Source organism: Methylobacterium nonmethylotrophicum, from assembly GCF_004745635.1.
Taxonomy (GTDB): domain Bacteria; phylum Pseudomonadota; class Alphaproteobacteria; order Rhizobiales; family Beijerinckiaceae; genus Methylobacterium; species Methylobacterium nonmethylotrophicum.
In genome coordinates, this window is sequence record NZ_SRLB01000013.1 from 1 (window position 1) to 56,716 (window position 56,716).

Annotated in this window: 51 protein-coding genes (1 of these 51 cut by a window edge); 36 read left to right on the forward strand and 15 right to left on the reverse strand. The window is 72.7% G+C overall.

Translation table 11 applies throughout. The features are described from left to right. The coding region (locus EU555_RS18280; RefSeq protein ID WP_135416595.1) for an MCP four helix bundle domain-containing protein at positions 1–827 on the reverse strand (827 nt) is incomplete at its 3' end. Positions 828–1,013: 186 nt separating this feature from the next. Then, a complete protein-coding gene (locus EU555_RS18285) occupies positions 1,014–2,264 on the reverse strand; it encodes a branched-chain amino acid ABC transporter substrate-binding protein (protein ID WP_245524376.1) in 1,251 nt (416 codons plus the stop codon). Between the two features lie 433 nt (positions 2,265–2,697). Between EU555_RS18285 and EU555_RS18290 the strand changes: the two genes are divergently transcribed. The 7 genes from EU555_RS18290 to EU555_RS18315 all read left to right on the forward strand — a co-directional run bounded on the left by EU555_RS18290 (position 2,698) and on the right by EU555_RS18315 (position 9,043). Then, on the forward strand, positions 2,698–3,837 hold the full coding sequence (locus EU555_RS18290; protein ID WP_245524359.1) for a PepSY-associated TM helix domain-containing protein: 1,140 nt from the start codon (positions 2,698–2,700) through the stop codon (positions 3,835–3,837). A gap of 114 nt (positions 3,838–3,951) precedes the next feature. Further along, positions 3,952–6,174, forward strand: a complete 2,223-nt coding sequence (gene purL, locus EU555_RS18295) for a phosphoribosylformylglycinamidine synthase subunit PurL (protein ID WP_135416599.1) — start codon at positions 3,952–3,954, stop codon at positions 6,172–6,174. Between the two features lie 15 nt (positions 6,175–6,189). Beyond that, on the forward strand, positions 6,190–6,426 hold the full coding sequence (locus tag EU555_RS18300) for a BolA family protein (RefSeq protein WP_135416601.1): 237 nt from the start codon (positions 6,190–6,192) through the stop codon (positions 6,424–6,426). A 152-nt stretch (positions 6,427–6,578) separates the two neighbouring features. Next, positions 6,579–6,917: a Grx4 family monothiol glutaredoxin gene (gene grxD / locus EU555_RS18305; protein ID WP_135416603.1), complete on the forward strand. Its 339-nt coding sequence runs from the start codon at positions 6,579–6,581 to the stop codon at positions 6,915–6,917. 120 nt (positions 6,918–7,037) lie between these two features. After that, the gene (locus EU555_RS18310; protein WP_135416605.1) at positions 7,038–7,946 is read left to right on the forward strand and encodes an NAD(P)/FAD-dependent oxidoreductase; all 909 of its coding nucleotides are present in this window, start codon (positions 7,038–7,040) and stop codon (positions 7,944–7,946) included. A 210-nt stretch (positions 7,947–8,156) separates the two neighbouring features. Next, complete coding sequence (locus EU555_RS36265) at positions 8,157–8,330, forward strand: hypothetical protein (RefSeq protein ID WP_167858598.1); 174 nt, start codon at positions 8,157–8,159, stop codon at positions 8,328–8,330. Between the two features lie 521 nt (positions 8,331–8,851). Next, positions 8,852–9,043: a hypothetical protein gene (locus tag EU555_RS18315; protein WP_135416607.1), complete on the forward strand. Its 192-nt coding sequence runs from the start codon at positions 8,852–8,854 to the stop codon at positions 9,041–9,043. Positions 9,044–9,059: 16 nt separating this feature from the next. On the opposite strand, the gene EU555_RS18320 is transcribed toward EU555_RS18315, so the two are convergent. Together EU555_RS18320 and EU555_RS18325 are read right to left on the reverse strand one after the other, a co-directional pair. Further along, a complete protein-coding gene (locus tag EU555_RS18320) occupies positions 9,060–9,947 on the reverse strand; it encodes a hypothetical protein (RefSeq protein WP_135416609.1) in 888 nt (295 codons plus the stop codon). A 70-nt stretch (positions 9,948–10,017) separates the two neighbouring features. After that, entirely contained in the window at positions 10,018–12,078 is a 2,061-nt protein-coding gene (locus tag EU555_RS18325; protein ID WP_135416611.1) for a M3 family metallopeptidase, read from the reverse strand. A 135-nt stretch (positions 12,079–12,213) separates the two neighbouring features. Between EU555_RS18325 and EU555_RS18330 the strand changes: the two genes are divergently transcribed. Next, positions 12,214–13,128, forward strand: a complete 915-nt coding sequence (locus tag EU555_RS18330; protein ID WP_135416613.1) for an extensin-like domain-containing protein — start codon at positions 12,214–12,216, stop codon at positions 13,126–13,128. 86 nt (positions 13,129–13,214) lie between these two features. After that, complete coding sequence (locus tag EU555_RS18335; protein ID WP_135416615.1) at positions 13,215–14,282, forward strand: L,D-transpeptidase family protein; 1,068 nt, start codon at positions 13,215–13,217, stop codon at positions 14,280–14,282. A 278-nt stretch (positions 14,283–14,560) separates the two neighbouring features. Here the strand turns inward: EU555_RS18335 and EU555_RS18340 are convergent, their stop codons facing one another. From EU555_RS18340 to EU555_RS18350, 3 genes are read right to left on the reverse strand one after another with little or no spacing between them, the layout of a single operon-like run. Continuing rightward, complete coding sequence (locus EU555_RS18340) at positions 14,561–15,310, reverse strand: ABC transporter permease subunit (RefSeq protein ID WP_205820954.1); 750 nt, start codon at positions 15,308–15,310, stop codon at positions 14,561–14,563. Continuing rightward, positions 15,307–16,458, reverse strand: a complete 1,152-nt coding sequence (locus EU555_RS18345) for an ABC transporter permease subunit (RefSeq protein ID WP_135416617.1) — start codon at positions 16,456–16,458, stop codon at positions 15,307–15,309. The genes EU555_RS18340 and EU555_RS18345 overlap by 4 nt, the downstream gene beginning before the upstream one ends. Further along, the gene (locus tag EU555_RS18350; protein ID WP_425375131.1) at positions 16,455–17,339 is read right to left on the reverse strand and encodes a glycine betaine ABC transporter substrate-binding protein; all 885 of its coding nucleotides are present in this window, start codon (positions 17,337–17,339) and stop codon (positions 16,455–16,457) included. Before EU555_RS18350 ends, EU555_RS18345 begins: the two co-directional genes overlap by 4 nt. A 326-nt stretch (positions 17,340–17,665) precedes the next feature. Between EU555_RS18350 and EU555_RS18355 the strand changes: the two genes are divergently transcribed. Next, positions 17,666–17,977 (forward strand): response regulator, encoded by a 312-nt coding sequence (locus tag EU555_RS18355; protein WP_425375132.1) that lies wholly within the window; start codon positions 17,666–17,668, stop codon positions 17,975–17,977. A gap of 343 nt (positions 17,978–18,320) precedes the next feature. Here the strand turns inward: EU555_RS18355 and EU555_RS18360 are convergent, their stop codons facing one another. The 3 genes from EU555_RS18360 to rsmI form a co-directional block, all read right to left on the reverse strand. Next, positions 18,321–18,536, reverse strand: a complete 216-nt coding sequence (locus EU555_RS18360) for a hypothetical protein (RefSeq protein ID WP_135416620.1) — start codon at positions 18,534–18,536, stop codon at positions 18,321–18,323. A gap of 93 nt (positions 18,537–18,629) precedes the next feature. Beyond that, positions 18,630–19,022 (reverse strand): YraN family protein, encoded by a 393-nt coding sequence (locus EU555_RS18365; protein WP_135416622.1) that lies wholly within the window; start codon positions 19,020–19,022, stop codon positions 18,630–18,632. Beyond that, positions 19,006–19,977 carry a 16S rRNA (cytidine(1402)-2'-O)-methyltransferase gene (rsmI, locus tag EU555_RS18370; protein ID WP_135416624.1) on the reverse strand — a complete coding sequence of 324 codons (972 nt, stop codon included), beginning with the start codon at positions 19,975–19,977 and terminating at the stop codon, positions 19,006–19,008. The genes EU555_RS18365 and rsmI overlap by 17 nt, the downstream gene beginning before the upstream one ends. 157 nt (positions 19,978–20,134) lie before the next feature. Here rsmI and EU555_RS18375 point away from each other — a divergent pair, with 157 nt between their 5' ends. Further along, positions 20,135–21,361 carry a penicillin-binding protein activator gene (locus EU555_RS18375; protein ID WP_135416626.1) on the forward strand — a complete coding sequence of 409 codons (1,227 nt, stop codon included), beginning with the start codon at positions 20,135–20,137 and terminating at the stop codon, positions 21,359–21,361. 7 nt (positions 21,362–21,368) lie between these two features. Here EU555_RS18375 and hemW read toward each other — a convergent pair whose 3' ends face one another. The 3 genes from hemW to yciA form a co-directional block, all read right to left on the reverse strand. Next, a complete protein-coding gene (gene hemW / locus EU555_RS18380; protein WP_135416628.1) occupies positions 21,369–22,532 on the reverse strand; it encodes a radical SAM family heme chaperone HemW in 1,164 nt (387 codons plus the stop codon). 62 nt (positions 22,533–22,594) lie between these two features. Further along, positions 22,595–22,936, reverse strand: coding sequence for a YkgJ family cysteine cluster protein (locus tag EU555_RS18385; RefSeq protein ID WP_245524360.1), 342 nt, complete (start codon positions 22,934–22,936; stop codon positions 22,595–22,597). After that, positions 22,933–23,394, reverse strand: coding sequence for an acyl-CoA thioester hydrolase YciA (gene yciA / locus EU555_RS18390; RefSeq protein WP_135416630.1), 462 nt, complete (start codon positions 23,392–23,394; stop codon positions 22,933–22,935). Before yciA ends, EU555_RS18385 begins: the two co-directional genes overlap by 4 nt. 141 nt (positions 23,395–23,535) lie before the next feature. Here yciA and EU555_RS18395 point away from each other — a divergent pair, with 141 nt between their 5' ends. From EU555_RS18395 to EU555_RS18425, 7 genes are all read left to right on the forward strand, one after another. Further along, on the forward strand, positions 23,536–23,904 hold the full coding sequence (locus EU555_RS18395; protein WP_135416632.1) for a hypothetical protein: 369 nt from the start codon (positions 23,536–23,538) through the stop codon (positions 23,902–23,904). A 187-nt stretch (positions 23,905–24,091) separates the two neighbouring features. Beyond that, positions 24,092–24,760, forward strand: a complete 669-nt coding sequence (locus EU555_RS18400) for a GntR family transcriptional regulator (protein WP_135416634.1) — start codon at positions 24,092–24,094, stop codon at positions 24,758–24,760. Continuing rightward, positions 24,753–26,708, forward strand: a complete 1,956-nt coding sequence (locus tag EU555_RS18405; protein ID WP_135416636.1) for a hydantoinase B/oxoprolinase family protein — start codon at positions 24,753–24,755, stop codon at positions 26,706–26,708. Before EU555_RS18400 ends, EU555_RS18405 begins: the two co-directional genes overlap by 8 nt. Continuing rightward, a complete protein-coding gene (locus EU555_RS18410) occupies positions 26,705–28,039 on the forward strand; it encodes an aspartate aminotransferase family protein (protein WP_135416638.1) in 1,335 nt (444 codons plus the stop codon). The genes EU555_RS18405 and EU555_RS18410 overlap by 4 nt, the downstream gene beginning before the upstream one ends. 11 nt (positions 28,040–28,050) lie before the next feature. After that, the gene (locus EU555_RS18415) at positions 28,051–30,075 is read left to right on the forward strand and encodes a hydantoinase/oxoprolinase family protein (RefSeq protein WP_167858599.1); all 2,025 of its coding nucleotides are present in this window, start codon (positions 28,051–28,053) and stop codon (positions 30,073–30,075) included. Continuing rightward, the gene (locus EU555_RS18420) at positions 30,072–31,247 is read left to right on the forward strand and encodes an MFS transporter (RefSeq protein WP_167858600.1); all 1,176 of its coding nucleotides are present in this window, start codon (positions 30,072–30,074) and stop codon (positions 31,245–31,247) included. Before EU555_RS18415 ends, EU555_RS18420 begins: the two co-directional genes overlap by 4 nt. Positions 31,248–31,415: 168 nt before the next feature. Further along, entirely contained in the window at positions 31,416–33,029 is a 1,614-nt protein-coding gene (locus tag EU555_RS18425) for an ABC transporter substrate-binding protein (protein ID WP_135416644.1), read from the forward strand. Between the two features lie 9 nt (positions 33,030–33,038). Here EU555_RS18425 and EU555_RS18430 read toward each other — a convergent pair whose 3' ends face one another. Next, a complete protein-coding gene (locus EU555_RS18430; protein ID WP_135416646.1) occupies positions 33,039–33,428 on the reverse strand; it encodes a DUF3775 domain-containing protein in 390 nt (129 codons plus the stop codon). 147 nt (positions 33,429–33,575) lie between these two features. Between EU555_RS18430 and EU555_RS18435 the strand changes: the two genes are divergently transcribed. Further along, complete coding sequence (locus EU555_RS18435) at positions 33,576–34,334, forward strand: sulfate transporter family protein (RefSeq protein WP_135416648.1); 759 nt, start codon at positions 33,576–33,578, stop codon at positions 34,332–34,334. A gap of 4 nt (positions 34,335–34,338) precedes the next feature. Here EU555_RS18435 and EU555_RS18440 read toward each other — a convergent pair whose 3' ends face one another. Further along, complete coding sequence (locus tag EU555_RS18440) at positions 34,339–35,580, reverse strand: NAD(P)/FAD-dependent oxidoreductase (RefSeq protein WP_135416650.1); 1,242 nt, start codon at positions 35,578–35,580, stop codon at positions 34,339–34,341. A gap of 111 nt (positions 35,581–35,691) precedes the next feature. Between EU555_RS18440 and EU555_RS18445 the strand changes: the two genes are divergently transcribed. From EU555_RS18445 to EU555_RS18530, 17 genes are all read left to right on the forward strand, one after another. Further along, positions 35,692–37,314 carry an isovaleryl-CoA dehydrogenase gene (locus EU555_RS18445; protein WP_135416651.1) on the forward strand — a complete coding sequence of 541 codons (1,623 nt, stop codon included), beginning with the start codon at positions 35,692–35,694 and terminating at the stop codon, positions 37,312–37,314. Positions 37,315–38,103: 789 nt separating this feature from the next. Beyond that, on the forward strand, positions 38,104–38,961 hold the full coding sequence (locus EU555_RS18450) for a UTRA domain-containing protein (protein ID WP_135416653.1): 858 nt from the start codon (positions 38,104–38,106) through the stop codon (positions 38,959–38,961). Further along, complete coding sequence (locus EU555_RS18455) at positions 38,958–40,175, forward strand: ABC transporter substrate-binding protein (protein ID WP_425375129.1); 1,218 nt, start codon at positions 38,958–38,960, stop codon at positions 40,173–40,175. Before EU555_RS18450 ends, EU555_RS18455 begins: the two co-directional genes overlap by 4 nt. A gap of 2 nt (positions 40,176–40,177) precedes the next feature. Further along, positions 40,178–41,050: a branched-chain amino acid ABC transporter permease gene (locus EU555_RS18460; protein WP_135416654.1), complete on the forward strand. Its 873-nt coding sequence runs from the start codon at positions 40,178–40,180 to the stop codon at positions 41,048–41,050. Further along, positions 41,047–42,021, forward strand: coding sequence for a branched-chain amino acid ABC transporter permease (locus EU555_RS18465; protein ID WP_135416656.1), 975 nt, complete (start codon positions 41,047–41,049; stop codon positions 42,019–42,021). Before EU555_RS18460 ends, EU555_RS18465 begins: the two co-directional genes overlap by 4 nt. 3 nt (positions 42,022–42,024) lie before the next feature. Continuing rightward, on the forward strand, positions 42,025–42,786 hold the full coding sequence (locus EU555_RS18470; protein ID WP_135416658.1) for an ABC transporter ATP-binding protein: 762 nt from the start codon (positions 42,025–42,027) through the stop codon (positions 42,784–42,786). Next, on the forward strand, positions 42,779–43,480 hold the full coding sequence (locus tag EU555_RS18475; RefSeq protein ID WP_135416659.1) for an ABC transporter ATP-binding protein: 702 nt from the start codon (positions 42,779–42,781) through the stop codon (positions 43,478–43,480). The genes EU555_RS18470 and EU555_RS18475 overlap by 8 nt, the downstream gene beginning before the upstream one ends. A 2-nt stretch (positions 43,481–43,482) precedes the next feature. Next, positions 43,483–44,874, forward strand: a complete 1,392-nt coding sequence (locus EU555_RS18480) for an MmgE/PrpD family protein (protein ID WP_135416661.1) — start codon at positions 43,483–43,485, stop codon at positions 44,872–44,874. A 328-nt stretch (positions 44,875–45,202) separates the two neighbouring features. Continuing rightward, positions 45,203–46,069: an isocitrate lyase/PEP mutase family protein gene (locus tag EU555_RS18490; RefSeq protein WP_135416665.1), complete on the forward strand. Its 867-nt coding sequence runs from the start codon at positions 45,203–45,205 to the stop codon at positions 46,067–46,069. Next, on the forward strand, positions 46,066–47,760 hold the full coding sequence (locus tag EU555_RS18495) for a hydantoinase B/oxoprolinase family protein (RefSeq protein ID WP_135416667.1): 1,695 nt from the start codon (positions 46,066–46,068) through the stop codon (positions 47,758–47,760). The genes EU555_RS18490 and EU555_RS18495 overlap by 4 nt, the downstream gene beginning before the upstream one ends. Then, a complete protein-coding gene (locus EU555_RS18500) occupies positions 47,757–49,823 on the forward strand; it encodes a hydantoinase/oxoprolinase family protein (protein ID WP_135416669.1) in 2,067 nt (688 codons plus the stop codon). The genes EU555_RS18495 and EU555_RS18500 overlap by 4 nt, the downstream gene beginning before the upstream one ends. Next, positions 49,820–50,431: a cysteine hydrolase family protein gene (locus tag EU555_RS18505; protein ID WP_135416671.1), complete on the forward strand. Its 612-nt coding sequence runs from the start codon at positions 49,820–49,822 to the stop codon at positions 50,429–50,431. The genes EU555_RS18500 and EU555_RS18505 overlap by 4 nt, the downstream gene beginning before the upstream one ends. After that, on the forward strand, positions 50,428–51,816 hold the full coding sequence (locus EU555_RS18510) for an FAD-dependent oxidoreductase (RefSeq protein WP_135416673.1): 1,389 nt from the start codon (positions 50,428–50,430) through the stop codon (positions 51,814–51,816). The genes EU555_RS18505 and EU555_RS18510 overlap by 4 nt, the downstream gene beginning before the upstream one ends. Before the next feature lie 252 nt (positions 51,817–52,068). After that, on the forward strand, positions 52,069–53,475 hold the full coding sequence (leuC, locus tag EU555_RS18515) for a 3-isopropylmalate dehydratase large subunit (protein ID WP_135416675.1): 1,407 nt from the start codon (positions 52,069–52,071) through the stop codon (positions 53,473–53,475). Between the two features lie 2 nt (positions 53,476–53,477). Further along, on the forward strand, positions 53,478–54,077 hold the full coding sequence (gene leuD, locus EU555_RS18520) for a 3-isopropylmalate dehydratase small subunit (RefSeq protein WP_135416677.1): 600 nt from the start codon (positions 53,478–53,480) through the stop codon (positions 54,075–54,077). Positions 54,078–54,572: 495 nt separating this feature from the next. Continuing rightward, a complete protein-coding gene (locus tag EU555_RS18525) occupies positions 54,573–55,838 on the forward strand; it encodes an ABC transporter substrate-binding protein (RefSeq protein WP_135416679.1) in 1,266 nt (421 codons plus the stop codon). Between the two features lie 232 nt (positions 55,839–56,070). Further along, positions 56,071–56,716 carry the 5' portion of a branched-chain amino acid ABC transporter permease gene (locus EU555_RS18530; protein WP_135416681.1) on the forward strand. It continues 230 nt past the right edge of the window, so the window shows 646 of its 876 coding nt (coding positions 1–646); its start codon is at positions 56,071–56,073; the stop codon falls past the right edge of the window.

The window sequence follows — 56,716 nt, forward strand, 5'->3', positions numbered from 1 at the left end:
GCCGAGGCGCGGGCGAGCGCGGTCTCCTCCTCGAGCGCCTTCGCGCGGATCAGCCCGTCCTTGAACACCTGGACGGCCGCCGCCATGGCGCCGATCTCGTCGCGCCGCCCGGCGCCCGGCACCTCGACCGCGAGGTCGTGGCGCGCCAGCCGTCCCATCGCGTCGGTCATGCGGGCGATCGGCCGGGCGACGCCGAGGAGGCTGAAGATCACCGCACCGACCGAGGCCGCCAGGGCGAGCGCGGTCATGATCGCGGCCGCCAGGATGCCGCCGTCGGCGCTGGTGCTGCCGCGCTCGGCACCCGCCAGGGCGGCGCGGGCGTTCATCTCCACGATCGCCTTCAGGGCGCCCGTCGCCTCGGCGTTCGTGCTGGTCATCGCCGGGCTCGTCAGCGTGGCGAGCGCCGAGGCCTGATCGCCCGCCGCCATCGCGCCGGTGATCGTCTTCTGGCCCTCGAGATAGCGGCTCCAGCTGGACACGAAGCGCGCGAAGGTGGCCCGCTCCTCGGACCCGGAGATCAACGGTTCGTACAGCGCCTGGAGGTCGACCAGTGCCTTGCGGCTCGCCGTCAGGCTCTGCTCGTTGCGGTCATAGGCGTCGTCATCCGTCGAGGTCACGACGAAGCGATAGAGATGGATGCGGTAGCTCTGGGTCTCGGCGTAGATCTGGTTGATCAGGTTCGAGGCCGGGATCCGGGTGCGGGCGATATCGACGACCTCGTCCCGCAACGTCATCAGCCGGAAGATCCCGTTGCCGCCCTGGGCCACGACGAAAAGCATCAGCGCCGTGATCGTCACGACCAGGACCTGCTTGATTGACAACTTCATGGTGCGACTGCCCGCCGTCGACGATGCCGCCCCGGGATTCGAGGCGCCGCCACGTGTTAGAGCGTCTTCGTTATGTCGTGATTAATCAAAGCGTTGCTGGCGCATAAAGGATCCGGACGCCGAACGAATCGGCATCCGGGCTCAGCGAATGGGCAGCCAGGTCCCGGGTATCCGCCGGCGGGCGGATCAGCTCGGCCGGTTCATCCGGCAGGTGGTCGGCACCAGCGTGTCCTTGGTCTCGACCCGGCCGATCATCTTCCAGCCCCAGCCGGTGCCCTCCTCGTCGAAGCGCATCCCCGCCTCCATCGGACCGAAGGAGTGGACGAACATCGTCTGGAAGTACTGGTGGTCGTCGGGCCGCACGTAGGCGTCGCTGCCGACATAGGGCTTGAGGCGGGCCTGCTCGAGCTTGGGCGCCACCTTGCGCGCCTCCGACGAGCCGGCCTCCTGCATCGCGGTCAGCAGGGCGTTCATCGCGTTGAAGACCCGCGGATAGGTCACGGCGATGCCGGTGCGGGCCCGGAACGCGGCCTCGATGTCCTGCGTGGCGGCGTCGCCCTCATTGGCGGTGCCCTGCGACACCTCGAACACCCGGTGGGCGAGCCCGGTCTGGCGCACCACCGAGGGGCCGCCGGTACCGCCGGCATAATAGGTGTAGAAGCTCGCCTGCAGCCCGGCCTCGGCGGCGGCCTTGAGCAGGAGGTTGAAGTCCTGCGCCCAGTTGCCGGTGATGACCGAATCCGCCCCCGAGGCGCGGATCTTGGTGACGTAGGGGGCGAAGTCGTTGACCTTCTGCAGCGGGGTCACCTCGTCGCCGACGATCTCGATGTCGGGCCGCTTGGCCTTCAGCATCGCGCGGGCCTGCTGCCGCACCGACTGTCCGAACGAGTAGTCCTGGTTGATGAGGTACACCTTCTTGATCTCGGGCCGCGTCTTCATGAAGCTCGTCAGCGCCTCCATCTTGATGTCCGAGTTGGCATCGAAGCGGAAGTGCCAGTAGTTGCACTTCTCGTTGGTCAGCGAGGGATCGACCGCCGAGTAGTTGATATAGACGACCTGGCGGTCGGGATTGCGCTCGTTGTGCTTGGCGACGAAGTCGGTGAGCGCAGCCGCCGCCGAGGAGCCGTTGCCCTGCACCAGCACCCGGGCCCCGGCATCGATGCCCTTCTGGGCGGCGATCAGCGTCTCCTGCGGGTTGACCTTGTTGTCGTAGGCCAGCACCTCGAAGCGGAACTGCTTCTGGCGGCCGTTCAGCACCTCGGCCATGTACTGGAAGTGGCGCAGGCCGGCCTCGCCGGTCGGCGCGCCGCCGCCCGACAGCGGATCGATGAAGGCGACCTTCACCGCCTCCTGCGCGGCGGCCGGGCCGCAGAGAACCCAGGCGGCGGAGCCGCAGAGGGCCGAGACGACGACGGCGCCACGCAGCGCCTCGCGGATGGACGTCATGCTTCCTCTCCTGTCGGGCCGCGGATGTCTCGGGCCCGCCCGGGCCGGCACCGCGTTGCCGGCAGCGAAGGTCCCGCCCCGGACGGGCCAGCGTCAAGCAGAAAACTGCGATGCCGCCGCCCCCGCAGCACGTCACGGGTGATACTTTCGGATTAGCCAAGTAAATGACTGAATCACGACTTGTCGACGGCGCAACCTTGGAATAAGTCTAATTAGAGCACCAGCAAGATCCTGCGGCGGAACCGTTGACAGCCTCTTCATCCGGAGCGTAAGCGGCGGCGTCTCCGCGGTCTTCGGCCGACGACAGGTCGGCCGGGCGCGCGCGAGGCGGGAATACGCGACCATGACTCGATCCGACGCGGCCGCCAAGCCCGCGACCAGTCCAGCGATGCCGGCCGTGCCGGCCCGCGCGGGGGCTTAGCCGGTGAGATCCGCCCTGTTCCAGGTCCACTGGTTCCTCGGCCTGACCGCCGGCCTCGTCCTGATGGTGCTCGGGGTCACCGGAGGCCTCTTGAGCGTCGAGGACGAGGTCACGGCGCTCCTCAGCCCCGGCATCGTCGCCGTCCCGGCCCGCGAGGCGCCGCGTCTGACCCCGGACGCGCTCATCGCCCGCCTGACGAACGAGGCGCCGGGGCGGCGCGTCACGCTGCTGGTGATGAGCGGCGCGGCCGACAGGGCGGCGCAGGTGCGCCTGGCCGATGGCGGCCCCGGACGGGGCGTCGAGACCTATGTCGATCCGTACGACGGCCGGATCCTCGGGGCGGCCCGGGGGGCGGACTTCTTCGGCTTCGTCCGGCGGCTGCACCGCTGGCTGATCCTGCCCGGCAACGGCGACGGCTGGGGCCGGACCATCACCGGCGCCGCCGCGCTGTCGCTGGTCTACCTCGCCTTGTCGGGCCTCTACCTGCGTTGGCCGAAGGGCCGGCGCGACTGGCGGGTCTGGCTGAAGCCGGCGCTCAATCGCCGCGGCCGGGCGCTCCACTGGTCGCTGCACGCGGTCGTCGGCACCTGGGTGCTGGTGCTCTACCTCGTGATGGCGCTCACCGGCCTGTGGTGGTCCTACGGGTGGTACCGCGACGGGGTGACAATCCTGCTCACCGGCCAGCCGGCCGCCGCGGCCCCGCCCCGCGGGGAGCGGCCCGGCGGCATGGCCCGGCGCGAGGGCGCCCCCGCCCCCCTCGATCCCGCCTTCGCGGCCTTCACGGCGGCGACGAACGGCCTTTACGCCACCGCCTCCCTGGCGCCGGCCCGCGCGGGCGAGACGATCCGCATCCGGGCGGTCGCCCTCGACGCCGCCCATGTCCAGGCCCGCGACGAGTGGCGCTTCCGCCCCGACGGCACGCTCGACTCCCGCGACCTCTACGCCGAGCGGCCCCTCGGGGCGCGGCTCGTCGGCAGCGTGCTGGCCCTGCACGAGGGCCGCTTCTTCGGGCCCGTCGGCACCGTCGCCTTCATGCTGGCGGCGCTCGCCATGCCGCTCTTCGGGGTGACGGGGCTCCTCCTCTATCTCGGCCGGCGCCGCAGCCGGCGGCGCCACGCGCCCGAAGCGGCCCAAGTCGCCTGAAGCCAAGTCGCCTGAAACCTGCAGCCCGACGCCGCTCTTCGCGAGTTGCGTTCCGGTCCCCTGAGGCATTAAGCGCACGGTCAGCAGGGCCGCCGACCGGCGAGAGGATGCCGCATGATCCGCAACGACGTCTCCATCACGCCCGAGCTCGTGCGCCAGCACGGCCTGACCGAGGACGAGTACCAGCGCTTCGTCGGGCTGATCGGACGCGAGCCGACGATCACCGAGCTCGGCATCGTCTCGGCGATGTGGAACGAGCACTGCTCGTACAAGTCCTCCCGCCTGCACCTGAAGACCCTGCCGACCAAGGCGCCGTGGGTGATCCAGGGCCCGGGCGAGAATGCCGGCGTCATCGACATCGGCGACGGGCTCGCCTGCGTGTTCAAGATGGAGAGCCACAACCACCCGAGCTTCATCGAGCCCTACCAGGGCGCGGCGACCGGGGTCGGCGGCATCCTGCGCGACGTCTTCACCATGGGCGCCCGGCCGATCGCGGCCCTGAACGCCCTCCGCTTCGGCTCGCCCGACCATCCGCGCACGCCCCATCTCGTCTCGGGCGTGGTCGCGGGCATCGGCGGCTACGGCAACTCCTTCGGCGTGCCGACGGTCGGCGGCGCGGTCGGCTTCCACAGCCGCTACGACGGCAACATCCTGGTCAACGCCATGGCGGTCGGCCTCGCGAAGGCCGACGCGATCTTCTACGCCGCCGCCACGGGCGTGGGGAATCCGATCGTCTATCTCGGCTCGAAGACCGGCCGCGACGGCATCCACGGCGCCACCATGGCCTCGGCCGCCTTCGATGCCTCCTCGGAGGAGAAGCGCCCGACCGTGCAGGTCGGCGATCCCTTCGCGGAAAAGCTGCTGCTCGAGGCCTGCCTCGAGCTGATGGCCTCGGGCGCCGTGATCGCGATCCAGGACATGGGTGCTGCGGGCCTGACCTGCTCGGCGGTCGAGATGGGCGCCAAGGGCAATCTCGGGGTGGAATTGAACCTCGACGCGGTCCCGACCCGCGAACCCGGCATGACGGCGTACGAGATGATGCTCTCCGAGAGCCAGGAGCGCATGCTCATGGTGCTCAAGCCCGGCATGGAGAAAGAGGCGCAAGACATCTTCGTGAAGTGGGGCCTCGACTTCGCGATCATCGGCCACACCACCGACACGCTTCGCTTCGTCATCAAGCACGGGGCTGAGACGGTCGCCGACCTGCCGATCAAGGAACTCGGCGACGAGGCGCCGCTCTACGACCGGCCGCACCGGCAGAACGCGTATCAGCCGGAGCTGAAGGCCGAGGACGTGGCCGCGCCGATGCGCAACGTCGAGGCGCTGAAGAAGCTCGTCGGCTCGCCGGACCTCTCCTCGAAGCGCTGGGTCTACGAGCAGTACGACCACTTCATCCTCGGCAACACCGTGCAGAAGCCCGGCGGCGACGCCGCGGTGGTGCGGGTCGAGGACGGGCCGAAGGGCCTGGCGCTCACCACCGACGTCACCCCGCGCTACTGCGAGGCCGATCCGGTCGAGGGCGGCAAGCAGGCGGTGGCGGAGGCCTGGCGCAACATCACGGCGGTGGGCGGCCGGCCGCTCGCCATCACCGACAACCTCAACTTCGGCAATCCCGAGAAGCCGGAGGTGATGGGCCAGTTCGTCGGCTGCATCCAGGGCATCGGCGAGGCCTGCCGCGCCCTCGACTTCCCGGTCGTGTCCGGCAACGTCTCGCTCTACAACGAGACCGAGGGCGTCGGCATCCTGCCGACCCCGACGATCGGCGGCGTCGGCGTCGTCGACAACGTCGAGACGATCGCCACCATCGCGCTCAAGCGCGACGGCGACGCCCTGGTGCTGATCGGCGCCACCAAGGGCTGGCTCGGGCAATCGGCCTACCTCGCCACGATCTGCGGCCGCGAGGAGGGGGCGCCGCCGCCGGTCGACCTCGCCGCCGAGAAGCGCAACGGCGACTTCGTGCGCGGGCTCATCACCTCGGGGATCGTCGACACGGTGCACGACCTCTCGGATGGTGGCCTCGCCGTGGCGGTGGCCGAGATGGCGCTCGCCGGCAACATCGGCGCCGTGCTGCCCGAATGCCCGCTGCCGGTCCCGTGCCACGCCTACCTGTTCGGCGAGGACCAGGGCCGCTACCTCCTGGCGGTGGAGCCCGACGCGGTCGCCGACCTCCTCTACAGTGCCAGTGCGCAAGGGATCGACGCGGCGGTGATCGGCGTCACCGGCGCCGATTCGCTGACCCTGCCGGGCGACGAGATCATCACCCTCGAGAGCTTGCGCGCCGCGCACGAGGGCTGGCTGCCGACCTATATGGCCGGGCCGAGCGCCGACGCGGCCTGAGAAGGAGACGATCCGATGCCCATGGATGCCCGCGAGATCGAGGCGATGATCCGGCAAGCCCTGCCCGACGCCACGGTCGAGATCCGCGACCTCGCCGGCGACGGCGACCACTACGCCGCCACCGTCGTGTCGGCGGCGTTCAAGGGCAAGTCCCGGGTGCAGCAGCACCAGATGGTCTACGGCGCGCTCCAGGGGCGCATGGGCGGCGTGCTGCACGCCCTCGCCCTGACCACGGGCGTGCCGCAGGAGTGAGGCCCGGGAACGCCCGGCTCGCGGACCGCACGGGCCCCGGAGGACGCCGTCGCCCGGTCCCCATGCCGGGCACGCGCCCGGCGCCTGCGCGACCGACCTTGGACATTCCGGCCGGCCATCATTAAATGACTCCCGGAACGAGGACCGTAGCCATGACCGACGTCAACAGCCGCATCGAGACCGAGATCCAGTCGCAGGACGTGGTGGTGTTCATGAAGGGCACGCCGCAATTCCCGATGTGCGGCTTCTCGGGCCAGGTGGCCCAGATCCTCAATTACCTCGGCGTGCCGTTCAAGGGCGTGAACGTGCTCGAGGACATGGAGATCCGCGAGGGCATCAAGGCCTACTCGCAGTGGCCGACCATCCCGCAGGTCTACGTCAAGGGCGAGTTCGTCGGCGGCTGCGACATCACCCGCGAGATGTTCCAGTCCGGCGAGCTGCAGCAGCTGCTCTCCGAGAAGGGCATCGCCACCAGCACCGCCGCGGCCTGAGCCGCAGGCACCATCGCTGAGCGGACGAGGGCGCGCGAGCGCCCTTTTTCGTCGCCGTGCGGCGAACCGGGCCAGAGGCCGGCGCGTCTATTCCCGAGTGGCGGCTCTCGGGACGGCGACATGCGGGACGTGATCATCGTGGGCGGCGGGCCGGCCGGCCTGTCCGCGGCCCTCATCCTCGGGCGCTGCCGGCGCCGGGTGCTGCTCATCGATGCCGGCCATCCGCGCAACGCGGTGACGCCGCGGATGCACGGCTTCCTCGGCCGCGACGGCCGCGCCCCCGGCGACCTGCGCGCGGAGGGCCGGCGCGAGCTCGCGGCCTACGACACCGTCGAGGTCTGGGACGGCCGGGTCGTCGATGCCGTGCGGGCGCCGGACGGCTTCCAGGTCGTCATGGACGACCAGCGCCGCGCGCGAGGCCGCCGGATGATCCTCGCCACCGGCCTGCGCACCGACCTGCCCGCCATCGAGGGCTTCTCGGAGTATTGGGGCCACGGCGTGCACCACTGCCCCTATTGCGACGGCTACGAGAACCGCGACCGGCCGCTCGCGGTCTACGGCGCGGGCGAGGCCGGCCAGAAGGCCGGCATGGGCCTCGCCCTCGAGCTCACCGCCTGGAGCCGCGACCTGACCTTGTGCACCGACGGGCCCTGCGATCTCGGCGAACCAGAGCGGGAGCGCCTCGCCCGCCAGGGCATCCGGATCGAGGAGCGCACGGTCGCCCGGCTCGAGGGCGAGGACGGGCGATTCGCCCGGGTGCGCCTGCGCGACGGGGACGCGCTCGAGTGCGGCGCGCTGTTCTTCACCACCGGCCCCTGCATCCCCTCCCGGCTCGTCGAGCGGCTCGGCTGCGACCTGTCGCGCAAGGGCACGGTGCCGACCGGCGACTACGAGGAGACGAACGTGCCGGGGCTCTACGTGGCGGGCGACGCCTCGCGGCGGGTCCAGCTCGCCATCGTGGCCGCCGCCGAGGGCGCCATGGCGGCCTTCGCCGTCAATACCGAGCTCCTGCGCGAGGATACGCGCTGATTCGCTCGGCCGGCATGTGCCCGCAGAGCGCAGAGACGTTCCGTCGAATCTCCTGGCGCCGTCCCGCCGCCAATAATGCGGCAGCAGCAAGCGCTTGGCGCGCGGCGCGACGATCCGGCAGAACTGCCGGGGCGGACAATCCTCCTGTCAAGACTTTATCGTAAGGCGAAGCTTCGCTAGCCTGTACCTGCACGATCACGGGAGGCACCCATGATAGCGCTGGCGCAGGCATGGCGGGCCGGGCTGACCCGGCGCACGCAGCGCGCGACCGTGGCCCGGGAGGCCGCGACGGTGCGGGTCGAGTCCGAGCATCACGAACTCACCGCGCGGGAGCTGATCCGGATGGCGCAGTCCGCCCGCGCCGCGACCGAACCCCGCGGCTGATCGGCAGAGCCGCTCACGTCCTCACCGGTCCCTCGGGCGCGCCGCGCATTCCCTGCCTGCGTCCCGAGGCCTGGCGTGCCGCCGCGACGCGCGGCCCCCTGCCGGGGACAGGCCGGGGACAGGCCGGGGGTGAGCCGGACGGGCCGGCGGAGCGGGCCGTCCGAAGCGGCGCCGGCTGGGGCGGGTGCCCCGTCGCGCGGGGCGGAAAGGATGACCGGGGCGGTGACCCCGGGCACTCCGCAGCGGCCGGCGCGGCCCCTGCACGCTGCAACGCACATGCAAACGCTCTGCGCTGCACAATGGCGCATCGTGCGCTGGCGCACATTGCCCGGGCCGGCTGCGCACTAGGACTTCGGACATGGGGAAGCGAACGCACTACCGTCTTTCGACGAAGGTGCGAAACTTTCTCTTGCGCGGCAGGGCTGGACACGGAACTGTAACAGTCCTTGGCCGTTACTGGTTCTCAAGCGTGAGTATGCGTACCCCCCACCAGCCACGGGCCACGTGCCCGGGGGACAACCATGCCCGATTTCGAGTCACGGAACCTCGACGACGCCGAGAGCCTCGCCCGCCTCGCCGAGCTTCTTCATCCGACCAAGGCCGCCCGGACCGAGGCCAAGGCCCGCGGCCGTCGCCGCGCGGCGGCCGGCCTCGTCGCCGCCCCGGCGCCCGCGCCGGCCGGGCAGCCTGGACCGCTCCTGCAGCCCGCCTGAGCGCGTCACCGCGCGCCTACCAGGCCTGCGGCGTGATCAGTCCCTTGCTGGTGATCACGACCCAGCTCCGGCCGCGGCGCTCGATCGCCTCGACGCGACCGCCGCCGGGCAGCGTGTCGCCCAGGCTGACCTCGACGAGGCGCCGGTTGCGGTTCTCGAGGATCGCCATCCCGTCATAGACGTCGCGCAGCACCCAGCCGTCGATGGTGGCCGGCTTCGCCTTCTCGACCGGTCGGTCGGGCAGGCTGCCGGTCAGCGCCGGCTCCGCCGCGGCGACGGTTCTCGGGGCCGGTGCGGGGGCGACCGCAGCCACCGGCGCGGGCGCGGCCGGCGCGGCGGCGACCGGACTGCCGGCCTGACGCTTCTCGATCTTGTCGGACAGAGCCGCGAGGCGGGCCGCCTGCTCGCGCTCGGCCCTCTCCTGCCGCTCGGCCATGGCGGCCAGGCGCTCGGCGACGGAAGCGACCTTGCCGGCGAGATCGCCGTCCTGGCGCTGGAGCCGCTCCAGCCGCTCGGTGACCTGGGCGAGGCGCGCGCCGGTCTCGGCGCGGCCCTTGTCGGCGGCCTCGTGGGCCTGGACCGTGCGGTCGCGCAGGAGCGACAGGTCGGTGGCGAGGCGGGCCGATTCGGCGGCCCCGGCCTCGACCCGGCCGCTGAGCCGCGACCACTCGGCCTGCGGGATCCCCGCGCCGCCGCCCTGGGCGGCGTTCATCAGCGCCACGGTGGCGCCGCCCGCCAGCGCGCCGACGCAGCCGGCGCAGAGAAGGCCCGCGGCCGTCGTCGTCTTCAGCTTCGGCCAGGCCTTCATCGACCAGGACCGCCCGGACGGGACCCCGCCCTTCGCCGGAGCCGAGGTTGCACCGTCCGGGGCCGGCGCACCGGCGACGTCGTTCTGATCCACCATGACCCGAGCTTCCCAGAAATCCAGGAAGCTTTGGGTAACCTTGTTTGCTTACCGAATGGTTACCGGATCCCTATGCCGCCGCCAGCCCCCGCTTGCGCAGGAGCGGGCCCGTGCTCGGCAGGCGGCCGCGGAACGCCGTGTAGGCGCTGCGCGCGTCGCGCAGGTTGCCGGCGCCGTACACGTAGGTGCGCAGCCGCTCGGCGGTGGCGGGATCGAAGATGTCACCGGCCTCCCGGAAGGCGTCGAAGGCGTCGGCGTCCAGAACCTCGGACCAGAGATAGCTGTAATAGCCCGCCGCGTAGCCCTCGCCGGCGAAGATGTGCTGGAAATGCGGCGTGCGGTGCCGCATGGCGATCTCGGCAGGCATCCCGATGCGCGCGAGCGCCTCGGCCTCGAAGGCCAGGGGCTCGATGCCGGATTCGGCCTGCGGCGACAGGTGCAGGTCGAGGTCGACGATGGCCGAGGACGTGTACTCCACCGTGGCGAAGCCCTGGTTGAAGGTGCGGGCGGCGAGCAGCCGGCGAAGCAGGTTATCGGGCATCGGCTCGCCCGTGCGGTAGTGGCGGGCATGGGCCCGCAGCACCTCCGGCTGCTCGAGCCAGTGCTCGTAGAGCTGGGACGGCAGCTCGACGAAGTCGCCCGCCACCGCGGTGCCTGAGAGGAGCGGGTAGGTGACGTTCGACAACAGGCCGTGCAGGGCGTGGCCGAATTCGTGGAACAGGGTGCGGGCGTCGTCGAAGGAGAGCAGCGCCGGCTCGCCCTCGGCCCCCTTGGCGAAGTTCATCACGTTGACGATGATCGGCGTGACCTCGCCGGTCAGGCGCTGCTGGGAGCGGAAGCCGCTCATCCAGGCGCCGGAGCGCTTGCTGGCCCGCGCGAAGTAATCGCCGAGGAAGAGGCCGACCAGCCGCCCGTCGCGGTCGGCGACCTCCCAGGCCCGCACCTCCGGGTGGTAGCGCGGCACGTCCGGCAGTTCGGTGAAGGAGAGGCCGAACAGGCGGTGCGCGGTGTCGAAGGCGGCCTGGATCATGCCCTCGAGGGGCAGGTACGGCTTGATCTCGCCCTCGTCGAGGTCGTGCTCGCGCCGGCGCAGGCGCTCGGCGTAGTGGCGCCAGTCCCAGGGCGCGAGCGCGAAGTTGTGGCCGTCCTCGTGCGCCAGCGCCTGGAGCCGGTCGCGCTCTCCTTCCGCCCGCCGCCGGGCCGGCGCCCAGACCTCTTGCAGGAGCCCGACCGCCGCCTCGGGGCTGCCCGCCATGGTGTCGTCGAGGCGGAACGCCGCGTAGCTGGAAAAGCCGAGGAGGCGCGCCCGCTCGGCGCGCAGGCGCAGGGTCTCGCCGATGATCGCCCGGTTGTCGGTGTCGCCGCCGTTCTCGCCCCGGCGGATCCAGGCCGCGTAGGCGCGCTCGCGCAGGTCGCGCCGCGTCGAGAAGACCAGGAACGGCTCGATCAGCGAGCGCGACAGGGTGACGACGTGGCGGCCGGGAAGGCCGCGCTCCTCCGCCGCCCGGCTCGCGGCCGCGCGCAGGAACGGCGGCAGGCCCGCAAGATCGTCCTCGCCGTCGAGCTCCAGGGTGAAGGCGCTCTCGTCGGCGAGCAGGTTCTGGCTGAACTGCGTGCCGAGCTCGGCGAGCCGCGCCGCGATGGCCGCCATCCGCTCCTTCGCCTCGGCATCGAGTTCGGCCCCGGCGCGGCGGAAGAGCACGCGGTAGCGCTCGCGCACCCGCCGCTCCTCGTCGCTTAACCCGTCCTCCGTCACCGCCGAGACCCGCGCCCACAGGCCGGGATTGAGGAAGAGCGCGCTGCGGTGGCGGGCGAGCCGCGGCGCCACCGCCCGCTCCACCGCCTGCAGCTCCGGATTGGTGTGGCTGCCCGCGAGGTTGAAGAACGTGGCGGAGACCCGCCGCAGGGCCTCGCCCGAGCGCTCCAGCGCCCCGATCGTGTTGGCGAAGGTCGGCGGCTCGGGATTGCCGGCAATCGCCTCGATCTCGGCGACGTGCTCGGCGAGCGCCCGCTCGAAGGCCGGCTCATAATGCGCGGGCGCGATGCGCTCGAAGGGCGGCAGCCCGTGGGGCGTCGTCCAGACCGGCTCGGAGAAGGGGTTGGGCTCGTGCTCCGCCGTGACGCCGCGCATGTCGGTCCTCTCGCTGCAATGGCGCGCGACGATAGACCCTGGGGCGCCTGGCGCAAGCGCGGCACGGCGCGCGGGAACGGTCACGCTTGGCCGGCCGTTGAGGGGCGGGCCTTGCGGGCCCAGGGAGAACGCGCGATGCCGGGGACGATCACGGGGCGGATCCTCGCCGGGCTCGTCGGAGCGGGCCTCGCGATCGGTGCGGCCGCCGCACAGGCGCCCGCCGGGCCGACGCCGCTGAGCCGGGTTCCGGCCGAGCAGGTTCCCCTGCCGCCGCCCCGGCCGGAGGAGGCCAGGGACCCGGCCGCGACCAAGGCTCCCGTCGGGCAGGAGCCGGCCGGCAAGGGCGCGCTCCCCCGGGAGGCGCCTCCGTCGCCCATCTCCAAGGAGGCGCCTCCGGCGCCCGTCTCCAAGGAGGCGCCTCCGGCGCCCATGGCCGAGCCGGCGCCGCTGCCGCCCGAGCGCCCCTCCGACCTGCCGTCCGGGCCGGCGCCCACGCCCGCCACGATCGTGCCGGACGACACCGCCTGCCTGCGCCGGCTCGCGCGTCTCGGCGTCAAGGCCGAGCCGGTGGCGCCGCTCGCGGACGGCTTGTGCGGGGCGGCCAAGCCGCTGCGGGTCACCGAATTGCCGGACGGCGTCGCGCTCGCGCCCGCCGCCACCCTCACCTGCACCGCCGCCGAGGCCTTGGGCCGCTGGAGCACCGAGGTGCGGGTGATCGCCGAGCGCACCCTCGGCAAGGCGCCCCTGACATTCCAGATCGGCGGCTCCTACGAGTGCCGCGGGCAGAACCACGATCCGGCCGCGAAGCTGAGCGAGCACGCCTACGCCAACGGGGTCGACGTGATGGGCTTCTCGGTCGAGGGACGCGCTCCGGTGAGCGTCGGCGCGGGGCGGGAGGGCACGCCGGAGGCGGCCTTCGAGGCGGCCGTGCGGGCCCGGGCCTGCAGCTTCTTCCGCACCGTTCTCGGGCCCGGCTCGGATCCCGCCCACGCCAACCACCTCCACCTCGACGAGCGCGAGCGCCCGGCCGGCCACCGCCTGTGCCAGTGAGCGGGAACGCCGGGAGGCATTCGGCGCTTTAAGGCCTTGCCGGCGCGGCGTGCGGGCCGGGACGGTGTGGAGGCGGTCGGATGCGGATGGCGGCGAGGCTCGGGACGGCTCTGCTGGCGATGGGGCTGTCGGGCGCGGCCGGCGCCGCCGAGACGGCGCTGACGCCGGAGGCGATCAACCAGGCGCAGTTCGGCGCCGAGGCCTCGCCCGACGGGGCCGCCAAGGACACGAAGGAGACGTCCAGGAAGCCCGCCCGGTCGGCGGAGAAGCGGGCCGACCCGCTCCTGGTGCGGGTGCAGGTGCTGCTCGACCGGGCCGGCTTCTCTCCCGGCGCCATCGACGGGCGCGACGGCGACAACCTGCGCGGCGCGCTCGCGGGCTTCGCCAAGGCCCGGGGCCTGAGCGCCTCCGGGCGCCTCGACGCGGCCCTGTGGCAGGCGCTCGCCGGCACGAGCCAGGATCCGGCGGTGATCCAGTACACGCTGACCGAGCGGGACGTCGCCGGCCCGTTCGCCGAAGAGATCCCGCCGAAGATGGAGGAGCAGGCCGACCTGAAGGCCCTCTCCTATACCGGTCCGGCCGAGATGCTGGCGGAGCGCTTCCACATGAGCAAGGGCCTGTTCGAGGCCCTGAATCCCGACGCGCCCCTGACCAAGCCCGGCACGGTGATCGCCGTGGCGGCCGTGCCCGCCCTCGAGACCGGCCGCATCCCCGCCAAGGAGCTGCCCGAGAAGCCCAAGGTCAGCCGGATCGAGGTCGACAAGGACGCGCTCCAGGTCCGCGCCTATGGCGAGGACGGGGCGCTCCTGCACCTCTACCCGGCCTCGATCGGCAGCGAGGAGAAGCCGGCGCCGACCGGCGTCCTGAAGGTCGAGGCCGTCGCCTTCGACCCGACCTACACCTACAACCCGAAATACGACTTCAAGGGTGTCGAGGCAAAGCACACGTTCACCATCAAGCCCGGTCCGAACAACCCGGTCGGCGTGGTCTGGATCGACCTTTCCGGCAATGACGGCTACGGCATCCACGGCACGCCGGAGCCGGAGAAGATCGGCAAGACCGAGTCGCACGGCTGCGTCCGCCTGACCAACTGGGACGCCCGTGACCTCGCCCGTCACGTCGTGAAGGGGGCGAAAGTGGATTTCGGGAAGTGAGCGGGCGCGATCGGAGCGGTCGTCTCACCGTCATCCCGGGGCTGCGTACGGGAACCCGGCAACCATGACTTCTGATGGTGCAGGATGACGGTGCGCACGTCTCCCCTCTCCGGCGCGGGAGAGGGGATCCCGTGCCAAATCGATGAAAGGATATACACAGAAGTCTTTTGACGCAGTTTCATGATTTTATTACTGGAAACAAAGGCTTCAGAGCCTGCCCGACGGCGCAGCAGTCCGGCTCCGACTGCACTCGGAGACGGTCGACGTGAGCAGAACTACTACGCCCGCCCGCCGACGACCCGCCCCACTACCCGCATCACCCCCAGCCACACCGCATCCGCCAGGAACGCCAGGGCCGCAGCCGCGGCGGCCCCCTGGATCAGCGCGAGGGTGTTCTGGGTCTGGAGACCGACGACGATCGGGGTCCCGAGTGTCTGGGCGCCGGCCAGCGCACCCACGGCGGTGGTCGCGACCGCGAGCACCAGCACGACCCGCAGGGCCTCAAGGATCGGCCCCGCCGCGAGGGGCAGCTCCACCCGCCACAGGCGCTGGGCCGGGGTGAGCCCCAGGGCGGTCGCGGCCCGGCGCACCTCCTCCGGCACCGTGGCGAGCGCGCCGACGGTGCCGCGCATCACCGGCATCAGCCCGTAGGCGGCGAGCGCCAGCAGGATGGGCGGCGCGCCGAAGCCGAGGACCGGGAGGGCGAGGGCCACCACCACCACCGGCGGCGCGGCCTGCGCCGCCGCCGCCAGGGTGTCGAGGGTGGCGCGCAGGGACGCGCCGGCGGCGCGGGTCGCCAGGATGCCGAGGGCGAGCCCGGCCCCGCCCGCGAGGGCGAAGCCCGCGAGCGCGAGGGCCAGGTGATGGCGGGCGAGCCAGGCGAGGCGCCCGGCCGGGACCGGGGTGCCGGCCTGCAGGCCGAGCGCCCGCACCACGAATCCGGCGACCTCCGGCAGGCTCAGGACCGCGAGGCCGACGGCCAGGAGCAGGGGCGCCAGGATACGGCCGGTCAGGGCTCGACGGGTCATGCCGGCTCCTCCCCGCGCTCCGGTGCCGCCCCGGCGAGGAGCGCGAGACCGGCATCGACCGCCAGGGCGAGGCCGATCACCGGGAGCGCCCCGAGCAGGATCAGGTCCTGGGCGAACTGCGCCATGCCCTCGAACACTACGGCCCCGAGCCCGCCGGCCCCGACGAGGCCGCCGAGGGTGGCAAGGCCGATGCCCTGCACCGCCGCCACCCGCAAGGCGCCGATCAGCACCGGCGCGCCGAGGGGCAGGCGCACCCGCAGCAGCACCTCGCGGGGCGTGAGGCCGATCGCACGGGCGGCGTCGAGCACGGCGGGGTCCGCCGCCGCGAGGCCAGCCGAAAAGCCGCGCACCAGCGGCAGGGCGAGGTAGGCGGCGGTGCCGATCACCGCCGGCGTCGGCCCGATGGCGGAGAGGCCGAGGCCGCGCAGGGCCGGCGCCAGGGCGAGCAGGCCGGACAGGCCCGCCACCAGGGCGGCGAACAGCGCCAGCGCCGGCACGACCTGGATCCCGCTCAAGACCCCGTCGGCGAGGCGCGCGGCGGGTCCGTCGCGCAGACGCAGGAGCGACAGGGGCACGGCGACCGCGAGGGCGAGGAGGAGCGAAGCCCCGGACAGGGCGAGGTGCTGGACGAGGGCCGTCGTCACGGCGCCCGCCCGCGCCCGGTACTCGACCGCGAGGGAGACGGCGTCGAGCAGGCCGTCCCGCGCGGCGAGCCCCGTCACGCCGAGGAGGACAGCCGCGGCGAGGAGCCCGCCCCGGCGCGGCAGCGCCGCCCGGGCCGCCTCGGCGGCGAGCCCCGCGAGGGCGAGCCCGGCGAGCCAGGCCCCCGAGCCGAGGGCGGCCCGGGCGGCCGGCGGCTGCCCGGCGACGAGGGAGGCGGCGCCCTGCCCCGCCGCGGCGAGGAGCACGCCCCAGGCGGCGAGCGCCGCGGCGAGGGCGGCCCAGGCGCGCCAGGGCCTCGCCGAGACGGCGAGGAGCAGGGCGGCGGCCGCCGCGAGCGCGCCCGCGGCCGCGCCGGCGAGGCCGCAGCCGACGGGCGCGCCGGGTACCAGGCGGTTCGGCGCCAGGGTCAGGAACGGCAGGCCCATCAGGGCCGCGACCGCGAGGCCCGCCGTCGCGGGCGGGAGCCAGCCGGCACGGAGCGTCATCGCGCGAGGCCCCCGAGGTAGCGGCGGGCGACGGCCGCCGGGGTGTCGCCGTCCACCGCCACCTGGCCGTTCAGACGGCGCAGGGTCGCGAGGTCGAGACCGGCGAACAGGCGCTCGAGGGCCGGGCCGATCTCCGGGTGGCGGTCGAGGATGGGGGCGCGGATCACCGGGGCCGGCTCGTAGACGATCTGGGCGCCGGCGGGATCGGTCATCACCGCGACGTCGAGCGCCGCGATCGCCCCGTCGGTGCCGTAGACCATGCCGGCATTGACCCCGCTGATCCCCTGCGCCGCAGCCCTTAAGGTAACGGCGGTGTCGCCTCCCGGCAGCATCACGATCCGCTCCCGCGGCATCACGAAATCATAGGCGCGCTCGAAGGAGGGCAGAGCCGCCGGGCTCTCGACGAACTCGGCCGAGGCGGCGAGCGTGATGAGGTCGCGGCGGACCGCGCCGGCGAAATCCGCCATGGTGGCGAGGCGCTCGGCCCGGGCGAGCCCGCCCTGCACGGCGATCTGCCAGGTGTTGTTGGCCGGCGCCGGCTTGAGCCAGACCAGGCCGCGCACGCCGTCGAAGGCCTTCGCCGCAGCGAAGGCGCTGTCGGCCCGGCGCCAGACCGGGTCGGCGTCTGTCCCGGAGAAGAAGGCCGCGTTGCCGGTATATTCGGGGTAGCAGTCGATCTCGCCGGCGGTCAGCGCCCCGCGCACGATCCGGGTCGGGCCGAGCTGGAGCCGGGCCGTCACCGGCACGCCGAGGCGCTCCAGGACGAGGAGGATCAGGTTGCCGAGGAGGGCGCCCTCGCCGTCGACCTTCGAGGCGACGACGACCGGCCGGGCGGCCTCGTCGGCAGCCATCGAGGCCTTGGCCAAGCCAAGGCCCGCCAGCCCCCCCGCGAGGACGTGCCGGCGGTTCAAGGGGGTGTCCACGCGCCGCCGCCGCTGCATCGGGTCCCAGGTCCCTGCGCTTGACATGGCTGCCTTTCCGGGCGACGGCTCACCGGCGCAGGTCACGCCGACCGGCGCGGTCCCGCGTGGGTTGCGGGCGGATGGAACCCCTGGCCGGGCGGCGGATTCCGTTGCGGCAGGGACGGGTCGGTGGGGCCTCGCTACGGGGCGTTGAGGGAAAGAACTCCGGCGTGGGCACGGAAACAAGCGAAGACCTCCTGAACGGTGCCCGCGTCCTCGTGGTGGAGGACGAAGCGGCGATCTCGATGCTGCTGGAGGACATGCTTCTCGATTTCGGCTGCGAGGTCGTGGGTCCGGCCGCCCGCCTGAGCAAGGCGCTCGAGATGGCCGAGACCGAGAGCTTCGTGGTCGCGATCCTCGACGTCAACGTCGCCGGCGAGCCGATCTACCCCGTCGCCGAGGCGATCGTGCGCCGCGGCCTCCCCCTGGTCTTCTCCACCGGCTACGGCGGTGCCGGCATCCGCGAGCCGTTCCGCGACCGCCCGGTGGTGCAGAAGCCGTTCAGCCAGCAGGATCTCAAGCGCACCCTGATCGCCGCGATCGCGGCCGGGGGCTGAGGCGGCGGGCGGGGCGCGCGGCTCCGCAACACGGCTCCCGGGTTCCGCTGCGCGGCCCTGGGAAGACGCAGTTCGGGTCTGAGAGCCTGTTTGACAGCCGAGAACGGTATCGCATGGACCTGATCCATCCCAATCACGACCTCATCCTGAGGTGCGACTGAAAGGAGCCTCGAAGGAGGGCTCCAGATATCACAACGATTGCTGGAGGCCTCCTTCGAGGTCAGTCGATCTTCGATCGACTGACACCTCAGGATGAGGTTGAGTGTGGGACAAAGTTGTTGGACCGTTCAAACAGGCTCTGATTCGCCGAGAAGCAAGCGAGCCTGGCGGACAGCCCGCGCCCTCAGCGCGTGGCCCGCTGCTGCGCTGCGGCGGCATGCCGCTCGGAGGGCTCGCGCCGCTCGGCCGCTTCCTGCGCCTCGACGCGGCGCTTGAACGCGCCCCAGGCCATCAGCGTGCAGCCGCAGCCGTCGCAACTGATCATGGCGTCGTCGGTCAGGTCGGCCGGCAGGCGCACTCCCGGCGAGCCGCAGGACTCGCATCCGAACCCGCTGCGCATCTCGCAAAACCCCCAATCCGTGGTCCCGTCACGCCTGCCAGCTTAGGTATGCTGCGCTGCACGCGAGATGAACGGAACCCCGCGAGATCACCGTTACGGGTCGATCTCCAGCTCGAAAGCCGAGACGACGTGGCGGGGCCAGCGCCCGGGGGCGACGAACACCGCGTCGGCCCGCAGGGTGAGGCCGGCGCTCCAGGGCGCCCGGGCGATCCAGGCGCGGGCGGCGCGGGAAAACAGGCGGCGCTTGCGCGCGTCGATGGCGCCGAAGGCCTCCTCCAGGGTCGGCCGGGCCTTGACCTCGACGAAGGCGACGGTGCCGCCCCGGCGCACGATCAGGTCGATCTCGCCGCCGGCGGCCGAGACGCGCCAGGCGAGCGGCCGGTACCCCTTGAGGAGGAGCGCGAGCGCCGCCAGGATCTCGGCGCGGCGGCCGCGGACGAAGGTGAGCCGGCGACGGCGCGCCGCGGCGTCAGGCCTCGCCGGCATCGTCGGCGCGCCGGGTCAGCGCCAGGGCGCGGGCATAGACCTCGCGCCGCTTGAGGCCGGTCTCGTCGGCGACGAGGCTGGCGGCGTCCTTGATCGAGTGACGGGCGAGCGCCGCTTCGAGGCGCGCATCGAGGTCGGCGTCGTGTTCCGGCCCCGGTGCGGCCTCGGGCGCGGTGCCGATCACCACCACCACCTCGCCCTTCGGCGGGCCGGAGGCGGCGTACTCCGCGGCGAGGTCCGAAAGGTCGCCTCGCCGCACGGTCTCGAACAGCTTGGTCAGTTCGCGCGCCACCGCGGCCGGGCGGGTGCCGCCCAGCATCTCAGCGGCGTCGGCCAGCATCTCGGGCAGGCGGTGGGGGGCTTCGAACAGCACGAGCGTGCCGGGCACGCCGGCCAGCACCGCGAGCCGGTTGCGCCGCGCCCCGGTCTTCTGCGGCAGGAAGCCCTCGAAGAAGAAGCGGTCGGTCGGCAGGCCGGCGGCCACGAGCGCCGTGATGGCGGCGGACGGGCCGGGGATCGGCGTGACCGAGAGGCCCGCCGCGATCGCCGCCTGGACCAGCTTGAAGCCGGGATCCGACACCAGGGGCGTGCCGGCATCCGAGACCAGGGCCAGGGCCTCGCCGCCCTGCATGCGGGCGATCATCCGCTCGCGCACCCCCTCCCCCGAATGCTCGTGATAGGCGACGAGCGGCGTGGTGATGCCGTAATGGGCGAGCAGCGTGCGGGTGACCCGGGTGTCCTCGGCGAGCACCGCGTCGGCGGCGGCGAGCGTGCTGAGGGCCCGGAAGGTCACGTCCTTCAGGTTGCCGATCGGGGTCGCCACCACGTGCAGGCCGGGCGACAGGGGCTCGGCCTCGGCGGCGAGGCCGAAGGCGGTGTAGAAGGCCGGGCCGCGGCCGGTCGCGGCCCTGTCCGGGGGGGAACGTCGGCGGGAATCGTCGCTGCGCTGGGTCATCGCCGGGACAGTGCCACGGCTCGCCGCCCCGGCGCCATGGCGGCGTTGCGCGGGAGCAGTCGTTTACTTTTCGTCGGCAGACTTTATGCACCGGGCAGGTCTATTGCTGGCGCGTTGCGCGCCGGGCGCAGGGCCGGCCGGACCGGGGGAGCGGGCGATGGGGGGCATCGGCCTCGACACTCTGACGTCGTTGACACGGAGCAGGCCGTGGCGCGCTGCCCTGGCGCTGGCGGCAGCTTGCGCGCTCGGCGCCTGCGGCGGCATCGACAGCCCGGTCGTCGCCACCCGCCCGGTGCCGGTCGAGGCGCCGGCGGCGGGACCGGCCGGCGACGCCAGCACGCTCGGCGCTGGCAGCGTCAAGGTGGCGCTGATCCTGCCGCTCACCGGGCCCGGCGCCGCGGTCGGCGCGGCGATGCGCAACGCCGCCGATCTCGCCCTGCAGGAATCCCAGAGCCCCGACCTGAAGATCCTGGTCAAGGACGACCGCGGCACCCCGGACGGCGCCCGGGAGGCGGCGGCCGCGGCCCTCGCGGACGGGGCGGAGCTGGTCATCGGCCCGCTCTTCTCCGCCGCGGTGCAATCCGCCGCCGCCACCGCGCGGCCCGCCGGCCGGCCGGTGATCGCCTTCTCGACCGATGCCAGCGTGGCGGCGCGCGGCGTCTACCTCCTGAGCTTCCTGCCGCAGCCCGAGGTCGACCGCGTCATCGACGAGACCACGGCGGCCGGGCGGCGCTCCTTCGCGGCCCTGATCCCGGATTCGACCTACGGCCGCGTCGTCGAGGCGCAGTTCCGCGAGGCGGTGGCCCGCCGCGGCGGGCGCGTCGTGGCGATCGAGCGCTACCCCGCCGGGAACCCGGCCGCCTCGGTCGGGCGGCTGGCGCCGCTGATCGCCGGCGCAGGCCCGCAGGCCGACGCGCTCTTCCTGCCCGACACGCCGGAGGGCCTGAGCGCCGCGAGCGCGGCGCTTTCCCGCGCGGGCTTCAGCCCGGCCCGGGTCAAGCCGGTCGGCACCGCGGTGTGGAACGACCCCAAGGTCTTCGCCCTGCCGGCGCTCCAGGGCGGCTGGTTCGCGGCCGCCGACCCGGCGGGCTTCACCGGCTTCAAGGAGCGCTACCGGGCCCGCTTCGGCGCGGAGCCGGCGCGGGTCGCGACGCTCGCCTACGACGCCGTGTCCCTCGCGGCGGCGCTGAACCGGCAATACGGCTCGCAGCGCTTCGCCGACACGACGCTGACCAATCCGTCGGGCTTCGCCGGCATCGACGGCACCTTCCGGTTCCGCCCGGAGGGCACCAGCGACCGGACCCTGGCGGTGTTCGAGATCCGCGGCGGCGGCACCACGATCGTCAGCCCGGCGCCCCGGGCGCTCGGGCCGTCGGGGACCTGAGGCGGCCTCACGCCGCCAGCTCGGCCACCACGGCATTGAGCACCGGCGCGCCCTTCGGGGTCGCGGCGAGGCGGCCCTCGGCCGTGCGGGCGACGAGGCCCGCCGCGACGAGCCCGGCGACCCGTCCCGGATCGAGGGGCCGGCCGGAGAGGGCATGGTAGCGGGCGGGGTCGATGCCCTCGCGCAGGCGCAGGCCCATCATCAGGAACTCGTCGGCCTGGTCGCCGGGGCTCAGGGCTTCCGTCTCGACGATGCCGTGGCCCTCGCCCTCCGCGCGGGCGAGCCAGGCCTCCGGGCTCCGCTCGGTCGCGGTGCCGGTGCGGCCCTCCGGCAGGACGAGGCGGCCATGGGCGCCCGGGCCGATGCCCGCATACTCGCCGTAGCGCCAGTAGAGCAGGTTGTGGCGCGATTCGGCGCCGGGCCGGGCGTGGTTCGAGATCTCGTAGGCCGGCAGGCCGGCGGCCGCGCAGACCTCCTGGGTCACGTCGTAGAGCGCCCGGGCGGTGTCGTCGTCCGGCACGGTGAGCTTGCCGGCGGCGGCGAGGCCGTGGAAGGGCGTCCCCTCCTCGATGGTGAGCTGGTAGAGCGACAGGTGCTCGGCCGCCCGGGCGATCGCCTCGCGCAGCTCCCGCGCCCAGGCCTGCGGCGTCTGGTCCGGCCGGGCATAGATCAGGTCGAACGAGTACCGGTCGAAATGCGAGGCGGCGGTCTCGACCGCCCGCAGCGCTTCCGCCGTGCTGTGGAGGCGGCCGAGCGCCTTGAGCGCGGCGTCGTCGAGGGCCTGCACCCCGAGGGAGACGCGGTTGACGCCCGCCGCCCGGTAGCCGCGGAAGCGCTCCGCCTCGACGCTGGTCGGGTTTGCCTCGAGGGTGATCTCGGCATCCGGCGCGACGCTCCAGGCGCCCGCCACGGCGTCGAGGAGCGCCCCCACGGTGGCGGGCTCCATCAGCGACGGCGTGCCGCCGCCGAGGAAGATGCTGGTGACGGTCCGCCCCGGCGCGAGGCGCGCGGCATGCGCGATCTCCCGCGCGAAGGCGGCCCGCCAGCGCGCCTGGTCGGGGCGGCTATGGCGGACGTGGCTGTTGAAGTCGCAATAGGGGCACTTCGCGGCGCAGAAGGGCCAGTGCAGGTAGACCCCGAAGCCGACGTCCCGGGTCGGATGATCGATCATCCGGCGGATGTGCCGCCCCGGCGCGCTCCGTGCAAGGGCCCCCGGTGCAAGGGGTGACCGCGTTATACCGGCAATCCGTGATGCCGCCGGGCGATCAGGCATTCCGGGTCGCCGGGCTCGCAGGCGCGGCAGACCTCGGGCCGCACGGCGTAGACCCGGCAGGACACGGCCTCCCCGACGCGGCCGGCCAGCGCGCTGCAGCGGTCGCCCTCGCAGCGCATCCGGCCGGCCGGATCGTCGACGTAGTCCTCCGGGATGCGCGCGATGTCGGCGTCGTCCTCGGTGCTGAAGCGGGGCCACTCGGCCGAGTAGGCGCAGCAGGCGCCGCAGGCCTGGCAGTCGAACGCAGCGGGGTCGGCCGGGGTCGCAGGCGCGGGGCCGACCCCGGCCAAGGGCCGGTTCACGGGCTCGGGCCCGGCGCCGCCGGCGGGATCGGGCGCGGGCGGCCGTCGTCGTCGATGGCCACGAAGGTGAAGACGCCGACCGTCACCTTCTCGCGGATCTGGGTGCGGAAGCGCCGCGCCCAGGCCTCGATCTGGATCCGCATCGAGGTGCGGCCGGTGGCGACGACCTGGGTGTAGACGCAGAGCACGTCGCCGACGCGGACCGGCCTCAGGAAGGTCATGCCGTCGACCGCCACGGTGACGACGCGCCCCTGCGCGTGCTCGACCCCGGCGATGCCGCCGGCCTGGTCCATCTGCGACATCACCCAGCCGCCGAAGATGTCGCCGTTGGCGTTGGTGTCGGCCGGCATCGCGATGGTGCGCACCGTGAGGTCGCCCTGCGGCCGCGCCGTCGTGTCCGCCGCGGTCCCTCCCCCGGCCGTTGCCTCCTCGGCGGTCGCTGCCCCGGTCTTGGCCATGATGCCCCCCTGGTCTCCCGCGCGAGCATAGGGCATCGAAGCACCCGAGCGCGAGCGCCCCGAATCGCCAAGGCCCCGCGGTTTCTTCCGCCGCCGGTCGGCCCTAGGTTCAGCCGCTCGCCACCAGCCGGAGGACGCACCATGATCCAGGGCCACCCCACCAGCGGCGCCGAAGCCGAGCGCGACTGCCCGGTCCCCCTCGCGACCCTCGGGGAGATCTACCGGGCCGAGAAGGAGGACCTGCCCGACCTGCTCGCCGCGCTGCCGGTGCAGACCCGCGCCAAGCTCGCGGGCTATCTCTACGCCAAGAGCCACACCCACGCCCTCGGCCTCACCGTCGCCCGCACCTGTGAGAAGGAGGATCTGGTGAAGGCGCTCGGCGAGATCGGCGCCGTGGTCTACGGCCAGGCCCACCTGCCGCCGCCCAAGCCCGCGCAGGCCGCCCCGACGGCGCCCCAGACCCGCAAGATCAGCCTCGGCGGCTCGGGCGCCAAGCGCAGCTTCGACTGACTGGCGCCCGGTCGCGCCGGCAGGGCCCGGCGCTCACGATGCGGCGCCCGGAGGCGTGTCCTCCGGGCCGGGCCTCGCAGGCCGTTCCGGCCCCGGGTCGACCCGCCCACGGTGGCGCAGACCCGACGCATTTCGCATACCGTATACGAAGCTTTGACGCCGGCGATCGTGTACCGTATACGAAGATATGATCAACCGCCCCGTCGAGCGCCTCTCGGCGCCCCTGCTCGCCGACCACCTGCATGACCGGCTCGTCGAGGCCGTGATCTTCGGCGATCTCCCGGCCGAGGCGCGGCTCGTCGAGGACAGCATCGCCGAGCAGTACGGGGTCAGCCGGTCGCCGGTGCGCGACGTCCTGCGCAAGATGGAGGCCGAGGGGCTCCTGACCCGCGAGGGCGCCAAGGGCCTCAACGTCGCGCCGATCTCGCGGCGCGACCTCGACGAGGTCTATCTCTGCCGCATCCCCCTCGAGGGCATCGCCGCCGCGGAGGCGGCGGTGAACCGCTCGCCCGACGGCGTCGAGGCCCTCGAGGCCATCTACGCCCGGATGCGCGAAGCCCAGCAGGCGGGCGGGGTGCGCGACTACTTCCTGGCCAACGTCGCCTTCACGGACGCGATCCACGCGGCGGCCCGGAACGCCACGCTGGTGCGCCTCCTCGGCGGCCTGAGCAAGCAGGCCCAGCGCTACCGCTACGCCGCCTACACGATGTTCCCGCACCTGATGGACCTGTCGGTCGAGGGCAGCCGCAAGATCGTCGACGCCATCGCGGAGACGGATGCCGACCGGGCCCGGAGCGTGACCGAGACCCTGATCAAGCAATCCTGGCTCACCATCCGGGACTGCTTCCATGATTGAGCCGGGCACGATTGAACCGGGTCGCCCCCGCCGCGAGGCGCTGTCCTTCAGCGCGGTCCTGCGCGAGAGCCTGGGCTCGGTCGTGCGCGAGATGCGCCGGGCGATGGTGCGCTCCTCCTACAGCTCGATCATCTACGAGGGCTACGACTTCTCCTGCGTGCTCACCGACGGGGCCGGCAACCTGATCGCCGAATCCGGCGAGGACCACCCCTTCCACATCATCCCGATCAGCGGGGCGGTGGCGGGCATGACCCGCCGGCATGGCGCGATCGGCCCGGACGAGATCGTGCTGCACAACGACCCCTATACGGGCGGCACGCATCTCAACGACGTCGCGGTGATCTGGCCGGTCCATCACGACGGCGCGCCCGCCTTCCACATCGTCATCCGCTCGCACTGGGCCGATATCGGCGGCATGTCGCCGGGCTCGCTCAACGGCGCGGCGACCGAGATCCTGCAGGAGGGCCTGCGGCTCGACTACGTCCGGGTCGCCCGCAGCGGGGCGGACGAGGTGCTGCGCCTCGTCCTCGACAACGTGCGGGCGAGCCGCGAGGCGGCATCCGACTTCCGCACGGTCCTGGGCATCTGCCGGGTCGCCGAGGCGCGGCTGCGGGGCCTGCTCGCGAAATATGGCGCCTCGCGGGTCGAGGGCGCGGTGCAGGACATCCTCGACGGGGCCGAGCAGCGCCTGCGCCGCGCCATCGCGGCCCTGCCGGACGGGACCTGGCACCATACCGGCTACCTCGACGGCGCCGCGGCGACGCCCCACCCGCTGCGGGTCCAGGTCGCCCTCACGGTCGAGGGTGACAGGGTCCGGGCGGACTTCGCCGGGACCTCGCCGCAGGTGGCCGCGCCGCTCAATGCCGGCCCGGCGATCGCGCCGACCTCGGTGCTGACCGTGATCAAGTCGTTCCTCGATCCCGCCGGCTCGATCAATTCCGGCACGCTCCGGGCGATCGCGGTCGACGCGCCGGAGGGAACGATCGTGAACGCGACGCCGCCCGCGCCCTGCGGCGGCCTCAACGAGGTGCGCTTCGCCTGCGACGCCGCCGTGATGGGCGCCCTCGGGCAGATCGCGCCGAACCGGCTGATCGGCGACGTGCGGGGCACCTCGAACCACACCTATATCGGCTCGCGCTCCTTCATCTTCTACGAGTATCCCTCGGGCGGCACCGGCGCCTCGGCCGACAGCGACGGCGCGGTCGCGGTGCGGGCCTTCAACGAGGGCGAGAACGTCTCGATCCAGTCGGCCGAGATCGTCGAGGCGACCTTCCCGCTGCGGGTCCTGCGCAACGAGATCCGGCCGGACAGCGGCGGGCCGGGGCGATGGCGCGGCGGCTGCGGCCTGCGCCGCGAGGTCGAGGTGCTGGCCGACGACGCGCGGCTCTCGGTCCTGTCCGACCGCAACGTGGTGCCGCCGGCCGGCGTCAATGGCGGCCTGTCCGCCGCACCCAACCGCTACCGCCTGCGGCGGGACGGCGCCGAGATCGCGCCCGGCGCCTTCCCGGGCAAGATCGCGAACTTTTCCCTGCGGCGGGGCGACGTGGTGGTGGTGGAGAGCTCCGGCGGGGGCGGCTACGGCAATCCCTGCCTGCGGGACGCCAAGCGCATCGCCGCGGATCTCGCCGACGGCTACGTCACGCGCGACGGCCTCGCGCCCTACCGCCAGCCCGGCCCCTACCCGGTGCTGGCCGCCGATCCGGATCTCGCCTCCCATGCCTGCGGCCTGTGCGAGACCCTGGCCGGCGTGCTCGGGGCCGGGCCCGGATCCCTGATCGAGATCGTCTTCGTCACCGGGCCGAGCCGGCGCTACTGGGTCGCCGCCGTCGACGCGGACGGGCCGGAAGGCCGCGTCCGCATCGCGCCGACGCCCGCCCCCCTGCCCGACACCTGGGCGATCCGCCTGCTGGCGCACAGAACCCCGCTCCGAGAAGGCCCGCCGCCATGATCCCTCACCCGTCCGCCGCGCCCCTCGGCCGCCGCACCGCGCCCTCGAACGTCGAGGCGGCCCAGCTCGCCGATGCCCGCGACCTCTTCCCGGGCGGCGTGCTCGGCGGCAACGCCCTGCCGGAGGGCTGCGCCTTCGTGGTCTCGCACGGGACCGGCGGCCGGTTCTGGGACACGTCGGGCAACGAATACATCGACTACGTGCTCGGCTCCGGCTCGCTCTTCCTCGGCCACGCCCATCCGCGGATCCAGGCGGCGGTGGCGGAGCAGGCCGCCCGCGGCACCCATTTCTTCGCCTATCTCAACGAGACCGCGGTGGCCTATGCCCGCCGCCTCAAGCCCCTGGTGCGCTGCGCCGAGCGCATGCGCTTCACCACCGCCGGCTCCGACTCGACCTTCCACGCCATCCGGCTCGCCCGCGCCTTCACGGGCCGCGACCGGATCGTGAAGTTCGAGGGCGCCTATCACGGCGTCCACGACTACGCCCAGGTCTCGACCGCGCCGGGGCGCGAGGCGCCGTTCCCGAAGCCCGTGCCCGATACGGCCGGCATCCCGGGCCACGTCGCCGACCTGACCCTGGTGGCGCAGTGGAACGACATCGAGAGCCTCAGGGCGATCCTGGAGGCCCACCGGCACGAGATCGCCGCGGTGATCATGGAGCCGATCCAGCGCATCCTGTCGCCGGCGCCCGGCTTCCTCCAGGCGGTGCGGGAACTGACCTGGGACCACGACGTCCTGATGATCCTCGACGAGGTGGTGACGGGCTTCCGCTACGGGCTCGGCGGCGCCCAGGATTACTTCGACGTCGTCCCGGACCTCGCCACCTACGGCAAGATCATCGGCGGCGGCCTGCCGGTCGGCGCCGTGATGGGGCGGGCCGACATCATGGAGCAGGCCGACCCGGCCCAGAAGGGCAGCCCCGGCTACGTCTACCAGAACGGCACCCTCCAGGGGCACCCGCTCGGCTGCGCGGCCGGCCTCGCGATGCTCGACATCCTGTCGGAGGACGGCGTCTACGACCGCGTCTTCGCGCTGGCCGACCGCCTGCGCGCCGGGCTCCAGCAGATCTTCGACCGCCACCGGATGGGCGTGGTGGTGTTCGGCGAGGGGCCGATGTGGCACTTCCTGTTCGCCGAGGCGGCGCCTGCGAACTACCGCGACATCCGCCGCAGCGACCTTGGCAAGCTGCGCCGCTTCGAGGCCGAGATGATCCGCAACGGCCTGTTCGTGCTGCCGAACAACCGCCGCTTCGTCTCGATCGCCCATACCGACGACGACCTCGCGGCGACCTTCGCGGCGGTCGACCGCTGCTGCCGCACGCTCCTGGCCTGAAGGAGCGCGCCGTGGCCCGCGGTTACTTCGTCGGCATCGATGTCGGCGGCACCTTCACCGACGCGACCGTCTACGACGTCGCGGCCCGGACCTGCTCCGCCGTCAAGGTGCCGTCGAACCGCGCCGCGCCCGACCAGGCGGTGCTCGCCGTGATCGCGAAGTCGGCGGCGCCGGCCTGCGGGATCCGCCGGGTGGTCCACGGCACCACGGTCGCCACCAACGCCCTCCTGGAGCGCCGCGGCGCCCGGGCCGCGCTCGTGGCGACGCGGGGCTTCCGGGACGTGATCGAGCTCGGCCGCACCACCCGTCTCACGCCCGGCAGCCTCTACGATCCCTACTTCCGCCGGCCGCCGCCGGTGATCCGCCGGCGCGACCGGCACGAGGTGGCGGGGCGCGTCGAGGCCTCCGGCGCGGTGAGCGAGCCCCTCGACGAGGCGGACCTCGACGCCCTCGGGCGGGCGCTCGCGGCGGACGGCGTCGAGGCGGTCGCGGTCGGCTTCCTCAACGCCTACCGCAACCCCGCGCACGAGCGCCGCGCGAAGGAGATCCTGTCGCGCCATCTCGGCTTCGTGACCGTCTCGACCGACGTGCTCAACGAGGTGCGCGAGTACGAGCGGTTCTTCGTCACCGCCCTCAACGCCGTGCTGATGCCGATCATGGCGCGCTACGTCGGCGCCCTGACCGAGGCCGTGGCGGAGGGCTACCCGGCGGCGAGCTTCTACACCGTGGCCTCGCATGGCGGCCTCCTCACCACGCAGGCCGTGACCGAGGCGCCGGTGCGCACGATCCTGTCGGGCCCCGCCGCGGGCCTCGCCGCCACGCGCCGCCTCGCCGAGGCGCTCGGGATCGCCCGCATCATCGCCTGCGACATGGGCGGCACCTCGACGGACGTCGCTCTGGTGGCGGACGGCGCCCTGCCGCTCAAGCGCGAGACGGTCCTCGACGGCAACGTGATCCGCCTGCCGCAGCTCGACATCCACACGGTGGGAGCGGGCGGCGGCTCGATCGCCAGCCTCGACGGCGGCGGCGACCTCGTCCTCGGTCCCGAGAGCGCCGGCGCGCGGCCGGGCCCGGCCTGCTACGGCCACGGGGGGACGCGCCCGACCGTGACCGACGCCAACGCGGTGCTCGGCCGGCTCGGGGCCGGCCAGGAGCTCGGCCGCTCGCTCTCCCTCGACGCCGAGGCGGCCCGCCGCGTCGTCGCGGCCCTGGCGAAGGCGGCCGGCCTGCCCACCGAGGCGATGGCCGAGGCGATCCTCGACCTCGCGGTCGCCAAGATGGCGGCGGCGGTCCACGAGATCTCGGTCGCCCGCGGCTACGACCCGGCCGAGTGCGCGCTCCTGTGCTACGGCGGGGCCGGGCCGCTCCATGCCTGCCTGGTGGCGGAGGCGCTCGGCATTCCCCGCGTCGTGGCGCCGCCCGATCCCGGCACCTTCTCGGCCTTCGGGGCTTTGTGCTCGGCGCTCACCCTCGACCGGGCGCTGACGATCCTCGCGCCGCTCGGGCCCGAGGCGCTGGCCCGGTCAGCCGCGTTCTTCGCCTCGGCCGCGCCGGCGATGCGGGAGGCGTTCGCGGAGCAGGGCATCGACCCGGACGGCTTCACCCTCGAGTGCCAGTACGACCTGCGCTACGAGGGCCAGGCCCACGAGCTGACCGTTCCTTGCACCCCCGACGCCGACGCGCATGCCCTCACGGCGGCCTTCGAGGCGGCCTTCGCGCGGGAATACGGCCGCCTCGACCGCGAGCGCGGCCTTGTGCTCGTCAATGTCCGGGCGGTCGGCCGCGTCCCGGTGGAGAGCCCGGCCTGGACCGCACCGCTTCCGGGCTCCGGCCGGCCCCTGGGCCGCCGCACCGTCTGGGCCGAGGGCGAGGCGCGTCCATGCCCGGTCTGGCAGCGGGACGACCTGAGTCCCGGCGAGCCGGTCGCGGGCCCGGCGGTGATCGAGGAGATGTCGGCCACCACCTACGTGCCGCCGGGCTGGACGGCACGGGCCGGTCGCATCGGCGAGCTCGACATCCGGCGGAATCCGGCGTGAGCGACGACCTCAGGCGACGCGCCGGGCTGTCGGCCGCGGGATTCGGCGCGATGCTGAACCTCTACGCCTGCCAGCCGATCCTGCCCGACCTGCAGCGGGCCTTCGGGGTCAGCCCCGCCCGCGCCGCCCTGACGGTGACGGCCACCGCCGCGGCGGTCGCGCTCGTGGCGCCGGTCGCCGGCGCCGTCTCGGACGCCGCCGGCCGCAAGCCCACGATCGTGGCGGCCCTGGCGCTGATCGCCCTGCCGAGCCTCGCCTGCGCGCTGGCCCCGAGCCTCGACGTGCTGATCTGCCTGCGCTTCCTCCAGGGCCTGTTCATGCCGGCGGCCTTCGCGGCGTGCCTGGCCTACGCGAGCGAGGAATGGCCGCCCGCCCTGCGCGGCCGGGCGACGACGCTCTACGTCACGGCGAACATCACCGGGGGCTTCCTCGGCCGCGTCATCGGCGGCCTCGCGGCGGAATGGGGCGACTGGCACGCGGCCTTCCTGGTCCTCGGGCTCGCCAACCTCCTGGCCGCCCTCGCGGTCGCGATGCTGCTGCCGCGCTCCCGGGGCGCCCCGGCCGCGACCGGGTTCGGCACGGCGGTCGCCGCCATGCCGCGCCACCTCGGCAACCCGGCCCTGCTCTCGGCCTTCGCGGTCGGGTTCGCGGTCCTGTTCTGCCTCGCGGGGGTGTTCACCTACGTCAACTATCATCTGGCGGCGGCGCCCTTCGGGCTGTCGGCCGGCGAGTTGAGCTGGCTGTTTGGCACCTACCTCGTCGGCCTGCTGATCCTGCCGGTCTCCGGACGGTGGATCGACCGGTTCGGGCCGCGGCGGGCGATCCTCCTGGCCATCGCCGGCTCCGCCCTCGGCGGCGGCCTCACGCTCGCACCGACCCTCTGGGTGATCGTGCCGGCCCTGGTGCTGGTCTGCCTCGGGGCCTTCGTGTGCCAGGCGGCCGCCACGGCCTTCGTCGGCCGCGGCGCCGCCCATCACCGCTCGGCCGCGGCCGGGCTCTATCTCGGCTTCTACTACGCGGGCGGTGCGGCGGGGGCGTTCCTGCCCGGCTTCGCCTATGCGCGCCTCGGCTGGCCGGGCGTCGTCGCGGTCGTCCTCGCGGTCGAGGCCGCCGCCGCCCTGCTGGTCTACTCGGCCTGGCGCGACCCCGCGCCCGAGCCGCGTCTCGCCTGAGCGGATCCGTGTCTTCGCGTCGCGACGCGAGGACGGGCCAGCCTCACCGAAACCCGGGATGGCGGGACAACCCGCTTCCGGCCACGATGCCGGTCCCGAGGGAGGAGCGCCGAATCGGTTCGTCCCGCGTCCGGCGTCGCGCCGGCGCCAACAGAGGATGTCGTCCGCATGCCCGCCCCCCTGACGCGCCGCACCCTCCTGGCCGGCGCCGGCGCCGCCCTGACCCTCGACGCGCCGCGCCTCGCGGCGGCCGGGGAGCGCACGCTGCGCATCGCCATGACGGCGGCCGACATCCCGCTCACCACCGGCGGGCCCGACAACGGCTTCGAGGGCTTCCGCTTCACCGGCTACACGCTCTACGACCCGCTCATCGCCTGGGACCTGTCGCGCAGCGACAAGCCCGCCGAGCTCAAACCCGGCCTCGCCGAATCCTGGAGCGTCGACGAGGGCGACCGGACCGCCTGGACCCTGCGCCTGCGAAGCGGCGTGACCTTCCACGACGGCTCGGCCTTCGACGCCGATGCGGTGGCCTGGAACCTCGCGAAGCTCCTCGACGACAAGGCGCCCCACCACGACCCCAAGCAATCGGCGCAGGTCCGCGGCCGCCTCGGCTCGGTCGCATCCTGGACGGTGGTCGATCCGCAGACGATCCGCATCGTCACCCGCACGCCCGACGCGTTCTTTCCCTACCAGCTGACCTTCCTGCTGGTCTCGAGCCCGGCGCAGTACGAGGCGGTCGGCCGCGACTGGCAGAAATTCGCCGCCGCGCCCTCCGGCACCGGGCCGTTCAAGCTCGTCCGGCTGGTGCCGCGCGAGCGGGCGGAGCTCGTCGCCAACCCCGCCTACTGGGATCCGGCGCGCCGGCCGGCCTATGACCGCCTGGTGCTCCAGCCGATGCCGGAGGCGACCACCCGGGTGGCGGCGCTCCTCTCGGGCCAGGTCGACTGGATCGAGGCGCCGGCGCCCGACCAGATCAACGCCCTCAAGGCGGCGGGGCACCGCATCCTGACCAACATCTACCCGCATTACTGGGCCTACCAGCCGAGCTTCCTGCCGGGCTCCCCCTTCACCGACGTGCGGGTGCGCAAGGCCATGAACCTCGCCATCGACCGGGAGGGGTTGCGGGGGCTCCTCAACGGCCTGATGATCCCGGCCGAGGGCAGCGTCCCGCCGGACCATCCGTGGTTCGGGCACCCGACCTTCAAGCTCCGGCACGACCCCGAGGAGGCCCGCCGCCTGCTCGCCGAGGCCGGCTACGGGCCACAGCGCCCCTTACGCTTCAAGGTGGCGATCTCGACCTCCGGCTCGGGGCAGATGCAGCCGCTGGCGATGAACGAGTTCATCCAGCAGAACCTGGCGGCGGTCGGCATCGCGATCGAGTTCGACGTGATGGAGTGGGGCACGCTGCTCGGCCGGTGGCGGGCGGGCGCCCAGGCCCCGGCGAACCAGGGGATCGCGGCGCTCAATTCGAGCACCGGCACCTTCGACCCGTTCAACGCCTTCATCCGCTTCTTCAGCAGCCGCTATGCGGCCCCGAACGGCTTCAACTGGGGCCAGTTCTCGAATCCGGACTACGACGCCCTGATCGCCAAAGCCCAGCTCGCCTTCGACAAGGCGGAACAGGACCGGCTGCTCGCCGAGCTGCACACCCGCGCGGTCGACGACGCCCTGCTGATCTGGGTCTGTCACGACGTCAACCCGCGCGTGGTCTCGCGCAAGGTCGACCGCGTGGTCCAGCCGCAGAGCTGGTACATCGACCTCGCCACGGTCACGCTTGCCTGAGCATCTGCGTCAGATGTCGCAGCTGAGGCCCAGGGCCGCCAGGCCCTCGTCGAGGAGGTCGCCGACATTCGGGATCCCGAGCAGGTAGTCGGCGGTGCGGGTGCCGGCGGCCTCGCGCTCGCGGGCGAGGCGCACGGCGTCGGGAAACTCCTCCGGCTCCATGTCGCCGCGGCCGACGAACAGGATCGCCACCAGTTCGGCGCGCTCGTCGTCGTTGAGGCCCGCCACCATCTCGCGCAGCTCCTCCTCGGTGGCGTCGTCGGTGCCGTCGACCAGGACGTCGCGGGCGCCGTCGTCGATCGGGTTCGAGCCGGAATCGGGGTCGCTCAGGCCCTCCTTCACGTCGAGGGCCCGGGCCCGCAGGATGAACTCACAGACCTTCTCTACGGCGATGTCCATCGGGGAAACTCCTCTGACGCGCACGCGACGATTGATCCAGCCTCAACCCGCGAGGTGCGGCACGGTTCGCCCGATCGATGTCGCCTCTGGACGCCGGCGCGGTTCGACATCAAGTGACCGGCGGCGCGTCCACCCCCGAGGTTCCCGATGCTGATCAACGCCGCCTTCGCGGCCCTGCGGCAGGTCTTCTCCCCGCCGCTCCGCCAGATCCTGTGGAAGTCACTGGGCCTGACGGTCGGGCTCCTCGCCCTGGTGTGGTTCGGCCTCACCAAGGGCATCGCGGCGCTGATCGCCGCCCACCCGATCTCGACCGACTACGCGATGGTCAACGCCGTGGCGTCGTTCCTGGCCGGGGCCGGGCTGTTCGTCGGGCTCGCCTACATCCTGCCGCCGGTCTCGATCCTGGTGGCGGGCTACTTCCTGGACGACGCCGCGGCGATCGTCGAGCGCACCGACTTCCCGGACGAGGTGCCGGGCCGCGCCATGCCGCTCGGCCAGGCGATGCTCTACACGGTGCGCTTCGCCGCGCTCGTGCTCGCGGTCAACCTCGCGGCCCTGGCGCTGCTCCTGGTGCCGGGCATCAACGTCGCGGCGTTCTTCATCGCCAACACCTACCTGCTGGGGCGGGAATATTTCGAGCTCGCCGCCGCCCGGTTCCGGCCGCTGCCGGAGGCCGGCGCGATGCGGCGCCACCACACCGCCACCGTGATGCTGGCCGGCGCGCTGCTGGCCGGGCTGATGCTGGTGCCGATCCTCAACCTCGTCACGCCGCTCTTCGGCATCGCCCTGATGGTCCACGTCCACAAGGGCCTGAGCCGCGACCGGCTGCTGATGCCGCCGGCCTCCCGACCGCCGGTGACGCAGGACCGCGACCGGCTCGGGGCCGGCTCGCCGCGGCCGTGGTGAAGGATCAGGACCCGGCCGGGCGGGCCTGGATCACCGGCGCCGCGGCCGCGAGGATCGCGGCGGGATCGCGGTCGAGGGGCGGGTAGATCCGGCTGCCGTTGATGGTGCGCTTCACCGCCTTCGCGGCCGCGCCGACAGAGACCAGGTGCTCGCGCGTCCACCCCGCCGTGTAGGCGGCGCCCCAGGCGCCGAGGTCGAGCACCGTGACGTAGTCCGGCGCCGCGAAGGGGATCCGGTCCTGCGGCCGCCCGGCGAGGTCGCAGGCGGCGTTGTGGCCGGCGATCCGCCCCATCGGCCGCGCGTGCTGGCACGACATCACGGTGCGGTGGCCGGCGGCGTCGGCCTGTGCCACCGCGACGTCGCCGGCGGCGTAAACGTCCGGCACGCCCTCGACCCGCAGGAGCGCGTCGACCGGCAGCCGGCCGAGGGGATCGAGCGGCACGTCGAGGTCGCCGGCGAGCGGGCTCGCCCGAAATCCGGTGGCGAGCACCACCGTCAGGGCGGGGAGCCGCGTGCCGTCGGAGAGCGTGACCCCGGCCGCGCCGATCTCGGCGACGCCGGCGCCGCCGCGATACGCCACCCCGGCCGCCGCCAGCGCCTGGCGGATCGCCGGCGCGGCCGCCCCCATCGCCGCGCCGGCCCGGGCGGCGGGGTCGATCACGATCGTCTCGACCGGCCCGGCCTCCCCCGCGCGGTCGCGGGCCCGAGCCAGGCGCGCCGGCAGCTCGCAGGCGATCTCGAGCCCGACGAGGCCGCCGCCGACGACCAGGGCGGTCCAGCGCCCGGCCTGGCCGCGCCCGAGCCCGCCCTCGCCGAGCCGCGCCAGGTGATCGGCCAGGCGCTCGGCACCCGTCACCGTATCGACGTCGAACCCCGCCGCCACGCCCGGCACGTCGGGCAGGCGCAGCGCGCTGCCCGCCGCCAGGACCAGGCGGTCGTAGCCGAGGGACGCGGGCGCCCCGTTGCCGCGATCCGCCCGCAGCGCGACCTGGCGGCCGGCGGCGTCGATGCCCGCGACCGTGGCGTCGACGTGGGCGATGCCGATCGGGCCGAGCACGTCGTCGTAGGCGACGCGCAAGGGGGCGAGGTCGGCTTCGTAGCAGCGCACCCGGATCTCGTGGAAGCGCCCCGGCGCCACCAGGGTGACGGCCTCGACGCCGCCGAGGAGATCCCGGGCCCGCGCCGCCGCGGCGGCGGCCCACAGGCCGGCAAAGCCGCCTCCCACAACGACGATCCGCCCCGTCATCGCACGTTCCTCCCGCCACGACCGGCATCGTAGCAGCCCGGTGCCGCCTCCCTCATCATCGCCGAAAGGGGGGCCGTTGCGGATCGCGCCGCCCGGTTGCACCATCGCCGGATGTCGGACGACACCCACGAGGTCCTCAACCAGAGCCCGCCCTTCGGCGACGCGAACCTGTTTGCCGCCGACCTGCCGCTCCGGGGGGCGCTCGCGGCCTTCGGGCCTGCGTCCGACGCGGAGGGGCTCGCGGCCTTCGGGGGGCGCTGGGGCGCGGCCGAGCGCCTCGATCTCGGCCGCCTCGCCAACGCGCACCCCCCCGATTTGCGCACCCACGACGCGAGCGGGCACCGGGCCGACCGGGTCGAGTTCCACCCGGCCTACCACGCCCTGATGGCCGCGAGCGTCGCCGACGGGCTGCACGCCTCGATCTGGGACGGGGCGGATCCGCGCGCGCCGCGGGCCCGCGGCCATCTCGTCCGGGCGGCGCGTCAGTACATGGTGGCGGGCGTCGAGAGCGGGCATCTCTGCCCGATGACCATGACGAGCGCGGCGGTCGCGGCGCTCGGCCTCGCGCCCGACCACCTCGCCGCCTGGCTGCCGAAGATCACGAGCCGCACCTACGACCCGCGCTTTCGGCCCTGGCACGAGAAGGCCGGCGTCACCCTCGGCATGGGGATGACCGAGAAGCAGGGCGGCACGGACGTCCGCGCCAACACCACGCGCGCCGCGCCCCTCGGGGGCGATGCCTACGCGCTCACCGGCCACAAGTGGTTCTTCTCCGCCCCGATGTCCGACGCCTTCCTGGTGCTGGCGCAGGCCCCGGCCGGGCTGACCTGCCTGCTGGTGCCGCGTCACCGGCCCGACGGCGCGGTGAACGCCCTGCGGCTGCAGCGCCTCAAGGACAAGCTCGGCAACCGCTCGAACGCCTCCGCCGAGGTCGAGTTCGCGGGAGCCTTCGGTTGGCGCATCGGCGAGGAGGGCCGCGGCGTCCCGGCCATCCTGGCGATGGTGCAACTGACGCGTCTCGACTGTGCGGTCGCCTCGGCGGGCTTGTGCCGCATGGCCCTGGTGCTGGCGCTCCACCACGCCCGGCACCGGCGCGTGTTCCGGAAGCCGCTGCTCGACCAGCCGGCGATGCGGCGGGTGCTCGCCGATCTCGCCCTCGAGAGCGAGGCCCAGACCGCCCTGACGATGCGCCTCGCCGCCGCCTTCGACCGCGGCGAGACGGCGCGCACCCGCCTGCTCACCCCGGCGGTGAAGTACGCGGTCTGCAAGGCGGCGCCGGGCTTCGTCTACGAGGCGATGGAGGCGCTCGGCGGCAACGGCTACGTCGAGGAGAGCCCCCTGCCCCGGCTCTACCGCGAGGCGCCGGTCAACGCGATCTGGGAGGGCTCAGGCACCGTCATGGCCCTCGACGTCCTGCGCGCCGCCGCCCGCGCCCCCGAGGAGATCGCCGGCCTGGTGGCGGACCTCGCCGAGGAGGCGGCGGACCTGCCCGGCACGCGGGAGGCCGCCGCCGACATCCTCGCGGCCCTGCGCGCGCCCGACGCCGAGGCCCGCGTCCGCTTCGCCACCGGCCGCCTCGCGACCCTGGCCGCCGCCGCGGCGCTGGCCACCTGCGCCCCGCCGGCGGTGGCCGAGGCCTACGCGGCGACGCGCCTGTCCCGGGAGCGGGCGATGTACGGGGCGAACGGGGTCGGGGCGGTGACGGAGATGGTGCTGGGTCGGGCTCTGGGGTGACGTCGCGGATCCTCGCTGATCCGACGAGACGTCGCCCGATATGCGGCGTCGCTCCCGGTGTCGCGCGGGGGCCAGGACATGACGATGAAGACGTTGTGTGCTTGATGCGTTCCAAGACAGATCAAGTGCGTCTCCCCTCTCCCGTGTGGGCGAGCAGAGTCACACTTCGCCGTTGAAGGCCAAATCATTGTAAAAGCGCGCACTTTCCCATCCCCAGGCGATCCCGGGCAAGCCCAGGATCGCCTGGGGAGGGGAAGCGCGCTACCTTCAACGGGTAGAACTATCAGAGCCTGTTTGACCTATGGAGCCAGTATCGCCGGCACCTCTTCGATCCGATCCTCGACCTCATCCTGAGGTGTTAGTCGATCTTTGATCGACTGACCGCGAAGGAGGGCTCCAGAAATCGCCGGGATCCCTGGAACCCTCCTTCGAGGCCGCTACGCGGCACCTCAGGATGAGGTTGTGGGTGGGACGAGCATGGGAACCAAATCAAACAGGCTCTCAGACCGAGATGTGTGAATGCTGTAGCCCGTGTGGCAGGGGGGCCCGCGCCGTATTCTTAAAGGAACATTTTTCTTAATAGAATAGATGAAGCAGGGAGTGTATGAGGGAGCATCCCACCCGCACGTCGGGCCGAGGCGCCCGCCCCCGCGCGACGCCCGAAAATTCCCATGCCCACATCATAGCTGTCCCAATTGACGGACAGCAACCTGTCTGCATAATCGGACAGGTGAGCGCCGACGGGTCCCGTTGGCGGGCTCATGCAAGCCACGAGCCAGGGATGGCCCCGTGACCTCCGCGATCGAGCCCCACAAGGCGCGCCGGCTCTACCTGCTGCTGCGCGATCAGATCACCAGCGGGCGGCTGCCCTCCGGCGAGCGCCTGCCGGGCGAGCCCGTCCTCGCCGCCGAGCACGGGCTGGCGCGGGTGACGGTGCGGCGCGCCCTCGACCTGCTGGCCAGCGAGGGCCTGGTTCACCGCCGGCCCGGCTCGGGCACCTTCGTGCAGGGGCCGGCCGGCACCCGGCCGGTGGTCGGCGACCTGCCGAACCTGCTCTCGGGGCTGATCGCCATGGGGCGCGCCACCGGGGTGCGGCTCCTGTCCTTCGAGTACGTGGCGGCCCCGGCCGCCATCGCCGAGGCGCTGCTGCTCGAGCCCGGCGAGCGGGTGCAGCGCTCGGTACGGGTGCGGCTGATCGACGGCCAGCCCTTCTCCTACCTCACCACCCACGTGCCGGAGCGCGTCGGCCTGTCCTACTCGGAGGCCGACCTCGCGGCGACGCCGCTCCTCGAATTGATGGAGCGCTCCGGCATCGTCGCCGACCGGGGCACGCAGGCGATCGGCGCGACGCTCGCCGGCCCCGAAGTGGCCGAGGCCCTCGACCTCGAGGTCGGCTCGGCGCTGATCGACCTGACCCGGGTGGTGTTCGACCCCTCCGGCCGCGGCGTCGAGCACCTGCACGCCCTGTACAGGCCGGACCGCTACGCCTTCCAGATGGACCTCGTGCGCACCGGCGATGCCGGCGAGCGGCGCTGGACGCCGGCGAGCGCCCGCCCGACCAAGCCCGCGCACCTTTCGGCCAAACCCGCCTCGGCCAAGCCCGAGACCCGTCCCCGCCCCGCCGCCCTCAGGAGGCCCGCCCCGTGACCTCGATCGTCTCCCCGTCCCGCCGCGCCGTCCTGCGCACCGGCCTCGCCGCGACCTCCCTGGTGGCGATGCCGGCAATCCTGCGGGCGCAAGGCGCGGCCGTGAAGCTCGGCATCATCCAGCCGGTCACCGGGGCGCTCGCCAATGACGGCGACCTCGGCAAGCTCGGCGCGGAGCTGGCGGTGCAGGACATCAACGCCGCCGGCGGACTGAAAGCGCTTGGCGGCGCCAAGCTCGAGATCGTCTTCGCCGACAGCCGCTCGAACCCCGAGACCGCCGCGCAGGAGACCGAGCGCCTGAACGGCGAGGGCGTGGCGGCGATCGTCGGCGGCTTCGCCAGCGGGCTCTGCGCCACGGCGAGCCAGGCGGCGTCGCGCTACGACCTGCCCTACCTGATCGATGTCGGCGTCGCCGACCAGCTGACCCAGCGCGGGCTCAAGAACACCTTCCGGTTCTCGCCGAGCTTCGGCATGGTGACGAAGAGCGCGCTGGAGCGCCTCGTCGCGCTGAACGACGCCGCCGGCAAGCCGGCCCGCACGGTGGTGATCGTGCACGAGGACGGCCTGTTCGGCTCCGGCCTCGCCAAGCTGCTCCAGGCGGAGCTGCCGAAGCTCGGCTTCGAGATCCTGGAGACCGTCTCGCACCCGACCCCGGCCCGCGACATGGCCAACGTCGTGCTGCGCATCCGCTCGCTCCAGCCCGACCTCGTCATCCCGTCGAACTACTACGGCGAGTTCGTGCTCCTCGCCCGCACCCTGCAGCAGCAGCGCGTCCGCCCGAAGGGCATCTACGCGATCCTCGGCGGCGGCGCCTCCTCCTTACGCTTCGTCAAGGAATTCCCGCAGGCGGCCGAGGGCGTGATGGACTGCAACCACTGGCCCGACCCGAAGAACCCGCTCTCGGCCGAGCTGCGCAAGCGCACCGAGGCGACCGGCCGCGCCTTCGCCTACAACGTGCCGATGAACTACTCCGCCGTGCGCCTGATGGCCGAGGCGATCGAGAAGGCCGGCGCGCCCGACCGGCTCAAGATCATCGAGGCCCTGTCGACCCAGAGCTTCTCGAGCGGCGTGATGCCCTACGGCCAGTCGAAGTTCGCGACCGGCCAGAACACCAGCGCGATGCCGCTCAACACCCAGGTCCAGGGCGGCGACGTCAAGGTGATCGCGCCCGACTCCTACGCCGAGGCCAAGGCGAACTTCCCGCTGAAGGCGTGACGATGTACGCGCCCCAGATCCTGATCGAGGCGGCCCTCAACGGCCTGATGACCGGGGCGGTCTACGCCCTCATCGCCCTCGGGCTGACCCTGGTCTACGGGGTGCTGCACATCATCAACTTCGCGCATGGGGCGCTCCTCACCGTCGCGATGTTCGCGGTCTGGGGCGCCTTCGCGCTGTTTCGCGTCGATCCGTACCTGGCGATGCTCGGCATCGTGCCGCTGATGTTCGGCGCAGGCTACGCGCTCCAGCGCTTCGTCATCGGCCCGGCGAGCCACGGCAGCGACAACAACGTGCTGCTCGTGACGCTCGGCCTGTCGATCGTGCTGGAGAACGCGCTCCTGGCGCTGTTTCGCTCCGACACGAGGGCGCTCGACTCCGACGCGGCGCTCCAGGTGGTCGAGCTCGGTCCCCTCCTCCTCTCGACGCCGCGGCTCATCGGCTTCGCCGCCTCGCTCGCCGTGACGGCGCTCCTCTGGCTGCTGCTCAACCGTACCGATACGGGCCGGGCGATCCGGGCGGTGGCGCGGGAGAAGCTGGGGGCCCGCCTCGTCGGCATCGAGGTCGACCACGTCTACGCCGTCACCTTCGGGCTCGGCTGCGCGTGCCTGGCCGTCGCCGCCTGCCTCCTGATGCCGACCTACTACGTCAACCCGCGCTCGGGCGCCGCCTTCGTGCTCGTCGCCTTCACCATCGTGGTGCTCGGCGGCATGGGGTCGATCACCGGCGCCCTCGTCGGCGGCCTGATCATCGGGGTGGTCGAGAGCTTCTCGGGGCTCCTGCTCGGCGACAGCCTCGGGCAGATCGGCATCTTCCTCATCTTCATCCTGGTGCTGCTGGTGCGGCCGACCGGTCTGTTCGGAGCCCGCGCATGAGCGCCCGCGACCTCCTGCCCCTGTTCCTCGCCCTGGCGGTGCTGGCGGCCCTGCCCTTCCTCGGCCTGTCGGGCAGCGTCCTCAACTTCCTGGTCACCACGCTCATCATCGCGCTCGCGGGCCTCGGCTGGAACGTGCTCGGCGGCTTCGGCGGCCAGTACTCCTTCGGCCACGCCGCCTTCTTCGGCACCGGCGCCTACGCCACCGCGGTGCTGCAGGTGAAGTTCGGCTGGAACGCCTGGGGGGGGCTCGCCGCCGGGATCGGGCTCGGCACCCTGGTGGGCCTTGCGATCGGCTACCTGAGCTTCCGGGCCGGCCTGCGCGGCTCCTACTTCGCCCTGGTGACGCTGGCCTTCGCCGAGGTCTTCCGCATCCTGGCGAATTCCGCCGACCTCACCGGGGGTGCCGCCGGCCTGCTCCTCAAGCTCCAGCCGGGCGTCGCGACCCTGCAATTCGCCGACCGGCGCGTCTTCTACCTCCTCGTCCTCGCCTTCGTGGGGCTGGCGCTCCTCGCCTCGCGCTGGCTCGAACGCTCGCGCTTCGGCGCCCACCTGATCGCCGTGCGCGAGAACGAGGAGGCGGCCCGCGCGCTCGGCGTCGACGCGCTCGCCGTGAAGCTGCGCGCCATCGCCCTCTCGGCAGCGATCACGGCCGCCGCCGGCGGGCTCTACGTGCAGTACTTCCTCTACCTCGACGCCGGCGTGGCCTACGGCACCTGGATCTCCGTCGAGGCGCTCCTCGCCCCGATCGTCGGCGGCATCGGCACCGCCTTCGGGCCGCTCGTCGGCGCTCTCGCGCTCCAGGGTCTCGGCGAGGTCACCAAGCACCTGGCGGGCGGCATCCCGGGGGTCGACCTCGTGGTGTTCGGCGCCTGCCTGATCGCCGTCATCGCCTTCGCGCCCCAGGGGCTTCTCGGCCTGCGCCGCCGGCGCTTCGCGCGCCGCAAGGGCGCCGCAACGGTGGGGGCCTGACCGATGCTCGCCGTCGACTCCCTCACCAAGCGCTTCCAGGGCCTCGTCGCGGTCGACCGGGCGTCCCTCGCCGTGCCGGCGGGGTCGATCACCGGGCTCATCGGCCCGAATGGCGCCGGCAAGACCACCCTGTTCGGAATGATCTCGGGCTTCCTCGACCCCAGCGAGGGACGGGTGCTGTTCGATGGCGCGGACGTGACGGCGGAGGCGCCGCACCTGCGGGCGCGGCGCGGCATTGCCCGCACCTTCCAGATCGTCCAGCCCTTCGCCGGCCTGACCGTCGCCGAGAACATCGCGGTCGGCGCCTATCTGCGCCACCCGCGGCGCGCGGACGCCGTGGCGAAGGCCCGCGAGGTCGGGACGAGGGTGGGCTTGCGTGACCAGCTCGACAAGCCGGCCGCCGACCTCACCGTCGCGGGGCGCAAGCGCCTGGAGGTGGCCCGGGCGCTCGCCACCGAGCCGCGGCTCCTCCTCCTCGACGAGGTGCTGGCGGGCCTGAACCCCTCCGAGATCCGCGACATCCTGCCGGTGGTGCGCGCCATCCGCGACGGCGGCGTCACCATCCTGATGATCGAGCACATCATGCAGGCGGTGATGACCCTGTGCGAGGAGGTCTACGTCCTGGCGCAAGGCAAGATGATCGCGTCGGGCCCGCCGCAGCGGGTCTGCGCCGACCCGCTCGTGATCGAGGCCTATCTCGGCAAGGGCGCCGCCGCCCGCATGAAGGCCGACACCGCCGTCAATGGCGAGGCCGTCGATGCTTGAGGTGACGGGCCTGCGCGCCGGCTACGGCGCCACCGAAGTGTTGCGCGGCATCGACCTCTCGGTCCGCGAGGGCGAGATCGTCGCCGTGCTCGGCGCCAACGGCGTCGGCAAGACCACGCTCAACAAGGTCCTGTCCGGGGTGGTGTCGGCGCGGGCCGGCGAGATCCGCTTCGACGGCCAGCCGATCGCGAAGGCCTCGGCCTCGTCCATCGTCGAGGCCGGGCTGATCCACGTGCCGGAAGGCCGCAAGATCTTCCCGAACCTGAGCGTGCGCGAAAATCTGGTGCTCGGCAGCTACCGCCGCGGCCGGGCCCGGAGAGCTGAGAACATCGAGCGGGTCTTCACGACCTTCCCGCGCCTGCGCGAGCGGGCGGGCCAGGCCGCCGGCACGCTGTCGGGCGGCGAGCAGCAGATGCTCGCCATCGGCCGCGGCCTGATGGCCGAGCCGCGCCTCCTGATCCTCGACGAGCCCTCGCTCGGGCTCTCGCCGCTCCTCGTCGAGGAGATGTTCACGCTCGTCCGTACCCTCAATGGCCAAGGACTGCCGATCATGCTGGTGGAGCAGAACGTGGTGCAGTCGCTCGATCTCGCGACCCGCGCCTACATCCTGGAGAACGGCACCGTCGCGCTCGAAGGCGACGCCGCGACGCTGGCCGCCGACCCGGCCCTGCGCCGGGCCTATCTGGGGCTGTAGCCATGGGCATCGTCACCCCCGGCATCGTCCCGGCGACCACGCTGCTGGCCGAGCCCGCTCCCGCTTGGCTCGGCCGCTGGACCGCCTTCGCGGCGGACCTCGCGTTCTCAGACATCCCTGAGGCCGCCGTCGAGCGCGCCCGCCTCGTCCTCCTCGATTCCCTCGGCGTCATCGCCGCCGGGATGCGCGAGCCGGAATGCCGGGCGCTGGCCGAGCGCCTCGCCCGCCGCACCGGCCCGGCGCCGGCGATCGGGAGTGGCCTCTCGCTCGATCCCCGCGACGCCGCCCTCGTCAACGGAACTGCGGGGACGACGCTGGAACTCGACGAGGGCAACCAGTACGCCCGCGGCCACCCGGCGATCCACGTTGTCCCGGCCGTGCTGGCGGCCGCGCAGGAGACCGGCGCCTCGGGCGCAGAGCTTATCGCGGCCCTCGTCCTCGGCTACGAGATCGGGGCGCGGATCGGCATCGCCTCGCGGTTGCGCGTGACGATGCACCCGCACGGCACCTGGGGCACGGTCGGCGCGGCCCTCGGTGTCGCGAAGATTCACGGCGCCGACGCCGCGATGATCGGCCAGGCGATCGGCCTCGCCTCGTCCCTGGGCCTGAGCACCAGCCGGCGCACGATGCTGGAGGGGGCGACGGTCCGCAACACCTATGCGGGCTTCTCCAACCAGCTCGGTCTGACCGCCTGGGACCTCGCCGCGAGCGGCTTCCTGCCGGAGCGCGACGGGATCGGCACGGTTTACGGCGGCATCCTGGCCGACGATTTCTCGCCCGAGGCGATGGTCGAGGAATTGGGCATCCGCTGGGAGATCGCCCGCAACTACTTCAAGCGCCACGCCGCCTGCCGCTACACCCACGGCGCCCTCGACGCCCTGGCGCAGATCCGCGCCGAGGCCGGGCCGCTCGACCCGGATTCCGTGCGGTCGGTCGAGGTCGCGACCTATGTCTGGGCGGCGCAGCTCGACCATCCGGCGCCCGGCACGATGCTGGCGGCGAAGTTCTCCCTGCCCTTCGCGCTCGCCGCCGCCCTGGTGCGGGGGGAGGCCAACACCGACGCCTTCCGCGACGAGGCGCGGGCCGATCGCCGCATCCTGGCGCTCGCCCGCCGGGTGATGGTGCAGGAGGATCCGACCATGACGGCGCAGCTCCCGGGCCTGCGACCCGCCAAGGTCACCCTGACGCTCGCCGACGGCCGCAAGCTCTCGGCCCAGGCGCTCACCAACCGCGGCGATACCGAGGACCCGTACTCGGCCGATGACGTCCGGGAAAAGTTCCGGGCGCTCGCCGGGCCGGTCTGGGGGGCGGAGCGGAGCGAAAAGATCGTCGCGGCGGTGGCGGGGATCGATCGGGCGGAGGGGATTGGGGGGTTGCTGGGGTTGGTGGCGTGACTTTCTCGCCTGATCTCGGAAGAAAAATAAAATAAAATTATAGATACGCCTCTTGGATCACTGACGAATTAACAATTCGGGAATTGACCCAACTTCCGTCTAGCCACTGCCAACACGTTACAAGTGCGCGCGCTCCCCTCCCCCTTGTGGGGAGGGGTTAGGGGTGGGGGTGGGGCCGCGTGAAGCTCGGCGGTGTCTTCTGCACCACCCCCACCTCCGGCTCCTCCCCACAAGGGGGAGGAGAGAGTGCTCCACTCCGCTACCGGCAGGGAGAGGCGAGCACGCACCACGCGAATGCGATGAAACCGAACGAGGAACACCTGTCGTCATGTCCCTGAAGTCCCGTCTCGCCGAGGACCGCGTCCTCGTCGCTCCGGGCGTCTACGACGCCCTCACGGCCTCGATCGCCACGGATGCGGGCTTCGAGGCCCTGTACCTCTCCGGCGCGGCCATCGCCTATACCCGCCTCGGACGGCCCGATATCGGCCTCGTCTCGATGAGCGAGGTCGCCGAGACCGTGACCCTGGTGCGCGACCGGGTGGCGACGCCCCTCGTGGTCGATGCCGACAACGGCTACGGCAACGCGCTCAACGTCGAGCGCACCGTGCGGCTGTTCGAGCGGGCCGGCGCCAGCGCGATCCAGCTCGAGGACCAGAGTTACCCGAAGCGCTGCGGCCATCTGCAGGACAAGACGCTGATCGGGAAGGAGGACATGGTCGGGAAGATCCGCGCGGCCCTGGATGCGCGCCTGAGCCCCGAGACCCTGATCGTCGCCCGCACCGACGCGGTGGCGGTCGAGGGCTTCGAGCGGGCGATCGAGCGGGCCCAGGCCTACGCGGAGGCCGGCGCCGACGTGCTGTTCGTCGAGGCGCCGCGCTCGGCCAACCAGCTCGCCGCGGTCACCAAGGCTCTCGGGACGCAGCGTCCCCTCGTCGCCAACATGGTCGAGGGCGGCGACACGCCGCTCGCCTCGGCGGCCGATCTCGGGGCTTTGGGCTTTCGCCTGGTGATCTTCCCGGGCGGCATCGTCCGGGCGCTCGCCCACACCGCGAAGGCCTACTACGCCTCCCTCGCCGAGGCCGGCACCAACGCCCCCTTCTCCGAGCGGATGTTCGATTTCGGCGAGCTGAACGCGCTGATCGGCACCCCCGAGATGCTGGCCCGCGGCCGCGCCTATGAAGGAAGCGATCGATGACCCAGATCGACCCCGTCACCCTGGCGGTGCTGAAGGGCCGCCTGGAGCAGATCGCCGACGAGATGGACGCGACGCTCTACCGCTCGGCCTTCAACCCGATCATCGCGGAGGCCCGCGACGCCTGCCACGGCCTCTACCACGCCACCACCGGCGACACCCTGGTCCAGGGCACCAAGGGCCTGCCGATCTTCGTCGGCGCCATGGCCTTCGCGGTGAAGGCCGTGATCGCCAAGGTCGCGCTTGAGGGGGGCCTGGAGCCCGGCGACACGTTCCTGTTCAACGACCCCTATAGCGGCGGCACACACCTCAACGACTTCCGGCTGGTCCGCCCGGTCTTCCGGGACGGCAAGCTTTTTTGCTGGCTCGCCTCGGTCGGCCACTGGCTCGACATCGGCGGCAACGTGCCGGGCGGCTACAACCCGAAGGCCACGGAGAGCTTCCAGGAGGGCGTGCGCTTTCCCCCGGTGAAGCTCTTCTCCGCCGGCCGCCTGAACCAGGACATCGTCGACATCCTGGCCGCCAACACCCGCGTGCCGACCTCGAACTGGGGCGACCTCAACGGCCAGCTCAACGCCCTCGATCTCGGCGAGCGCCGCTTCACCGCGCTCCTCGACGAGTACGGCGACGCCACGGTGGACGCCGCCTTCGCGGCCTTCTCCGACCGGGCCGAGGCCCTGATGCGTGCCGCGATCCGCGCCCTGCCGGATGGCCGCTACAGTTTCGAGGACGTGCTCGACAACGACGGCATCACCGACGAGCCCCTGACCATCGCCCTCGACCTGACCATCGCGGGCGACAGCATGGTCCTCGACTTCTCGCGCTCCTCCGCCCCGGCGCAGGGCCCGATCAACATCTCGCACGCGACGACCGTCGCCGCCTGCTACGTCGCCTTGAAGCACGTCTTCACCGAGGTGCCGGCCAATGCCGGCTGCCTGCGGCCGATCACCTTCACGGTGCCGGAGACGACCTTGCTCGGCGCCGGCGCGCCCAAGCCCATGGCGGGCTACACCGAGACGATCCTGCGGCTGATCGGCGTCGTGCTGGGCGCCCTGGCCGAGGCCGATCCGGAGCGGGCGACCGCCGCGCCCTTCGGCACCATCAACGCGCTGTCGCTCGCCGGCCACCGGCCGGACGGCTCGCGCTGGGTGATGTTCTCGTTCTTCGGCGGCGGCCTCGGCGGCAACCCCGAGACCGACGGCCTGAGCCACGCCAACAACCCGATCTCGACCGCGACGATCCCGCCGGTGGAGATCCTGGAGGCCGCCTACCCGGTCGTCTTCACGCAATGGTCCTTGAGGCCCGACAGCGCCGGGGCCGGCGCGCATCGCGGCGGGCTCGGGGCCGTCTACGAGATCGAGACCCTGACCGACGCCGACGTCTTCCTGCTCGGCGAGCGCGGCAAGGTGGCGCCGTTCGGCGTCAAGGGCGGGAAGCCGGCGGCGCTCAACCGCTTCGCCTGGCAGACGCAAGGCGGCTGGGCGAGCCCGCCGATGGTCTCGAAGGTCACCGATGTGCGGATCAAGGCCGGCGAGCGGGTGCGGCTCGAGACGCCCGGCGGCGGCGGCTTCGGCCACCCGGCCGAGCGCGACCGCGAGGCCCTGAACCGCGACCTGCGCCTCGGCTACGTCACGCCGGAGGCTGCCGCCCGCGACTACGAGCTTGAAAAGATCCGCTTGGGAGAGACCCGATGACCCCCCGCGCCATCGTCGGCGTCGATGTCGGCGGCACCTTCACCGACCTCTTCTACTACGACGAGGCCGCCGGCCGCTTCCAGACCGGCAAGGTGCCGTCGAACCGCGGCGACGAGGCGGTCGGCTTCCTCGCCGGCCTCAAAGGCTTCGGCCCGGTCGCCGGTCTCGCCTCGATCGTCCACGGCACGACCGTCGGCACCAACGCGCTGCTGGAGCGCAAGGGCGCCCGGATCGGCCTCATCACCACCCGGGGTTTTCGCGACGTCCTGGAGATGCGCCGGCGCGACCGGCGCCACACCTGGGGCCTGTGGGGCGATTTCGTCCCCGTCGTCGACCGGGATCTCCGACTCGAGGTCGACGAGCGCACGCTCGCCGACGGCACGATCCGCCAGGCGGTCGATCCGGACCAGGTGGCGGAGGCCGCCCGCGCGCTCCTCGCCAACGGCGCCGAGGCCCTGGCGATCTGCTTCGTCAACGCCTACGCCAACCCGGAGAACGAGCGGGTGGCGCTGGACGCCGCCTCCGCCGTGTGGCCCAACGCCAATGTCGAGCGGTCGTCCGGCATCCTGCCGGAGATCCGCGAGTTCGAGCGCACCTCGACCACGGTGCTCAACGCCTACCTGCAGCCGGTCGTCGGCAGCTACCTCGGCAAGCTCGACCGGGCGCTGGAGTCGGAAGGGTTCGAAGGCCGCTTCCACATCGTGCAGTCGAATGGCGGCGTGATGTCGACCGCGACCGCCCGGCGGCTGCCGGTGCGCACCGCCCTCTCGGGGCCCGCCGCCGGGGTCATCGCGGCCGCGGCGATCGCCAAGGAGGCCGGCTTCCCGAACGTGATCACCGGCGACCTCGGCGGCACCTCCTTCGACGTGTCGCTGGTGGTCGAGGGCGAGACGGCGCTCGCCGCCCAGACCACCATCGATTTCGGCCTCGTGATCCGTACGCCGATGATCGAGATCAGCACCATCGGGGCCGGCGGCGGCTCGATCGCCCATGTCGATGCCGGCGGGCTGCTCCAGGTCGGGCCGGAGAGCGCCGGCTCGCGGCCGGGACCGGTCTGCTACGGCCAGGGCAACACCCGCCCGACGCTGACCGACGCCAACGTGGTGCTCGGTCGCATCAACGCCGAGCGGCCGATCGGCGGGGCGCTCAAGCGCCTCGACGTCGAGGCCGCGAAGGCCGCGATCCGGGAGCACGTCGCCGCACCGCTCGGCCTCGACGTGATGGCGGCGGCCGAAGCGATCGTGCGCGTCGCCGACGGCAAGATGGCGGGCGCGATCCGCCTCGTCTCGATCGAGCGCGGCCACGACCCCCAGAAATTCGCTGCGGTGCCGTTCGGCGGCGGCGGGGCGCTCCATGTCGGGGCGCTGATCAAGGATGTGGGCCTGCGCGGCGCCCTGGTGCCGCGCTACCCGGGCGTCACCTCGGCACTCGGCTGCGTCATCGCCGACATCCGCCACGACCAGGTCCAGACCCTGAACCTGTCGCTCGCCACCCTCGACGCCGCCGCCCTCGACCGGCGGATGGTGGCGGAAGCCGAGAGCGCCCGCGCGGTGGTCGAGGCCGCCGGCCTCACCGTCTCGCGGATCGACACGGTGTTCGAGCTCGACATGCACTATGTCGGCCAGACCCACACCGTGGCGGTGGCGCTGCCCGTCACGGTCGCGAACGGCACCACCGGCATCACCGCAGGCGTGATCCAGGCGGCGTTCGAGGCGGCCTACCGCACCTCGTTCAGCCGGCTGCTGCCGGGCCTCGGCACCCGGATCGTCAACCTGCGCACCGCGGCGATCGGCCGGCGGCCGCATTTCGACCTCGCCGCCCTGGCGCCGGGACCCGACGCCTCGCTGGACTCCGCCCGCCTCGGCAGCCGCCCGGTGTGGTTCTCCGGCGCCTGGCACGAGGCGGCGGTCTATGCCCGCCTGGCGCTGCCGGTCGGGGCCGAGATCCCCGGCCCGGCGATCCTCGAGCAGCCGGACGCCACCACCGTGGTCGATCCCGACCTGACGGCGCGGGTCGACCGGCTCGGCAACGTCGTGGTCACCCGCACGGGAGAGCCCGCATGAGCCATGCCCCGATCCCGATCGAGCGCACGGCGCTCCTGATCTGCGACCTGCAGAACGACTTCCTGCATCCGGACGGCGCCTATGGCCGGGCCGGCCAGGCCGCGCCCGAGATCGCCGCCGTGCCCGCAACGGTGCGGCCGCTCGCCGAGCTGATCCGGGCCAAGGGCGGGTTCATCGTCTCGACCCACTTCACCCTGGTGCCGGGCAAGGGCGGCGAGCCGCTGATCTCGCCCCACCTGCGCGAGTTGCGCCCGTTCCTGCGGAAGGGCGACTTCCTGCCCGGGGCCTGGGGGCATGCACTGGTCGACGCATTGCAGCCCGCCGACCTCTCGGTCGAGAAGGTCGCCTACTCGGCCTTCTACATGACCCGGCTCGAATGGGTCCTGCGCAAGGCGGGCATCGAGCGGCTGATCGTGTCGGGCATCGTCACCAATGGCGGCGTCGCCTCGACGGTGCGCGACGCCCATGTCCGCGACTTCTCGGTCACGGTCCTGTCGGATGGCTGCGCCGCCTTCTCGCCCTCCGTGCACCAGACCGCCATCGACGCCCTGAAGCCGGTCTGCCGGGTGGCGGACGTCGCCGAGATCATCCGGGAGCTGTCGGCATGAGGGTCGAGCCCGCCGCCTCCGTGTCCTTCGACATCGAGGTGCCGGTCGCCATCATCGGCGCCGGCGCCGCCGGGCTGGTGGCGGCGTTGGCCGCCCACGAGGCCGGGGCCGAGGTGCTGGTGGTCGAGCGCGACCCCGTGCCCCGCGGCTCCACCGCCCTCTCGGCCGGGCTGGTCCCTGCCCCCGGCACCCGCTGGCAGCGCGAATCGGCCATCGAGGACAGCCCGGAGCTTTTCGCCAGGGACATCATGGCGAAGGCCAAGAACGAGCCCGATCCCGCCCTCGTCGCGCGGCTCGCCGGGGCCGTGGGTCCCGCCCTCGAATGGCTCAGCCACCGCCACGGGCTGCCCTTCTCGGTCATCACCGATTTCCGCTATCCGGGGCACTCCGCCAACCGCATGCACGGCCTGCCGAGCCGGTCGGGCGAGGAGCTGGTCGACCGCCTCGCCCGGGCGGTCGAGGAGGCCGGCATCCCGGTCCTGTGCGAGGCCACCGTCGACACGCTCTACACGGAGGACGGCGCGATCCGGGGCATCGCCCTCGTGCGTCCGGACGGCTCGCGGGACCGTGTCGCCTGCCGGGCCCTGGTGCTCGCCTGCAACGGCTACGGCGGCAACAAGGCGCTGGTGGCGCAGCACGTCCCGGAGCTGGCGGACGCGCTCTATTTCGGTCACGAAGGCAACCAGGGCGACGCGCTGCTCTGGGGCGAGGCCTTGGGCGCCGCCACCCGCCACCTCTCGGGCCACCAGGGCCACGGCTCCGTGGCGCACCCGCACGGCATCCTGATCACCTGGGCCACGATCACCGAGGGCGGGTTCCAGGTGAATGCGGAAGGGCGGCGCTTCTCCGACGAGAGCAAAGGCTATTCCGAGCAGGCGGCGGAGGTTCTGCGCCAGCCCGGTGGCACCGCCGTCACGGTGTTCGACGCGCGCATCGCCGGCATCGCCCGCCAGTTCGAGGACTTTCGCCGGGCGGAGGGCGCCGGGGCGATCGTCGCGGCGGATACGATGGCGGCGCTGGCGGCGCGGCTGCACCTGCCGGAGGAAGCGCTGACTGCGACGCTGGCCGAGGTCGAGGCGCTCAAGCGCGCGGGCGGCCGGGACGACTTCGGACGCTCCTTCGCGGGCGTGCCGATGCTGAGCCCGCCCTACCGGGCGGTGCGGGTGACGGGGGCCCTGTTCCACACGCAAGGGGGCCTCGTGGTCGACGGCGACGCGCGGGTGCTGAGGCAAGACGGTGCGCCGATCCCGAACCTGTTCGCGGCCGGCGGGGCGGCCTGCGGCGTGTCGGGGACGGGGCCGGGCGGCTATCTCTCGGGCAACGGGCTCTTGGCGGCCGTGGCGCTCGGGCGCATCGCCGGGCAGGCGGCTGGGGCGATGGCATAGCTGAGGATCAAGCTGCCTCCGGCAAGTACAACGCGGGATCCCCTCTCCCGTGTGGGAGAGGGGTAGGGGTGAGGGTGGCGCGCTTCCGTGTAAAGCTCAAACCGTCGTGCTGGCCGCTCTCCGCTCAACGCTTCACCTTGAACCGTCTCCACCCTCACCCCTCACCCCTCTCCCACACGGGAGAGGGGAACGCGTTTCACTGAAGACCCACGGTATCTCCCCGAATCCCAACGACAAGACGGAGGACGCCTCATGCCCCCGCAACCCCGCACCCTCCTCGACAAGGTCTGGGACGCCCACGTGATGGCGACCCGCCCCGACGGCCAGGCGCTGCTGGCCATCGACCGGCACCTGCTGCACGAGGGCTCGTTCCACGCCTTCGGCATGCTCGACCATGCGGACCGAAAAATCCGCCGGCCGGAGCTGACCTTCGCGGTCGCCGACCACTACGTGCCGTCCCGCGACCGCGCCGGGCCGATCCCCGACCCCGAGATCGCCAACATGGTGTCGATGCTGGCCGCCAATGCCGGCCGGCACGGCATCCGCCACTTCGGGCTCGACGACCGCGCGCAAGGCATCGTCCACGTCCTGGCGCCCGAGCAGGGCCTGACGCTGCCGGGCCTCACCGTCGTCTGCGGCGATTCCCACACCTCGACCCACGGCGCCTTCGGGGCGCTCGGCTTCGGCATCGGCGCCACGGAAGTCGCCCACGTGCTGGCGACGCAGGCCCTGTGGCAGCGCCGGCCCAAGACGCTCAGGGTCGGGATCGACGGCGTGCTCGGCCCCCACGTCACCGCCAAGGACGTGATCCTGGCGATCATCGCGGCGCTCGGCGCCGGCGGGGCGGTCGGGCACGTGCTCGAATATGCCGGCAGCGCGATCCGCGGCCTGTCGATGGAGGGGCGCCTCACCATCTGCAACATGTCGATCGAGGCCGGGGCGCGAGCCGGGATGATCGCCCCGGACGACACCACCTTCGCGTTCCTGGAGGGACGCCCCTACGCGCCGAAGGGCGCGCTGTTCGAGCGGGCGGTCGCGGCCTGGCGGCGTCTGCCGAGCGACGAGGGCGCCCGGTTCGACCGCGAGGTGACGCTCGACGCCGGTGCGATCGCCCCCACCGTCACCTGGGGCACCAGCCCGGAGACGGCGTTGCCGGTCACCGCCGCGGTGCCGGACCCGGGCGCCGAGTCCGATCCCACCAAGGCCGGGCAGATGCGGGCGATGCTCGACTATATGGGCCTCACCCCCGGCACCCCGCTCGAGGCGATCGCGATCGACCGGGTGTTCATCGGCTCCTGCACCAATTCCCGCATCGAGGACCTGCGCGCCGCGGCCGGCGTGCTGCGCGGGCAGAAGGCAGCGGTGCCGGGCCTCGTCGTGCCGGGCTCCGGCCCGGTGCGGCGCCAGGCCGAAGCGGAAGGGCTCGACCAGGTGTTTCGCGCGGCCGGCCTCGAATGGGGCGAGCCGGGCTGCTCGATGTGCGTCGGCATCAACGGCGACCTCGTCCCGGCGGGCGAGCGCTGCGCGTCCACCACCAACCGCAACTTCCCGGGCCGCCAGGGCCCGAACGCCCGCACCCACCTGATGAGCCCGGCGATGGCCGCCGCCGCCGCCGTCACCGGCCGCCTCACCGACATCCGCCGGCTCGGGGGACGCTGACCATGCAGCCCTTCACCACGCTCCAGGCCGTCGCGGTGCCGCTCGACGTCGCGAACATCGACACCGACCAGATCCTGCCGGCCCGTTTCCTCAAGAAACCCCGCAGCGCCGGCTACGGCAACTTCCTGTTTCACGACGAGCGCCGCCGCAGCGAGGCGGTGCCGCTCGACGCGGCGCCTTACGCGGGGGCCGGCATCCTGGTCGCCGACCGCAACTTCGGCTGCGGCTCGTCGCGCGAGGGCGCGGTCTATGCCCTCGTCGACGGGGGCATCCGCTGCGTGATCGCCCCGAGCTTCGGCGACATCTTCGCGTCGAACGCGGCCAAGAACGGGCTGCTGACCGTGACCCTGCCGGAGGAGACGGCGGCGGCCCTGCGCGCGCGCCTCAAGGCCGAGCCCGGCGCCAGCCTCACCGTCGACCTGCCGGCCCAGACCGTGACCGACCCCGGCGGGAGCGCGATCCCCTTCGACATCGACCCGTTCAAGAAGCGCTGCCTCGTCGAGGGACTGGACGACGTCGCGCTGACGCTGGAACACGCGGAGGCCATCGCGGCTTACGAGGCGCGGGCGGCGGCGGAGGCGCCGTGGCGGGTGCCGGGGTGAAGCGGGTGATCGCAAGGACCAGCCGAACGGGCTCCTGCCTCGACACCGCGCCGCGACATCCCGGGACCGCGCAGCGGAACCCGGGATCCATCACCGCCGAGGCTTGCACCATGAGCGGAACGCAATCCGCATTGTCCTGCGCCATTCGCGCTTAGGGATCCCGGGCTCGGCTGCCCGGCCCCCGGGATGACGAGGAGGGTCTTGGCACGGTCGGGTGAAATCGAGGGAGTCCGGACACTTGCCCGGACACTTGCAATGACGGTCGAGACGGGACCGCATGCCGCTGCTGCCCGAGCGATGCACCCTTGGGGAAGCGGTCCGCTGCCCCACCGCCTCCTCCGCCCCGCAGCCATGCACTCACGCGATGGCTCGCCGCTTCATCCCCGCCTCGGCGATCCTCCGGCCGATCCGCGGCTTGTGGTCTAACAAGCTCCGGCTACACTCCCGGCCCGCGCCGCGACGCCATCATCAACAGCGGCCGGAAGAGGGAACGTCATGCTGGAATGCGCAACCGTCGCCGGGCGACGGCTCGTCCAGGCGTTGCTTGGTTCTACGATTCTCCTGGCCGCCAATGCCTCGCTCGCGACGGTTCAGGCCGCCGACCCGATCCGGATCGCGGTGATCGCGGAGGCGCAGGCGATCGCCGGGGCCGCGATCCCGCAGGCGGCCCAGCTCGCCGCGGACGAGATCAACGCCAAGGGCGGCATGGACGGCCGCAAGATCGAGATCGTCACCTACGACAACAAGAGCTCGGCCGCCGATTCCGTCCGCGCCTTCCAGCGCGCGGCGAGCGAGGACAAGGTCCACGCGGTCATCGCGAGCTACATCAGCGAGGTGGTGCTGGCGCTCCAGCCCTGGTCGGCGCGGCTGAAGCTGCCCTTCATCACGCCGGGCGCGGCCTCGAACGAGATCCCGCTCAACGTCCACAAGGACTACGCCCGCAACAAGTACTCCTTCCACGGCTACCTGACCTCGAAGGCGCAGTCCCAGGCCGTCTGCGACGCCGCCAAGGCGATCCTCGTCGAGGGCCGCCAGATGAAGACCGCCGTCATCATGAGCGAGGACGCGGCGTGGACGAAGCCGCTCGACGAGGGCTACAAGGAGTGCCTGCCGAAGGTCGGCCTCAAGGTGCTCGACCACATCCGGTTCTCGCCGAGCACCACCGACTTCAACCCGATCTTCAGCCGCATCGAGGGCGCCAAGCCCGACGTGATCGTCACCGGCATCTCGCATGTCGGCGTGCAGCCGACGGTGCAGTGGCGCAGCCAGCAGGTGCCGATCCCGATGATCGGCATCGCCTCGCAGGCGACCAACGCCACCTTCTGGAAGGAGACGAACGGCGCGACGGAAGGCGTGCTGTTCGAGATGTTCGCCGCCCCCGGCACCAACGTGACGCCGAAGACCGCGCCCTTCGCGGAGGCGTTCAAGGCCAAGTACGGCAGCTATCCGGGATACGCCGGCTACACCGCCTATGACGAGGTCTACTACATCGCCGACGCGGTGAAGCGGGCCGGCTCGACCGATCCCGACAAGCTCGTCGACGCACTGGAGAAGACCGATTGGGAAGGCACCCTCGGGCGCATCCAGTTCTACGGCAAGGACGACGAGTTCACCCACTCGATCAAGTACGGCCCGGGCCTCGTCTCCGGCATGATGATGCAGTGGCAGGACGGCAAGCAGCTGGCGATCTGGCCGCAGAACGTCGCGAACGGCAAGATCACCTTCCCGAGCTTCGTCAAGGCGGGCACGGCCGCGAACTGAGCACGACCGGACCGACCCCGATCCAGCGAGCGCGGGATCCCCTCTCCCGTGTGGGAGAGGGGTTAGGGGTGAGGGTGGAGACGGTTCAGTAGAAGCCTCGACTGTCGAGCTGCGCAGCTCGGCAGCTGGCGTCTTGTTCTGAACCCGAGCCACCCTCACCCCCAACCCCTCTCCCAAACGGGAGAGGGGAGTCCTCGCGCGCGCCTCGCCCCCACCTCTCCCCGCGAGACCCATGACCGCGATCCAGATCCTCATCGACGGCTTCGCCATCTCGGCGCTCTACGCGCTCGGCGCCACCGGCTTCACCCTCATCTTCGGCGTCTCGGGCGTGCTCAACCTCTCGCACGGGGCCCTCATGGTCACCGCCGCGGTGGTGGCCTGGGCGGCCTCGAGCGAACTGGGCCTCGGCTCCTACGCCGGCGCCGCCGCCGGCATCGTCGTCTGCACGCTTCTCACCCTCGCGACCTACGGCGCCGTGGTGCGCCCCATCGACCGCTCCCGGGCGATCCCGCCGGAGGAGAAGGAGATCTTCATCCTCACCGGCACGCTGCTGTGGGGGATCATGATCCAGGAATTCATCGCCTACCTGTTCACCAGCAACGCCAAGACGGTGATGCCGATCGTCGAGGGCGTGGTCACCATCGCGGGCGTGCGCACGCCGTGGAACCAGGTCTTCACGGCCGTCGTCTGCTGGGCGGTGATCGGGCTCCTGTGGCTCCTCGTCAACCGCACCCGCACCGGCAAGGTGCTGCTCGCCGCCTCCATGAACCCCCGCGGCGTCACGCTGCTGGGCTTCGAACTGTCGAAGATCTACGTCGCGATCTGGCTGATCTACGGCGTGCTCGCCGGCATCGCGGGGGTCCTGCTCGGCCAGTTCC

Coding starts and splice junctions, on each gene's coding strand:
- EU555_RS18360 (WP_135416620.1), bottom strand. CDS start 18,536: ATGCGCAGCGGGTTCGGATGCGAGTCCTGCGGCTCGCCGGGAGTGCGC.
- EU555_RS18465 (WP_135416656.1), top strand. CDS start 41,047: ATGAGCGCCCGCGACCTCCTGCCCCTGTTCCTCGCCCTGGCGGTGCTG.
- grxD (WP_135416603.1), top strand. CDS start 6,579: ATGACCGACGTCAACAGCCGCATCGAGACCGAGATCCAGTCGCAGGAC.
- EU555_RS18510 (WP_135416673.1), top strand. CDS start 50,428: ATGAGGGTCGAGCCCGCCGCCTCCGTGTCCTTCGACATCGAGGTGCCG.
- rsmI (WP_135416624.1), bottom strand. CDS start 19,977: ATGACCCAGCGCAGCGACGATTCCCGCCGACGTTCCCCCCCGGACAGG.
- EU555_RS18400 (WP_135416634.1), top strand. CDS start 24,092: ATGATCAACCGCCCCGTCGAGCGCCTCTCGGCGCCCCTGCTCGCCGAC.
- leuD (WP_135416677.1), top strand. CDS start 53,478: ATGCAGCCCTTCACCACGCTCCAGGCCGTCGCGGTGCCGCTCGACGTC.
- EU555_RS18430 (WP_135416646.1), bottom strand. CDS start 33,428: ATGGACATCGCCGTAGAGAAGGTCTGTGAGTTCATCCTGCGGGCCCGG.
- EU555_RS18440 (WP_135416650.1), bottom strand. CDS start 35,580: ATGACGGGGCGGATCGTCGTTGTGGGAGGCGGCTTTGCCGGCCTGTGG.
- EU555_RS18330 (WP_135416613.1), top strand. CDS start 12,214: ATGCCGGGGACGATCACGGGGCGGATCCTCGCCGGGCTCGTCGGAGCG.
- EU555_RS18495 (WP_135416667.1), top strand. CDS start 46,066: ATGACCCAGATCGACCCCGTCACCCTGGCGGTGCTGAAGGGCCGCCTG.
- purL (WP_135416599.1), top strand. CDS start 3,952: ATGATCCGCAACGACGTCTCCATCACGCCCGAGCTCGTGCGCCAGCAC.
- EU555_RS18525 (WP_135416679.1), top strand. CDS start 54,573: ATGCTGGAATGCGCAACCGTCGCCGGGCGACGGCTCGTCCAGGCGTTG.
- hemW (WP_135416628.1), bottom strand. CDS start 22,532: ATGATCGATCATCCGACCCGGGACGTCGGCTTCGGGGTCTACCTGCAC.
- EU555_RS18460 (WP_135416654.1), top strand. CDS start 40,178: ATGTACGCGCCCCAGATCCTGATCGAGGCGGCCCTCAACGGCCTGATG.
- EU555_RS18375 (WP_135416626.1), top strand. CDS start 20,135: ATGGGGGGCATCGGCCTCGACACTCTGACGTCGTTGACACGGAGCAGG.
- EU555_RS18490 (WP_135416665.1), top strand. CDS start 45,203: ATGTCCCTGAAGTCCCGTCTCGCCGAGGACCGCGTCCTCGTCGCTCCG.
- EU555_RS18425 (WP_135416644.1), top strand. CDS start 31,416: ATGCCCGCCCCCCTGACGCGCCGCACCCTCCTGGCCGGCGCCGGCGCC.
- EU555_RS18315 (WP_135416607.1), top strand. CDS start 8,852: ATGCCCGATTTCGAGTCACGGAACCTCGACGACGCCGAGAGCCTCGCC.
- EU555_RS18405 (WP_135416636.1), top strand. CDS start 24,753: ATGATTGAGCCGGGCACGATTGAACCGGGTCGCCCCCGCCGCGAGGCG.
- EU555_RS18480 (WP_135416661.1), top strand. CDS start 43,483: ATGGGCATCGTCACCCCCGGCATCGTCCCGGCGACCACGCTGCTGGCC.
- EU555_RS18410 (WP_135416638.1), top strand. CDS start 26,705: ATGATCCCTCACCCGTCCGCCGCGCCCCTCGGCCGCCGCACCGCGCCC.
- EU555_RS36265 (WP_167858598.1), top strand. CDS start 8,157: ATGATAGCGCTGGCGCAGGCATGGCGGGCCGGGCTGACCCGGCGCACG.
- EU555_RS18470 (WP_135416658.1), top strand. CDS start 42,025: ATGCTCGCCGTCGACTCCCTCACCAAGCGCTTCCAGGGCCTCGTCGCG.
- EU555_RS18320 (WP_135416609.1), bottom strand. CDS start 9,947: ATGGTGGATCAGAACGACGTCGCCGGTGCGCCGGCCCCGGACGGTGCA.
- EU555_RS18435 (WP_135416648.1), top strand. CDS start 33,576: ATGCTGATCAACGCCGCCTTCGCGGCCCTGCGGCAGGTCTTCTCCCCG.
- EU555_RS18340 (WP_205820954.1), bottom strand. CDS start 15,310: ATGACCCGTCGAGCCCTGACCGGCCGTATCCTGGCGCCCCTGCTCCTG.
- EU555_RS18335 (WP_135416615.1), top strand. CDS start 13,215: ATGGCGGCGAGGCTCGGGACGGCTCTGCTGGCGATGGGGCTGTCGGGC.
- EU555_RS18300 (WP_135416601.1), top strand. CDS start 6,190: ATGCCCATGGATGCCCGCGAGATCGAGGCGATGATCCGGCAAGCCCTG.
- leuC (WP_135416675.1), top strand. CDS start 52,069: ATGCCCCCGCAACCCCGCACCCTCCTCGACAAGGTCTGGGACGCCCAC.
- EU555_RS18395 (WP_135416632.1), top strand. CDS start 23,536: ATGATCCAGGGCCACCCCACCAGCGGCGCCGAAGCCGAGCGCGACTGC.
- EU555_RS18505 (WP_135416671.1), top strand. CDS start 49,820: ATGAGCCATGCCCCGATCCCGATCGAGCGCACGGCGCTCCTGATCTGC.
- EU555_RS18500 (WP_135416669.1), top strand. CDS start 47,757: ATGACCCCCCGCGCCATCGTCGGCGTCGATGTCGGCGGCACCTTCACC.
- EU555_RS18325 (WP_135416611.1), bottom strand. CDS start 12,078: ATGCGCGGCGTCACGGCGGAGCACGAGCCCAACCCCTTCTCCGAGCCG.
- EU555_RS18475 (WP_135416659.1), top strand. CDS start 42,779: ATGCTTGAGGTGACGGGCCTGCGCGCCGGCTACGGCGCCACCGAAGTG.
- EU555_RS18365 (WP_135416622.1), bottom strand. CDS start 19,022: ATGCCGGCGAGGCCTGACGCCGCGGCGCGCCGTCGCCGGCTCACCTTC.
- EU555_RS18355 (WP_425375132.1), top strand. CDS start 17,666: ATGCTGCTGGAGGACATGCTTCTCGATTTCGGCTGCGAGGTCGTGGGT.
- EU555_RS18310 (WP_135416605.1), top strand. CDS start 7,038: ATGCGGGACGTGATCATCGTGGGCGGCGGGCCGGCCGGCCTGTCCGCG.
- EU555_RS18345 (WP_135416617.1), bottom strand. CDS start 16,458: ATGACGCTCCGTGCCGGCTGGCTCCCGCCCGCGACGGCGGGCCTCGCG.
- EU555_RS18445 (WP_135416651.1), top strand. CDS start 35,692: ATGTCGGACGACACCCACGAGGTCCTCAACCAGAGCCCGCCCTTCGGC.
- yciA (WP_135416630.1), bottom strand. CDS start 23,394: ATGGCCAAGACCGGGGCAGCGACCGCCGAGGAGGCAACGGCCGGGGGA.